A 57,671-nucleotide genomic window follows, 5' to 3' on the forward strand; every position below is an offset into this window, starting at 1 on the left:
TTTAAAATTTAAAACTTGTAAGTATATGAAAGACCACCTAATTTAGTTGGTCTTTCTATTTTAATTACACATTCAGATTTACTTATATAATAACTGTCCTCCAAAAAAAATAAAGGATTCTGACAATTTGTGACTAATAACAGAAATAAGGGGCAACATTTGTAAAATATATTTTTGACTGGGGGTTTTGTATGATTCAGGTTCGAAATCTAGTAAAATCATTCGGCTCACTTGATGTTTTAAAGGGAATTGATTTAGAAGTAAATGAAAAAGAAGTTGTCGTTTTAATTGGTGCCAGTGGTTCCGGTAAAAGTACATTACTTCGCTGTCTTAACTTTTTAGAAATGTACGATGAAGGTGAAATTCACTTACAAGGTGAACGAATTGATCCAAAGCATTCAAATTTAAACAAAGTCCGCGAAAATGTCGGTATGGTTTTTCAGCACTTTAACCTCTTTCCTCATATGACCTCACTAGAAAACATCATAGAAGCACCTATTCATGTAAAAAAATTAGAAGCAGCAAATGCAAAAGAAATCGGAAATCAGCTTCTGCAAAAAGTCGGCCTACAAGATAAAGCAGATGTAACGCCCCATCTCCTATCAGGTGGTCAAAAACAGCGTATTGCTATTGCACGAGCTCTTGCTATGAATCCTAAAATTATGCTATTTGATGAACCTACCTCAGCTTTAGACCCTGAACTTGTTGGAGAAGTATTGCAAGTTATGAAAGAACTTGCTGAAGAAGGAATGACCATGGTTATTGTTACTCATGAAATGAATTTCGCAAGAGATGTAGCTGATCGCGTCATTTTTATGGATGATGGAAAAATTGTAGAAGATGCTCCGCCAGCACAATTCTTTTCAGCTCCATCACATGAACGAGCGAAACAATTTTTACGTAACGTTTTATAATATAACTTCTGTTTCAAACGAAAAGAAATACATTCATACGGTGCACAACTAATCATCTAAATAAAATATTTCAATAACATACTTAAAACCATCCGTATGATCAATATATAGGAGGGGTTTTATGAAAAGAAAACTATTAACCATTGTTGCGAGTATTACATTATGCACATCCTTTATACTAGGAGCCTGTAGTAAGGAAAGTGCTACTACTTCTTCAAATGGTGAAAAAGAATTTCGTTATGCGATGAGTGGCTTATATAAGCCTTTTAACTATAAAGAAAATGACGGAAAACTTGTCGGTTTTGATGTAGAACTAGGTGAAGCACTTGCGAAAAAAATGAATATGAAACCAACCCCTATTACAAATCCATGGGAAACGCTAATCCAAGGTCTCAAAGCGAAAAAGTATGATGTAATACTGGGCAGTATGGCAATTACAGAAGAACGCTTAAAAGCTGTTAATTTCTCAAATCCTTATTATCGTTCTGGTGCCCAAATTTTTGTAGCTAAAAAGAATACATCTATCTCTTCTCCAGAAGATTTAAAGGGTAAGAAAATTGGTGTTGTAAAAGCTAGTACCTTTAAAGACCTCGTTGCAAAATATACAGATCAAATTACAGAATACGATAGCGATATTACTGCACTTATGGACTTAGAGCCTGGACGTATCGACGCAGTAATTACAGATCAAATGGTTGGTTTACGCATGATCAAAGAAGGTAAATCAAATATAAAAGAAGCTGGAAAACCACTAAACCTTGATGAAATGGGAATTGCTATTCGTAAAGATGATAAAGAAATGGTCGAGAAAGTAAATAAAGCTTTAGATGAAATTATTAAAGATGGTACGTATGAAAAGATCAGTAAAAAATGGTTTGGGCGTAATATTCTTGGTGAAGAGGAAAAAACAAAGTAATTTAGCCCTTCAAAGTTTCCATAAATCATGCCCCACTTTGTGTGGGGCATTTCATTCTCTACTAAAATCTATACAATATGAGGTGAAACGCATGTTTGAAATTTTTATCTCTACCTATCCCACACTCTTAAAAGCTACTATTGTCACATTACAATTAACACTAACATCCCTATTACTCGGTTCAATAATTGGATTACTATTCGCTTTCCTTCGAATCTCTAACAATAAAGTTTTAAATAGTATCGCTCACGTATACATCGCCATTATTCGTGGAACACCTTTAATTGTTCAAATCGCCATTCTCTATTTTGGGATTACATCCGTTGTTGTTTTTACTCCTTTTTGGGCAGGAGCCATTGCTTTAGCAATTCATAACGGTGCATATATTACTGAAATCTTCCGAGGCTCTATCCAATCTGTCGATCGTGGGCAAATGGAAGCTGCTCGCTCTCTAGGTATGCCGTATCCTTTAGCAATGCGCCGTATTGTATTACCGCAAGCATTTCGTCAATCTATTCCTCCTTTAGGAAATCAATTTATTATTGGATTAAAAGATTCTTCACTTGTTGCTTACGTAGGATTGTCCGAATTATGGGGGTCAGGTTTATCAATCGCTGCAGGGAACTTCCAACAATTAGATACATATATAATCGTTGGTTTATATTATCTCGTGCTCGTTCTCCTATTCACTTACCTTGTTAATCTTTTAGAAAAACGATTACAGCGAAAAGAAACAAACTCTATACAAACTGCAAAAAAGAAAACAAAAGAAATTTCTCTTTGAACAAACTAACAGGTTAAGGACTATTTCCTTAACCTGTTTTTATTTCTTCTCCATACTTTTTACTCCAATAATATTTTTCTATGTATAAGAAATTCATTATATTTCTACAGTCTCCCTCTTTACACATCATAAAATTATCCATAATATAGTAAAGATGGATATGCACATCTAGACGTCTTAAATAGTATAAGGAGGTCACTATGCTGGATTTAATTTATAAAGATTGGCTGAAACAAAAATATCAAATTTATAACCTTCAGCAACTTACAAGCTACATAAACAACTTAATTAGCCTGGCTGAAACATTAGGATTCTATCAATTACAAAAGGATTTACAACAATTATCTACAACGTTAAAAGATTCTAGCTCTGTCTACGATGTAGTCGAGCATATCACAGAAATGATGCTTTCCTTTAAACAGGATGATCAATTACTTAAAATTTATATAATTGGTACTATCCCTGAGGTACTTCAAAATGCCTCCATTCAAATTTTCGACAACATAAATAATGCTGATTGTGTTGTTGTATATAAAGAAACTATCCCTTCTTATTTCATACAACAGCCTATCATTTATTTTTATGAGAACGTAGATGATGAACAAATTGTGCATCACGGAGTACAAGAGGTGTTACATACAAAATTACCTTTTGAAACAATCCAGAAGAGATTACAAAAATATATGTCAGTATCTCGCCAAACCCCTCCACTATTAGTAGTAACCGCTGACGACTTATTAACAAAATTTATAAAAACTGAATACACAACTTTACTAAACGTATATCATTTCACTAGTGGAAAGCACTTTTTCACAGAAAAAATCTATGAACAGTTTCCATTCTTCATACTAATTGTGGATTGGATGATGCCACAAATGGATGGTTTAGAACTTATTAATCGATTAAAGAGATTGTTGCCTAGTCGACATTTCCGAATTTTTATGACCTCTACTAAATCAACAGCCCACCACCTGGAGGAAGCATTTAAAGCCGGTGCTGATGATTTTATTGAAAAGCCGTTTTCACCTTTAGAATTTAAGGTTCGTTTGGCACACTTATTAGAAGGAAGGAATGAAGGCTATTGATTATAGTTACAATTGTACAATCCATAGTTATCTTTTTAATAGTTGCTATTCTTATAGCGTATACATATTTAATTTCACTAAAATTACGTAGTAGAAATTTCAAAAGAAAAAATAATAAATGGAAGGAAGAAAATAGAAAATCTCTATATGAATTTATCATGCATAATAAATGCCATGATTTCAAAATTGAACATACAGCAGATATTCACGCACTAGAATCTCTCTGCATTAAAGCTACACAGCTCGTATCCGGGATTGATGAAAAACAGCGCATTCATCATTTATTACAAGTCTATTTGTTTCCCCATTATAAAGAAAAACTAGTTCACGGCACTCATATAGAAAAACAAAATATATTAGATATTATTTCTTTCTTCAAAATAAAAGAGTTTGAAAATGAGGTAAAAGATATATGCACTCAAACATCTGGATCTATCCAGCATCAAGCATTTACTACATTAAGTACATTAAACACAAGGCAAGCAATTTTACTTGCTACAAGAGTCCATGACTCTATTCCCATCACTATGATCGCTTTAAGTATTTCTCAAACTGAAAATTTTTCTGTTTGGGTTGAGTTTTTCCATACATTACCTAAACAATTTCAATATGAAATTTTAAATGCAATCGGTACACGGGAAGAAAATAGCTGCTATCTTTTCCTCATTCAAAACTTAATGAATGAAGATGAGGAAATTATTATTCGCTCGTTACATGCTATTTCAAAGTTAATGCCTAAAACAGAAACAAAAGAGCACATTGAACATTTATTTAAAAAGGACAGTTGGCAAATTCACCTCATGCTTATTCGTGTAATAACTCCCTTTAAAGATGAAGGATACTTCCCTTATTTACTAGAACAAGCAGGGCATCAATCTTGGTGGATACGTCGTGAAGTCCAACATGCAATTCAATATTATTCAAACTGGCAAGAAAAGTATATTGAAATTGCATTACATCACCCTGATCGTTTCGCACGTGAAAGTGCATTAGAGGCTTTAGCACGAAAGGATGTGACAACATATGCATTATCTTGATATATTTTTAAAAATTTCACAATGGCTCTTCTTACTATACATGGGTGTTGCTATCTTATTCTATACAGCTATATTTCTAATTTCTGCATTCACCTTAAGAAAAAAAAGAGAACGTGATGAAAATAGGGAATTACTTCATTATTTACAGTCTGGTATTACTCGACCTGTCTCTATTATTGTTCCTGCCTATAACGAAGGAGTCACTATCGTATCAAGTGTCCAATCACTTTTAACTTTAGAATACCCTGAGTTTGAGGTAATCGTCGTAAACGATGGATCAAGCGATGATACGTTAGAACAATTAAAAGATCATTTCCAACTATACGAAATTCAGAACGTGGTTAGATTACAATTGGAAACAGAGACTATTCGAAAAATATATCGCTCATCTGTTAATAAACAAATTATCGTTGTCGATAAAGAAAACGGCGGCAAAGCAGATGCATTAAATGCAGGTATCAATATTTCCAACTATCCGTACGTTTGTTCATTAGATGCTGATTCTCTCTTAGAACGTGATGCACTTATGAAAGCTATGAAACCAATTTATGAATCTCCAGAAAAAGTTATGGTAACTGGCGGGAGTGTTCGAATTGTGAACGGTTCTTACATACAAAATGGACAAATGATTGAAAATCGTCTTCCAAAACAACCTCTTGCGCTCATGCAAATTATCGAGTATTTGCGTGGATTCTTATTTGGTCGCTTAGCATGGAGCAAGTATAATATTCTTCCTATCATTTCTGGTGCATTTGGTATTTTCGATAAAGGAGAAGTTATTCGTGTTGGAGGTTATCAGCGAAAAACTGTCGGAGAAGATATGGAGCTTGTCGTTCACCTTCATAAAAAAGCTTTACAGGATGGAGAAGAAAAGAAAATCATTTATAACCCAAACGCAATTTGCTGGACACAGGCTCCCGATGATTTAACAACCTTCCGCAAACAACGGAGTCGTTGGCACCGTGGTTTAGGTGAAACTTTATGGCGCCATAAAGATATTTTATTCCGTCCAAAATATAAAGCTTTCGGTATGATTGCAATGCCTTTTTATTTATTACTAGAATGGCTCGGTCCTATTATTGAAATACTTGGCTATTTACTACTACTGTATCATTTACTATTCGATGAAATTTTCACAGAATATGTATTTTTACTGTTAGCTGCTACCGTACTATACGGATCATTCCTATCCGTAGGAGTTGTTTTATTAGAAGAATGGAGTATGAAAAAGCAAAATAGTATTAAAGATTTCACACTCTTACTTCTCTGGTCGTTAACTGAATCATTTTGGTATCGTCCACTGACTGTTTGGTACCGATTTTTAGGACTGTTTCAAAGTCTTTTCCGAATTAAAGGTTGGGGGAAGATGAAGCGTAAATCGCTTGAAAATCAATCCTCAGAGCGTTTTTGGTGGCTGCGAAGAATCGCCTTCATCCTAATTATTTTAGCTGTTATTTTCGGTATAGATGCAACAAAACACCGATTGCAACCAACATTCCTAAAAAACCCTGCAGATAATATTTCATATGGTTTTAAAGCAGAGCGAAATAAGCAAAACCTTCAACATTATACAGGAGGCAAATGGGAAGATTGGACAATTAAAGGTGTGAACCTAGGTATGGCAAAACCAGGGGCATTTCCAGGTGATGCTGCAATTACAAAAGCAGAATATAAAAAATGGTTGAAACAAATTAGCGAAATGGGTGCAAATACGATTCGTATTTATACCATTCACCCTCCTGCTTTTTACGAAGCTTTATTTGAATTTAACCAACAAGCAAAACAACCTTTATATTTCTTCCATGGTGTATGGGTTGAAGAAGAACAACTGTTAGAAACAAAAGATGCTTACAAATCAAAAAATGAACTCTTTAAAAATATTGAAAGAACAGCCGATGTAATTCATGGTAATACAACAATCGCTGCTGAAAAAGGACATGCTTACGGTGAATATAATTATGATGTGTCACAATATTTAGCTGGTTGGATTCTCGGGATTGAGTGGGATCCTGACATGGTCATCGAAACAAATAAAAAACATGCTGATAAAACTTCATTTAAGGGTAAATATTTCGAAGCAAAGAATGCTAGTCCATTTGAAATTTGGCTAGCTGAAGGGATGAATCATATCGCTCAATATTCTATTAGCAAATATGAGACCGCTCAGCCTATCGCTTTTTCCAACTGGGTTACAACAGATTTACTAGATCACCCTGCTGAACCGTTCATCGGTGAAGATGCTGTATCTATAAATCCAAATCATATCTTTGCTAATAAGAATTACCCAAGCGGGGCGTTTGCCTCTTATCACGTGTATCCTTATTACCCTGACTTCTTAAATTTCGATCCAGATAAAGCAAATTTCAAAGACCATCGAGGGCAATCCAATAGTTACGCTGCTTATTTAAAAGACTTGCATGATTCACATGAAATGCCTGTTGTTATTTCGGAATTTGGTATCCCAGGATCCCGAGGTATTTCTCATAAAAATATACATGGAAAAGACCAAGGGCATATGAATGAAGATGAACAAGGGAAACGTAATGCAGAGCTCTTCGAAGATATTATTCAGGCGAAATTGGCCGGCGGTATTGTATTCATTTGGCAAGATGAATGGTTTAAATTCTCTTGGAATACAACTAAATATGATAATACGGAAGAACGACCACATTGGAACAATGTACAAGTTCCTGAACAACATTTCGGTTTGCTATCATTTGAATCCCATACTATTAATGTCGATGGTGATACGAGTGATTGGAAAACAAAAACAAAAATTGGGGATAAGAATGGTTACACGACTTTCGTAACACACGATGAGTCCTATTTATACTTATCCATTGATCGTCCAAAAGCTAGACCTCTTGAAGAGGAACCTATTACAATTGGAGTAAACATATTACCTGAACAAGGAAATAAAGAATTTAACGGCCTTTCTATGAAAGAAGGCGCTGATTTTAAAATTGATTTGCACGGCGGACAATCTAATCAAGTACTTGTTGATTCTTATTATGATGTATTCTCTTATGAATTTGGTTTCCAACGAAATCTAGTTCCTTATACAAAACCAGAAAAAAATAGCGGACAATTCTCCCCTATTTATACAGCGTTAAGTTTACCAATTACATTACCACTGACTCAGGAACAATTGCCATTTGAAAAATTTAATGTCGGAGCATTAACTATGGGAAATAGTAATCCAGATAGTGCTGATTACAACTCACTTGCAGACTTTTCTACTCCGAAAAAAGAGACAATTGAGATTCGGATTCCTTGGATGTTATTAAATGCGAAGGCACCAAATATAAAAGAATTTATTGGTGATATTTATGCAAATGAAGAAATAGATGGTTTAACTACGAAACAAATTATTAACGCAATTGGCTTTACAGTTCAAATTGGAGCTGAAAACATTACAACTGCACAAGATGGAGAATACGCTATGTATAACTATTCAAAATGGGGTGATGTTGTCGAATATACATCACGACTCAAGAAAAGTTACTACTACATGCAAAAAGTATATCAAGCTACAAAATAACAAAAAGCAAGCTACTGAAAAGTAGCTTGCTTTTTCAAAATGTATATATATTTACTGATTTACTTTTTTAATACTCTCTTCTTCCTCTATATGTTCCTCACGATATGAAATATTATGAGGATCTAGCCCATTTCCTAAAGAACCATAGAAATGCTCTCTATGCGGATCCACTAATTCACTTCCTTGATAATACACACGTGGTGTATTCCATAGCGCTGCCAAAGCTTTTGTCATCGGCATCTCATGATAGCGTTCCGGCCACATTTCTTTAATTTTCTCTTTTACTAACGGGTAGTATTTAGAGCTCATAGCAGGGAACAAATGATGTTCTGTATGATATGAGAAATTGAAATGTAAAACATCTACCCAACGCGGCACTGTTACTGATAAACAGTTTGCTAACGGATCATTTACTGGAACAATTGGATTTAAGCGGTGATTTGTTGCGATATATGCCATTACAATAAAGTTAGCAATTAACAATGGAATCACATATGCAAATAACCATTTTCCAGGTCCCATAATAAACAATAAACTAATCCAAACAGTCCAAGGCAAAAGAAGTTGAAGCCATACAGATTTTTGATTGGATGACTTAAACTCTTTTATAAAATGAAAGAACATTCGAGTCGAATGCAATGTAAATTGAATTGTTAGTGACAGAAAACTAAAGAATGAACGTACATGAAGAGGCATGCGATATACCCAGCTCAAAAACTTACTCTTTTTAAGCTTCTCAAGTGTAGGCCATGCATCTGGATCATTCTCTTCATGTTGTGTATGAACGTGATGCGTTGCATTATGCCACTTTCGCCAAAGTTTAGGACCTGTTGATAATGGCATAAATGCAATCGCTCCTAAGAAATCACGAAGCCATGCCTTTCTTACAACAGTTCCATGTAAAATTTCATGCCCTAAAAACCCAAGTGAAGCAAAACATAATCCAAGAACGATCGCAATTCCTAGATTAGCCCACACATTCAATTCAAATACACCAATCGATATTAACCCCGCCAATGCCACAAGTAAATAAGCCAGTCCGCCAAATAAACGAGTAGGAACTGGTTTAAATGCTTTTTTCGGCAAATGTGGTGATACACGTGCTGCATACCACCCAAACGTATGAAGCTCCTTCATCCTTTTGCCCCTTTCTTATGCCGCGCCTTGCGCAACTTACATATATCAATTCTTGCTTCCAGATTGATTTTACTAGGTGATTAAAAAGCATCTAGTATAAGGAAAATATACTCACTCTATCGTCACTTATTTTTCGCTTTTATTATCAATGAAAAACATTTATCTTTTTACTCTCTATCAACCTTTCCACATGATGAATCATATCAATAGAATTTCTACATTGTCAACAACTTTTATGACCTAGTAATAAAAGTTGGTTATATTTTTATAATTATACTTTATTTCACTAAAGAAAAAACATAGATTTTATAAGGTTTCATTCATTATACATATACGTACTTTGCCATGCTATAGACTCTATCTTATTCAAGAACTCTCTGTTTAAACAACAAATATACTCATCTAAATCTAGCTTTACACAACTCCTATCTCTTCATACCGGCAACGCCCAATAATTATATTAAAATAATCTTATCTTTCTTTTAAATAAAGTGAAACTTTAATCAGTGGGGGCTTCATCTCCCACTGATTATTAGCCCTCACCAATCGGACTTTTATGGGTAGCCTGCCCCTTAAAGTTGGATAAAAATAGCCTACCTCTAAAACAACACACATGAATTTCATATCATATGGAAATATTAAAAGGAAAATTGTTCTAAATCAGGAGGTTTCCTTAATGACAAGCGATACATTTCCACAATTCCCATCATCTTATTGGATTGAATCTACCCAAATCCCAACTTTTGCCCCTTTATCTGAAAATATAAAGACAAAAGTTGCTGTTATCGGTGCCGGTATTACAGGTATTACTACTGCCTATTTACTTGCAAAAGAAGGCATCGATGTTGTGTTAATTGATTCTGGGCTTATTTTAAACGGGACGACTGGGCATACAACAGCGAAGATAACAGCGCAACATGATCTAATTTATGATGAATTAATCAATCATTTCGGTATCGAAAAGGCCGGGCTTTACTATGAATCAAATAATCATGCTCTACAATTTATTAATGAAACTGTGCAAACATATAAAATCGACTGTAATTTCTCAAATGAAGATTCATATTTATATACAACTACTGATAAGGGATTAAGAAATTTATCGAAAGAATATGAAGCTTATCAAAAATTAAATATACCTTGTGACTATGTTCAATCTCTATCGATTCCAATTCCAGTACAATCTGCACTTGTCATGAAAAATCAAGCCCAGTTTCATCCCCTTCTTTATTTGAAAACACTTTTAGAAAAGTTTGTGGAGATGGGTGGAAAAGTTTATGAACAAACGACTGCTATGGATGTAGAAAAAGGAGATTCTCCACAAGTCATTACAAAGGACGGACATCGCATTACTTGTGAATATGTTGTCTCTTGTTCACACTTTCCTTTTTATGATGCGAATAGCTTTTTCTTTACGCGAATGTACGCAGAACGCTCTTATGCTCTTGCTATTAAAACAAAAACAGATTATTCAGGTGGCATGTATTTAAGTATTGATGACCCAAAACGCTCCTTACGCTACACAACAAGCAATGGGGAAAAATTAATTTTAATTGGCGGAGAAAGTCATAAAACAGGCCAAGGAATAAACACGATGCTTCATTATGAAGCACTGTATTCTTTTGCAGAAGCAACGTTTGGGGTAGATGAGGTTCCTTATAGATGGTCAGCACAAGATTTAATCACGCTAGATAAGGTCCCTTATATCGGACATATTAACGAGAGCAATCCAAATATATTTGTTGCAACTGGATATCGTAAATGGGGGATGACAACTGGAACTGCTGCCGCTCTTTTACTGAAGGATTCCATTCTAAAAGTAGACAGTCCATATAAAGAACTATATGCACCTTCACGCTTTCATGCAAATCCAGATATAAAAACGTTCTTCTCCCAAAACATTGATGTTGCGAAACATTTAATTGAAGGAAAGATTGAAACTGCATTACGTAAGCCAGAAGATCTCGAAGTTGGTGAAGGATCTGTCGTACATGTTAACGGGAAACGAGCAGGTGCTTATAAGGACAAAGATGGAAAATTACATATTGTCGATACAACTTGTACACATCTCGGCTGCGAAGTTGAATGGAATAATGGTGATTGTACTTGGGACTGCCCTTGCCACGGTTCCCGTTTTTCAATTGAAGGAGATGTTATTGAAGGTCCAGCAGATCAACCGTTAAAACGAGTTGATAATGAGTAAATAAATAAAGAAGTTCAACAGAATGACTGTTGAACTTCTTTATTTGCTATAAAACTTTTTCATATAAATCCCGACATAAGAAGGGAAATATTAACATCAAATGAAATAATATATTCATCTACAAATCAAAAGGGGTGAACATTATGCAACCTTCAGCTCCACCTCATCTAGAATCTACAAAAACTATCTTTTCAAACTCTATTACAAAGCTTGTTGTTTTTATTTGTTGGCTAGCCATTCTAGCTGACGGCTATGATTTAGGTATTTACGGGGCCGTTCTGCCTAAGCTACTGGAAGACAACAGCTGGGCACTATCACCAGCTCATGCTGGTACAATTGCAAGCTATGCTTTGTTTGGAATGTTTATTGGCGCTATTCTAGTTGGAACTATTACAGATCTAATTGGACGAAAATGGACACTTATATGCTGTTTAGCACTTTTTTCTATTACAATGGGCCTAGCTGCACTTGCTCCTTCTCCTGAATTATTTGGACTATGGCGATTTATCGGAGGAATTGGACTAGGCGGTGTCATTCCAACAGCTTCCGCACTTACTGTTGAATATTCACCAAAAAAGCGACAATCTTTTATTTATGCTCTTATGTTTACTGGCTATCCTTTAGGTATCGTATTAGGCGCTATTTTGTCCATGCTTATGTTAGAAGACTTCGGATGGAGAATTATGTTTGGCATCGGAATGATTCCACTACTCCTCATTCCTTTCATTATTCGTTATTTACCTGAATCCATTCAATTTTTGTTATCACGTAACCGCCAAGAAGAAGTGGATAAAATTCTTAATCGTTTTCAAATTGAATTCCATGCAAAAGAGAAAACTCATCAACCCCCATCTAATATACGAAAGAAAAATGGATTTCTTACTTTATTCTCAAAAGAATACATAAAAGCAACGCTGCTTTTTTGGATCACTTATATAATGGGGATGTTTTTAATATACGGTTTAAATACTTGGTTACCTCAGATGATGCGACAGGCAGGATATCCTCTTGGATCTAGTTTATCATTTCTACTTATGCTAAATATTACCGCCGCTATCGGTGCATTATTTGCTGGAGCAATCGCAGATCGTATAGGAGCCAAAATTGTTATTAGCATTTCCTATCTTATGGCAGCTGTATGTATTGGACTATTAACAATTAAACCATCTGTTACAATCATTTATCTTTTAATTGGTCTTGCTGGAATTGGATCGGTCGGTATTACTCAAATATTAAATGCATATGTGACACAATACTTCCCATCCCATATCCGAGCTACTTCCTTAGGCTGGGGACTTGGGCTTGGACGAGTTGGTGCGATTGCTGGTCCTATTCTTGTCGGTATTATTATGACAATGCAATATGATTTAGCATGGAATTTCTATTTATTCTCATTTGCAGGTCTTCTCGCGGCTATATCTGTTTTCCTTATTCCTACAAAGTAAAAAAGGGCACAAATTTACTCGTGCTCTTTTTTGTATACTTCGAATAACATATCTCGAAACAATGTATTTAAACTCTCAATATCGATCCCTGATCCCTTTTCAATTCCTTTTACATATTGCTGATAGTAATGAATTTGTTCTTCTAAAAATTGATTCAACACATCAATTTTTAATCCAACATCTAATTCAGTACCTGCCTTTTTCTTTATTAACAACTGTTCAATTTCATCTAACACGCTACGCTCCAATGATAATTCTGTAATTAATCGATCGAATTCTACAGGAGGCAAAGTTGTTTTCTCCTCTAGCCACTTACAAGCCAAAATAGGACGCAATACATAAAAGTACTTTTTTAATTTTACATTCTCACCTTGCAAAAATTCACGATAATTTTTTGAAGCCATATGTAAGTAATGATATATCGTTGCTTTCGGATCGAAGTTCTTTTCACTCATTTGCTGAAGCTGTTCTGGAAAATTAGAGTTTTTCGAATAAAAAATGGGTGATCGAATCCATTCGAGTAAAACTGGGTTTGACTTTGCAAATAGTTGTAACGCTTTTTTAATATCCCATCCGCTTATATCTAAATCATCACTAATCGGATACTCAATTACATCTCGTTTATCATGAATGGATAAATACCATTCTACCGGGTGCATATAAACGAATCTAACATCATAATCACTATCTTTTGATGGAAATCCCCATGCACGACTCCCTGACTCCACAGCGAATAAAATTTTCACATCATTTTCTTTCTCAATTCGTTCTAACTCCAACTTAATTTTCTCTCTCATTTCATACCCTCTCCATTTTTTGATTATTTCCTTGGAAATTCGACAAATATATTACTAAGTTTACTACATACTAAAATAGCTGTCAGAAAATTTCCGACAGCCTGTCAAAATTCGTTATTTTTTACTTGTTCTTTTCAGTTACACTAACCGCAATTCGTTCAAACTCTTTTTGGATCTCCTCTTTGTATGCATCTACTTTTGAAAAGTCCATAGCAGCAATATAAATTCGTTCTAATTTATCACGAACTGATTTCGCTTTCGCTAAAAAAGACATCGCCTCATTCATTTTTGCTTTATATTGAATAGAGACGTCACGAATTTCCTCCGCATACTTCTCATCCGTCCCTGGTGTTACAATAAGGGCATACATATCTATAATTTCATCACCTTCGCGGCTCGGAAAATATTCATGTGGTGCGGTGCTATCGAAAATCGCAAACCCTAATTCTCTTACGATCACCATATCAAGACTATTTGGATCAAACCCACAATGATATACTTCAACTTCAAATCCTTTTTCTTCTGCTGCCTTAGCTAATTTTTTGAGCATTGTTGATTTCCCAGAACCTGGGCGTCCTTTTATAAAATAACGATGTGGTAATCCTTCTGTTAAATTAGGAACAAAATCAACTGCTCCTTTCGGTGTAGCTGCTCCTAAAAACCGATGTTTCACAAGCGATTGTTTCCCAACTTTATCTGTAAATAATTTCTGAATGAGCTGCTCGGTTAGTTCGTTCGCTTTATTAAAATCAATATTACTAATATATATTTTCTCCCACTCATCATGTATAACTAATGCCTCGTTAAAACGAGCGTAAGCAGCTTGAAAAGCTTTGCTTGCTTCTGAAACAAATCGTTCAATTTCCACTTTCTGCTTTCTTAACTTATCTGAATCCCAAGCAATTCCTAAATTAATATACTCCTCGACAACTCCTGGCATTTTTGGCTCAATAACATGCGGTGATGTTCCATCAACAATTCCTACTTTTAACTTCGGGATAATGACACCATCAACCGATTTATTATCAGAAGAACAGTGTAAAAATTCAATATCATATCCCTTTTCAACCCATTCACGACCTATTACCTTAATTAAAGAAGATTTTCCCGTTCCAGGTCCACCCTTTAAAATAAATAATCTGTTTAGTCCTTTTAAATTCTCTTCATATAAATTATGAAATCCTCTAGCTGTATTTCCACCAGCATAATAATTCAATACATTCCCTGTCACTGCACTCACTCCTTCGCAGCATTCTATTTACATAAGCTACAATATGCGAGCAACTTTATTTGGGTGAATACCTATTTTGTGTTGCACAGAAAAAGGAAATGAATTACAATTTTATTATCACGAAAATTCCGAACTTTAAATTGAATATACCTTTATCAAGAGAGGCAGAGGGACCGGCCCTTTGAAGCCCAGCAACCTCAGTTTATACAAACTGAATAGGTGCTAATTCCTGCAAAATGCATTGCATTTTGAAAGATAAAACGTAACTATTGTGTGCAAAACTCATCTTTCTTGATTATGAAAGGTGAGTTTTTTATATTTCAAAATATATACTTGGAGGTATTTAAAGTGAAAGTAATTGACCTATCCCAAACATTTGAAAAAAATATGTCTCAATTTCCTGGAACACCAAAAATCAATTTAGAAGCCATTACAAGCGTTGAAGAAACAGGTTATCAAGTTACAGATTTTCATTCTGTCGTTCATGTTGGTACACATTGTGATGCTCCTGCTCATTTCATTTCAGGCGCAACGACTATTGATCAATTGCCCCTAGACCAATTTGTAGGTGAAGCTGTTCTTATCGACGTAACTCATGTACAAGAACGAAAACTACCTAAAGAAGTATTACACAATGCTGACATAAAAGAAGGTGATATTGTCATTTTCCATTCCAACCTATCTAATAAATGGAATACAGAAGCGTATGAACAAGAAGCCTTTTATCTTTCCGAAGAATTAGCTGAAGAATTAGTTCAATTAAAAGTAAAATCTGTCGGTTTAGATTTCATTTCTCCTGACGAAGTAACGACAGAAACATCGCCAATTCATCACATACTACTTGGGAATAATATTTATTTAATCGAAAACTTAACAAACTTAGATGCCATTAATGCGAAACGTTTCTTTTTCTCAGCGGCACCTTTAAAAATTAAAAATAGCGACGGTGCTTTCGCAAGAGCATTCGCTGTAATTTTTTAAACAAACTATACAAAAAAAGCAAAGATCATCATTGACCTTTGCTTCTATTTCTTTTATTTAAACTAAGAAAGAATTGCTCAACGCGAGGACGTAACCAAGCTAAATAATCTTTCTCTTTCTTCTTTGTACAAGCTATTTCTTCCCCATCGACCATTCCGACAAGTTCTAGCTCTAACAGTTGCCTCGTAAATGCTAACATATTTATTTCTTCTTCCGGATACTCTTCTTTTAATTTCTCCTCAATTTCCCCTAATAAAAAACCGTCACGCATCATTGCCAATGCATCAATCCAAAGTGGCGGCATTTCATATTTTTCTCCTGTAATTGTATCTTTTACAATATAATTCTTTTGCTCTTTTCGAAATTGAATCGCGTGTAAGCATACAGTCGAATTTAATGTTAATTCCATCATACCACCTCTTTCATAATATCTGCATAGAAAAAAGGATGCGCGTGCACCCCTTCTTTTTCTAACACTACCGAACCGTTACATGAATAACAAATCTCATGTCGATATTTTCCTCCATTATAAACGAAGTATTTTATAAAAAAAACCCTTCTCGAAACATTTTATAAAATGTTTATATTTACGCAACAAGAACACTTTTCTGAAAAATATTTTCTTCTAGCGCATTATGCTATCGGTAAAAAAATCTCCACCTTCATTCCTAGCTCTCCGCTACTTTGAATCGCAATACTTCCTTGCTACTCCTCATGATCAATACAAAAACTCTACATATTATCTCATTAAATGATAAGGAAATTACTTTCAGAGCAATCTGTAACCTTATAACGAGAAAAGGAAGGAGATTTCCCCTTCCTTTTCATCACAATTTATATCCACCTTACTCGATCATGTAGCAATCCATCCGTAAAGTCATTTCCACCAACTACAAAATCATTCATATATAAATTCAAATATTCTCCGTACTTACTTTCTGTATTTAATAATAATTCCTCTACATAATAGGCACCTTGTTTAAAGTTATCGAACAGTAAACTACACAAGCCAGCATAAATGCCACATCCTACTTGGAAGTATGTCGCATTCGTTTTATATTTATGAAAAACTTGACTGCTATTCATCACGTTATACATATAGGTCTCGCTATTTTCATAAACGAGTAATACACCGACTAGATCCTCGCCCGCAATCTCTTCTTCGGCTGGATTAAATACTTTACGATTCCAATTCCATAGATCTTCTACCTTATCTAAGTTCTGTCTAATTATATTTGTTGTATACTCGTTAATTCGGTAAAGAAACCCTACTTCCATGTTAAAGTTTTTCCCTAAAATTAAAACTTCCTCATGCGGCATCAAACAACCATAAAATTCTTTCTCTCCCAACTTTACTTTATACTCTGAAGCATATACATCTTCATAAAAGTAAAGAGGACGATGATGACTCATATACATCGGATAACTCCATATCGCTTCATCTAGAAATCGCTCTACTGCCCATGAAGCATACAGTGTATGAGGCTTTATAAGTGCTGTATCATTCAAAAATGACGTATCATGTTCTACTATATAGCATGCTCTTGGCTTTTCATTCGGGCGTTCCTTCATAAGTTCAACAACCATCCATTGAACGACACCTGGATTCATACCTGAGCCTATAATTGCTTTTGTATTTTTAAATTTATCTTTTTCCTTCTCAAATCTCGTATATCTTTCCGTAAGCTGAAAGCCGATTAAACTATCGTCCTGATCTACTGCCTCGTTTTCCAAAGCTGAATTAATATAACAAATTCCAAGTTCATTACAACAGCTTAATACTCTGATCGTATCTGCCCCTGAAACATCAATCACAACGCTCGTACTACTTTCTTTTAAATGTTTTTTAAATGTCACTACATCTTGGAGATCTATTTCGGATAAAAACAATTGATCTTCCAAATTTGGAAACAACTCGTCATAATACGTCCTATCTTTTTGTTTTATATCAACCAAATAAAATGTAACATTCTTTATCACTTCATAAATCGGGTCTTTTTCATTTACTATCGCTTGATTTAAAATCGCTAAAACTGCTTTTGCTGCTCCACCAGCACTACCAAGTAATGTAATCGATAACGAATTTGTAAACTGCTCCACCAACAAAACCCCTTTAATATATTAGTTAAGCAGTTCTCCCTCAAAAAATAAATTGAATACATCAAAAGATAGCTCGTACATATTCTTTATAATTTAGTACAAAATTTCCTCTTCAACAGTCATACTAACATATTTATATTCAATTCATTTTTCCCCTCATATTCAGATCAAGCTAAACAAATAGGCTCGACCTTTTCTTCTGCATATAAAAGAAAAAGCCAGCCCTTTCAATTAACTTACGGACAATGGACAGATTTTACATGTTGAATATTTACATACATTTTCGCATCACGCGCTTTTAATATTTCAATATGCCCTTCATCAATCTTCGCCATCTTTCCGATTTTATTATATTCCTCACCTAAATCGAACACCATAATTTTTCCAGACATTTTAATAAGTTGTTCTTCAAACGTTCGAGCTAACGTAATATTTAAGGGATTCACGGGGAGTTCATTTTTATTGAGGGCGTAAGGCACTTGATTTTCTTTATACGGAATTAACCATTTCAAGTGTTTTAAAGATATATATACAGTTTTATAAACTGGACTATAAAAAACAATATAATCGTTCATTACACTTGTAACATACCCATGTATTGGAGCATTTCCTGCTACATAAATTTCCGTAAAAATCCCTTTGGAAGTACTTAATACTTTCCTCAAAGAAATTGAAGGTGACTCTCTCTTAATTACAGAATCCACATCTGGTTTTGAGATTTCTTCATCATGTGGTCGTAAAAATTTATAATATTGTACATGGTATAAAGATATATATACGTAGTCTTGTCCATTGTAAAGAACAACGATATCATTTCCTACGTCTATTAATACACCTTTAAACCTTTTTTCACCAATTAATTTAACATATATATTTTCTCCAATACTTTTGTTTAACTCATTCATCTATATCCTCCTTCCTATGAATTTCTTCTTTCCTGTCTTTCATTTCTAAAAAAATAATCAGGGCAAAGTTCTGTTTTAATAGTAAGTAATTCCTTTTCATACTATTGAAATAAGAAATTGTTCTTCTCTTTCCCTCATAATGCCCCTCTTATTTATTAAACATTATTCATCTTCATTCTTTTTACATTTAACTACTTGACTCACACTCTTAATATGAGACTTAACTACATAAATCACTTCATCGCAGTTTACTAGTGTAATGCAGCCATGGTGTACCTCACTTAACAAACCTTCCACACATTCTGGACCACCACGATTAATTTTTACCCACTTATACTTCAAGTCTTTTAATATATCTAGAAAAGTATCCTCATCAGAGCAGAAACATGAACTATAGCAATCACCACATTTACTTTCTTTCACTTTCTTAACTAGACTCTTCACATGCTTCAAGTGATAATATACTAATTCACCATGTGGTAATTGTAACGTTAGATAATCTTTGCCTAACGATACGAGCTCACCAACTCGACTTTCTGGTCCGCGAAGGTTTACTTTGACAGTCTCACCAACTAAACATTTAATTTGGTCACAACATAATACATTCTCCAATTTCGTATCCCCCTTTCTTATTATCTTCCTCTACTTGATTGTCTTTGTGCACGAGCACGACCTGAATTATTGCTACTTTCCTTACTATCGTCGCTCTCATCGCTCTCTCCACAAGCTAAAGCATTATAGTTAACACTTTTAATATGCTTTATTGCAATTAAGATAATTTCTTCTTTTACGATTAATGTTACGAAGTCACAAGAAACATCTTGTAAAATGCCTTCCACTTTCTCTGGACCACCGCGATTAATTTTCACCCAGCAATATTTGAAACTTTCAAGCAGTTCTTCAAAGTCTTCTGCACAGGCGCAATCTTCCCACTCGCAATCACTTGATCCACATTCTTTCGCATTTTTTGTGATACTCTTTAGATGTTTAAGTTGATAGTAATAAAGCTCACCTTTTTCATTCTGCAATACGAAGTAGTCTGGACATACTGATATTATTGTTCCTTTTTGAGATTCTGGACCACCCCTGTTTACTCTCACAAAAGATCCAATTAAGTCTTTCAAAAAATCACAATGAAATAAACTCACGAGAAAACCCCTTCCATTAATTTATAAGCTTTTGCACTGATAGTATATGTATCTGTACAGGTTACGTTCTCTATGTTTGTCCTAGCTAGAAAAAAATATGCTTTTAACATGGTAGACTACTACCTATCAAAATTTGAAGAAAGGCTAAGAACTCCTTATGCTTTTAATATCTTTAAACAAAAAAATCCCTTATGAAGATACATTTCTGCATATCTTCATAAGGGATTTCCCATAGTTTAATCTTCGTCTTTAACATCCATATCTTCTGGAATTGGTTCGTTCAATATTTCTTCCACTAATTGCTTATATTTCTCCATTTGTTCTAAATGTGTATTGAATTGTTCTTTATTTAATAAATATTGCTCTCCATCAAATAGTGCACGAATTTTCTTTTGCTGAATTAACTCTTCAATATACGACTTTGGTAAATTCAAATACTCCGCAGCTTCTTCTACTGTTATATACAACTCGTTCATTCCTTTATTATTTTTTCCTATATACTGTATCTTACTTTATTTTTGTAAACAAATAAAAAAGATTTTGTAAATGCAACCTAAAAAGCAGGTAGATGCATTCCATATATTGTATAATAGTATATAGTAAGAATTTTTTAAATATAGAATGGTATTACCCATTTACACAAAGGAGAGTTAACATATGGCTACTCGTCACATCATTACAATGTTAGAAAAAACATTACAAATTGAAACAGAAAACACAATTTCTCATTTAACTGCATCTTTATCTGATCGTATTCTTTCTCAAAGCGTAGCAATACAGGAAAACAATCGTTACCATACAATTGGAGAATGGTACAAAAATCATTTCTTATTCCAACAAGATGATTTCCTTTGGGCTAAATACGTTTTCTATGACGCATATTGTGAGGAAATAAAAAAACAAGGTCATCTTACAAAACGTGTTCGCCAAATATTAGAATCATTAGCTCGAATGCATGGAAAACAGTACATTGCTTCTATATTAAACATGCCATTTCCTAACGAACGAGCTAAAGGAACAGCATAATGTAATACAGTTCTGCGTCAGCAAAACATAGATTCATTATTTTCTAGGGAGATTTATAAATAAAACGTTCATGTCACATGAACTGATGAAACCGGTGTCATTATAATGATTGAAAATATAGTAAACAGGAAAACCCCCATTTACCTCTCTCGTCATTCGAATAGAGAAGTAAATGGGGGTATACTTGTTCCTTTACTATTTCATCATCTGCTTAATCAATTCTCGATTTCTCTTCTTAAATACCTCATTATGCGAAGAAACCATTCCATACTCACTTGCATCTGGCTGAATAAATTGTTTCGCTTTATTCACAGCATTTCCAGCATCTTGGAATGCTCCCGCAATTAAGTGTAATTTTCCTTCATGCTTTAAAATATCCCCAGCAGCATATAATCCGTCTACTGAAGACTCACTATTTGCATTCCCTGCAATATAAAAATTATCTATAATCGCTACGTCTAACTCACTATTTTCTAATAATGTAATGTCACGTTCATATCCATGATTAATAATAACTTCATCAATAGGTAAATGAGAAACTTCACCTGTCTCATGATTCGTTAATTCTACATATTCAATCGCTTCATGACTATCACCAGCAATTAATTTTGTAATCGATGTATGAAAGAAACACTCAGCTGAGCTGTTCAGCAGTTGCTTCACTTGTGCTTCATGACCAGATAATTCTTCTTTTCTATACGCTACGTACACCTTTTTCGCTATTGGTTCTAATTCATTTGCCCAATCAACGGCAGAATTTCCTCCACCGGAAATAATGATCGTTTTATCTTTGAAACGCTTTAAAGATTTCACTGTATAATTTAAATTCGATACTTCAAATCGCTCAGCACCTTCAATTGATAACTTTTGTGGTTTCAATATACCACTTCCAGTTGCCACAATAACTGTTTTTGAAAAGTGTTCTTTTCCATCGTTTGCTTTTAACGTAAAAGTGCCATCTTTATTACGAATAATCGATTCTACTTTTGTATTTAATACAACTTCTGGCTGAAATGTTAACCCTTGTTGTACAAGTTGCTCAATTAATTTATCACCTGTAACTGGTAATAGTCCACCTACATCCCAAATCATCTTCTCTGGATAAACATGTATTTTTCCACCTAGCTGTGGTTGAAATTCTATTATTTTCGTTTTCATTTCTCTGAGTCCACTATAAAAAGCTGAATAAAGCCCTGCAGGTCCTCCGCCTATCACAGTTACATCAAACAATTCTTCTCGATTCATTCGTGCTCACTCCTCAGCTACTAATCATTGATTATCATTCTCAATAAAATATAACCTGTTTCCGCAAAATTTACAATTAAAATTACTATTGACAATACAACTAGATAAAATTATATTATTTAATGAATCAATAGTGATAATCATTATCAATTTGTTAATAATTAGAAAATTTGAGGTTACATCTTCTTTTATTAGTATGGTTAATACTATATTGTGACATCTCACATTCAAAATTTTTAATAAACATTTTGTATTACCACTACTCTTTCAAAAAGATTGCAGTTAAACAAATTATTGTATACACATATCATCTATTTAAAGGAGACAGACGATGAAAAAGTTATTTATTTCACTAACAGTTCTTTTCGTCCTTGTTATGAGCGCTTGTAGCAATGGCTCTACAGACAAAAAGAACGATGCAAAAGGTAGTAAATCAGAAACCATTACATACCAATCTGAAAATGGTAAAGTAGAAGTTCCTGCAAATCCAAAACGCGTTGTTGTTTTATCATCATTCGCTGGTAACGTAATGTCATTAGGTGTAAATCTTGTTGGGGTAGATTCATGGTCTAAACAAAACCCACGTTTTGATAGCAAACTTAAAGACGTTGCTGAAGTATCAGATGAAAATGTTGAAAAAATCGCTGAACTAAATCCAGATTTAATCATTGGTTTATCAAATATTAAAAATGTCGATAAGTTAAAGAAAATCGCTCCTACTGTAACATACACTTACGGAAAAGTTGATTACTTAACACAACATTTAGAAATCGGTAAGTTATTAAACAAAGAAAAAGAAGCAAAAACTTGGGTTGATGACTTCAAGAAACGTGCACAAGACGCTGGTAAAGAAATTAAAGCAAAAATCGGTGAAGATGCTACAGTTTCTGTTGTAGAAAACTTCAACAAACAGCTTTATGTATACGGCGAGAACTGGGGCCGCGGAACAGAAATTCTGTACCAAGAAATGAAATTAAAAATGCCTGAAAAAGTAAAAGAAAAAGCATTAAAAGAAGGTTACTACGCATTATCTACTGAGGTATTACCTGAGTTTGCTGGTGATTACTTAATCGTAAGTAAAAACAAAGATACTGATAACTCATTCCAAGAGACAGAATCATATAAAAACATCCCAGCAGTAAAAAATAATCGTGTATACGAAGCAAACATGATGGAATTCTATTTCAATGATCCACTTACATTAGATTTCCAACTAGACTTCTTCAAGAAGAGCTTTCTTGGTAAATAATACAAACATGAGGAATTCTTATTTTAAGAATTCCTCTTCCTTTATTCTATGAAAAGAAAAGATGTGAAACGAATGACAAAAGGACATGACAATACACGTTCTATAGCTTTTACATACAAATTAATTTTAAGCATAATTGCATTCTTTCTTATTTTTATGGTGGCTATGGTATTAGGTGCTGCAGATACTTCAATAAAAGACGTATGGTTAGCACTCACTTCCTCCGCTAAAGGGGACAAAATATCTATTATTCGCGAAATACGTTTGCCACGTGAAGTTGCCGCTATTTTTGTAGGAGCTGGACTTGCTGTTTCTGGAGCAATTATGCAAGGATTAACACGAAATCCACTTGCAGATCCTGGATTATTAGGGCTATCTGGTGGAGCAAATGCTGCGCTTGCACTAACACTTGCTTTCAACCCTTCCATCAGCTATCTTTACTTAACATTAGCTTGCTTTATCGGTGCTGCCGTTGGCGCAATTATGGTATTTGGAATTGGTATGGTGAAAAAAGGAGGGCTCTCCCCTCTTCGAATTGTATTAGCTGGTGCTGCCGTTTCAGCATTTCTACTCGCAATTTCAGAAGGAGTCGGCATTTACTTCAAAATTTCACAAGATGTATCACTTTGGACTGCTGGAGGTGTAATTGGAACTACTTGGAGCCAATTGAAAGTTATTATTCCAGTCATTTCAATTAGTATCTTTATCGCTATCTTACTAGCAAAAAAATTGACAGTTCTTAGTTTCAGTGAAGAAGTGGCTATTGGACTAGGTCAAAAAATTATTGTTATTAAAACCATTCTATTTATCATTATCATCTTACTTGCAGGTGCGTCTGTAGCACTTGTCGGAAATATGGCATTTATCGGTTTAATGGTACCTCACATGGTACGCCCAATTGTCGGGCCAGATTACCGATTTGTTATACCGATGTCAGCAATTGCTGGTGCTTCCTTTATGCTACTTGCAGATACAATCGGACGTACCATTAACGCTCCGTACGAAACACCAGTTGCCGCTATTGTCGCAATTGTAGGATTACCATTCTTCCTATTTATTGTACGTAAAGGAGGAAAAATGTTCTCATGATACCATCTATTCTAAGAAAACAACGTCTTATCATACTTGCTTTACTTATACTAACCATTACAACCATTGTAATTGGAATGGGGCTCGGTTCAGCATCTTTATCTTATGATCGACTACTCCCAACATTAATGGGACAAGGAACTTTTAAAGAGGAGTTCGTTTTATACTCTTTAAGACTACCTAGAATTATCATTACATTATTAGCTGGTATGGCTCTCGCTTTATCAGGGGCTATTCTGCAAGGAATTACCCGAAATGATTTAGCTGAACCTGGTATTCTCGGAATCAACTCTGGGGCCGGTGTTGCTGTTGCTATTTTCTTCTTATACTTTCCAATAGATGTAGGTTCATTTCTTTACTTACTACCTATCGTTGGATTTATCGGAGCGTTTCTGACAGCTGTTCTAATCTACGTATTTTCATATAGTAAATCAACTGGACTTCAGCCGGTGCGATTAACATTAACCGGTATCGGTTTTGCATTTGCACTATCTGGAATGATGATTGTCCTTATTTCATCCGCAGATCGTATGAAAGTAGACTTTATTTCAAAATGGATTGCAGGAAACATTTGGGGGGACGATTGGATCTTCATTTTCGCAATGCTCCCATGGTTAATCGTATTCATTCCATTTGTTTTCTATAAAGCAAATCGATTAAACATTTTAGCATTAAACGAACCAGTCGCAATTGGCGTTGGAATTGAAATTGAAAAAGAACGCAGATACTTATTAGTGGCAGCCGTTGCGCTTGCAGCTGCAGCTGTTTCCGTAACAGGAGGAATTAGCTTTATCGGACTGATGGCTCCTCATATCGCGAAATCTTTAGTAGGTCCAAGGCATCAAATCTTCATGCCTATCGCCCTTTTAATCGGCGGATGGCTATTACTATTAGCAGACACAATTGGACGAAATATCGTTGAACCTAACGGTATCCCAGCAGGTATTGTTGTCGCTTTAATTGGTGCTCCTTACTTTATGTATTTGTTGCTTAAGAAGGCGTAAAAAACACCCTCAAGAATGAAATCTTGAGGGTATTTTTATCTCCAGCATTTTATTCACTTTTATACATATCAACGCGTTTTACAAAACCATCAGCGACACTGAAATAGATAGCGTAGCCCTCCTTGCGGTATACAAGGGCATCACTATCTATCCCTTCTTCTATTCCATACGGCTCACCTAACCAACTCTTTAACTCATTTACAGGAATATTCATATGTAACCAAATTTTTTTAACTTTTGAAGGAAACATATCCAGGTTATAATCACCATAAGTAACAGTATTAGCTGCATCACAAGCTGTACACTTTGCTTCCTGTAAAGCATCAGGTGTACCAAATTCTTGTTTCACTGCAGATTGTTCTTGTCCAATCACATTCAATCCAAATGGTCCCAAATTCCCGTCAATTAAAGCTGTTTCTAGAACCTGTTTTAGTTCTTGCTTTGTTTTAACTTTAAAATTATAAGAAGAACCAGCGCTATCATTCACCGATATTGATGGAATTGACTTATCTGCATCCGATTCTTTTGCAAGAGTAGTATTTTCTTGAGAAGAACTCTTCTCTCCATTACTACGCCATACTATTTTCTCTCCATGCCAAGCACTGTTATTGTCCTCTTTCATCAAGTACATTCCACTTATACCAAATAGCATCAACATAACCATGCCAAGTGGAATATAGATTCTTTTATCTTTTTTTATAACCTGTAGTACACCTTTCACCTTATTGAAGGTCTTTGAAAGTCTTTCATTAGTTGTACAAGCGAGTAAATATTTATAGAAAGAATCCCATCCCTGTGTCTTTTTATACAATCTTTTCAAACTAATCATAACAGCGAATGGTACCTCTTCATTTTGTGATATTCGGTAAAAAGAATTTACTTTCTGACGCTTCGATTTCATAAATCGAGCAAGTAAAATAGCAAGGTATTGAGAAGAGCTAAACTCTTTTAATTCTTCACCAGGATATAAATCATGCTCATCTTTTCGTTTAACCATACGCATTTCATAGTCCAAAATCAGATTTAATTTTTGATTCTCTTTCAAACCATGATGCAAAAATTTCATTGTAAACTCAGTCTTTGTCATCAAATCTAAATTCCTAAGATCATGATCATGAACTACCATCGGTAATTGTTTAAATAACTCTGCAGTAAAGGTGATAAAAGTATCCTTTTCTTTTTCGTATAGTTCTAACGATTTGCACATAAGCGCTGCAAATTTTAATAAGTTCGCATAATATTTAATACTTTTCCCATTCTTTATAATTGTTCGTTCCATAATTGGATACTTGCTAACGTGTTGATAAAACTGGTTAGATACTTGGACTGCTTTGTCAATTTCTTTTTTCTGTAATAAAGATTGTATATGAGAAATCGTTTCTATTGCCCATGTTACTACCTGTCCTTGCTCACCTTTAATTAATTGCAATTTATAAACGTTATCTTGCAAATATAACTTTTGAAATTCTATGCCACTCTTTTTCAGCTGCTTATTAACAGTTACAAATGCGCCACCATATAAACTCAATTGAACATACTTATAATGGGTTTTTAATTGTTCCAGATCCACCTTCAACTGTTCATTATATTTATCCCACATTTGTCGTACATTCTCTTGCGCGTTTACTATTTTTAAAGCATCTGGGTCTAATAATTTTGCAAGTCCTTTAACTAAGAAGGAGCCTCCAAACCCCATAATTAACGATGCCATTATTTGTGATACAAGCTGCACAAATTTTTTCCCTGGAAGCCTACTTTGTATATCTCTTAATAATTCTGTATATTGACCATATGCCTCATAGTAATTTTGAAAGTTTTTAATCGTGGTATCCATTGAAAGGTTCATTCTTTTCTTTAACCCCTCAAAAACATTACCTGTAAAATATAATTTTTTAAATAAATGTCCATGTTGATTTTTTGATATTTCTTCAAGAAATTCATAATACACTTTCCCTAAATATGGAAAACTTAGTATCCCCTTCAGCTCATCTCTAATTTCGCCCACCTGAGTTAATTGAAAAAAACGGGTAATATATTGTGAATACATTTCTTTATTATCTGGATTTTGTAAAGGCTTAAAGACTTCTTCTTCTAGCATTTTATTTCGTTTTTCAATACTTTCATGAATTTTTTGGAAAAGTGCCTCTCCTACTCTCTCGACAAAAGATTCAATTTCTTCTGCTACATTATGAGTAAGTTGCTCATATAATTGTTTTTTGGTTTCTAAATACAGCTCTACTGGATTATCAGCTTGCTCTTTTTCTTTTATATAACTCAAAACAGATTCCCCAACAAATCTAAAATATCTAATCCATCTACAGACGTAGACAAAATAGAACCCGCATCCGTTATATCCACAACACTATTTACTACATCTAAAGCGTCCAAATGAGTAGTATCAATCATATCTATATTCGGGGATATGAATTCTGGACTTGTATCAATTGTCATCCCTTCCCCTAGTGGATTCGAGTTCATATCATATAATTTTTCTCCCGTAGCTGTATTCATTGTTAAGCCACCCGAACTATTAGGCTGTGAGTACCCTATTATCCCTTCAACATTATCATGAAAAGTTTCCCCACCATACATATTTTGGCTAGAAGAAACGGTATGTCCACCTCCAAAATCAAAGGTCGTTCCATCATATGCATTCTCTTGAACACGAGCAATTGTTTCTCCATGACCATCCATTATAACGCCACCACCTTCAACAGGAGACGGCTGATACTCCGCGACCACTTCTCCGCTTCTGCTTTTCAAATCATATCCGCCAGTCAAATTCGGTAAAATAATCTTTTCTTCCAAACTATCATTAGTAGATTGTATTCCCTGAAATAATTGATTCATTAACATTTCACTATTCCCCAAACCTTATCCATCCCTTCATTCTCTTCACTTTATCAGTTATTCTCCCCAAAATATGTATATACTTTTCTAAACTACTTATATTTTATGCTTCTCTATCCTTAATAAAAGTTACAATATTTACCTCATTATATCATTAAATTAAATTATTCCCTTAAAAGGATTTAATATTTATAAAAAAATCTACTGCAATAGATCCTTTTCCGAATCTATCGCAATAGACAAAACACTCCATAGCTAACTACTGCTGCCCATATCCTTCAAACTTCTTCGCCAAATTCTCCATCTCATCTTCTGGCAATAGCTTCGGTTCCCCAATGCTTTTCGTTTGATAATAAATTTGCGCACAAAACTCAATTTCTTCCGCAACGGTAAATGCCATTTTTATATGATTTGCACCTGCAATTAAACCGTGGTTCGCAAGTAAAACGGCACGACGATCAATCATCCCTTCAAAAGCAGCCTCTGCTAATTGCTTCGTACCAAATGTTTCATACGGTGCACAGCGAACATTTGGGCCTGCGAAAGCAATTAAATACGATACTGCGGGCAGTTCCCATCCTAATGATGCAATCGTCTTTGCATAAGGAGAATGTGTATGCACAAGCGCATTTATATCTTCACGCTTTCTATAATAAATAAGATGCATATCAAGTTCGCTTGATGGTTTTCTCTCTCCCTCTACTACATCGCCATCTAAGTTTAATATAACTACATCTTCAGGCTTCGTTTCATAATAATCTAAACCACTTGGGCTAATGGCAACAAGACCTTGCTCCCGATTGAAAATACTAATATTACCGCCTGTCCCCTTTGTTAAACCGCTAGAAATCATTTTCTTTCCATACGCTACAATTTCTTCTCTCTCTTTTTGTAATAACATATACATCCCCCTAAGTATGAAGCTTATGATGACTGGCTTTTTAAATCTATCCACTTATTGAAATAGCTTTTTTAAGTTTTCCGTAAACGGTGCTTTTACAATGCCTTTTTCCGTAATAATCGCTGTTACATTTTCATATGGCGTGACATCAAATGCAGGATTATATACTTTACTTTCTTCCGGAGCCGAATATTGTCCAAAGCGATTAATTACTTCAGAAGCATCTCTTTCCTTGATTGGAATTTCTTTTCCTGTCGGTGTTTTCAAGTCAATTGTCGGCGTTGGTGCCGCTACATAAAACGGAATGTTGTAGTATTTCGCTAAAATAGATACACCCAATGTTCCAATTTTATTTGCTACATCACCATTTGCTGCCACACGGTCGCATCCAACGATTACCGCATCAATCTTCCCTTGTGACATGACCATAGCTGCCATATTATCCGTAATGACAGTGACATCAATTCCTGCTCGCTGCAATTCTAATGCTGTTAACGTTGAACCTTGTAATCTAGGGCGCGTTTCATCGGAATAGATTTTTAAGTCCCATCCTTTTTCTTTTGCTAAGTACATTGGAGCTGTCGCAGTACCATACTTAGTCGTCGCTAACGCACCAGCATTACAATGTGTTAATACTCCCATTCCATCATGGAATAACGTTAATGCATGTTCCCCAATTTGACGGTTGATTTCTTCATCTTCTCTATGAATCTCTTTTGCCTCTTCTAGTAATCTATCTTTTAACTGTCCGATTGATAAGTGAGCGTTTTCTAGCGCTACTACTTCCATTCTTTCAAGTGCCCAAAATAAGTTTACTGCTGTCGGTCTTGATGTGGCCAAATATGCACATACCTTTTTGACTTCCTCTACAAATTCTTCAACCGTACTTTGGGTAACTTCCTTGGCTCCTAAATACACACCGTAAGCTGCTGAAACACCAATCGCTGGCGCTCCTCGTACTTTCATTACTTGAATGGCATCCCACACACCTTCAGCTGTATTGAAAGATTCATAGACAACTTCATTTGGTAATAATGTTTGATCTAATAAAACTAAAGCATCGTCTTTCCACTGGATTGGTATTAATTGCTCTTCCATCATCTTCTCCCCTTACTTCGCATAGTGCATGGACTGTTCTTTTAACGTTTCTACAAAGCTTGTACCTGTTTTATATTGATTCGCTCGTAAAATAAATTTCTTTGCTACTTGAAGACAAATGCGTTCCGCTCTAGCACGTGCTTCCTCATTCTCAATACAAGTAATGTCTTTTACTTTCGCTAGTCCAACAATACGACGAATTAACTCAAGGCCTGTCACTGCAGCTGTATCCTCTAATACAGATTGTAAATATATTTCGTTAAAGCCTTCTTCTTTCGCCATAATCTCTGTCACATGAATATTCCAAGCATCTAAAAACTTCTTCTTAAATAGATCAATTACCTCTACCATTGTCGATTGTAACCAATCCATATACGTATCTTTCTCGGCTCCAGTTGACATTGTCGCATCTGCATTTACCCAAGCAAACATTAAATTCGCCATTACATTCCCAATGTCATATCCCATTGGTCCATAGAAGGCAAACTCAGGATCAATTACCTTTGTGGAATCATTTTTTACAAAAACAGAACCAGTATGCAAATCACCGTGAATAAGCGCCTGTGCATTCGTCATAAAAGAAAACTTAAGTTTTGCTACTTCTATACGGAGCTCTTTATCACTATAAATATGTTCTCTAATCCATCCTTCATTTAACGGAAATAACTCATTACGCTTATTATGATTTGTAAATGGCTCAGCGTATACGAGGTCTTCTGTAATCTCACATAACTCAGGATTTATATAATTCTTCACAAGTTCCTTCTTCTCTTTATGATTCATTACAACATCCGATGTTAATAAGAGCGTATTTACCAAAAAGGTCGTTAAATCATCCGCAAGCCTCGGAAATATTTCATGATGTATAAGTGCTGTACGTAATATTGTGTGATCCGATAAGTCTTCCATTACGCAACAATTCATCACACTATCAAACAAATACACCTTCGGAACAAGTCCAGGTGCTAACTCTTCCTCTAACTGCAAAACATCCGATTCTATACGAATACGATTCGTCGACAACTTAAACTCATCTGAAATACGTGCTGTATCCCCAGCTTGCTTTACAATGACAGAAATGTTCTTCTGTTCATCCCAAACGCGGAATACATAATTTAAATTACCATCGCCTATTTCTTTACACTGTAACCCCTTTGCATGTTCAAACTTACATAATTTCTCTTTCACATATACAATCACATCGCTAGCTTCCATTAAAAAATACTTCGTGAACTTAGACATGGTTTCCCCTCCACACTAATTGTAAGCGTTTTCTAAAAGCTATAAAAAATAATAGGATTAAATCTTTCATCCTATAATATATGTTCTTCTTTTTAAAATGTATATCTAGGTTTTATTATATCTTGTTAATATCTTGAGTCAATGTTTCTATATCATTGCAATATGCTTCCTAATTATATATTTGAGAGGACAAAAATTGTTCAAAAAGATTCTAGTTCATTTTATTTTATTTATCACACAATTCTTTGTAAAATAGAAATACGCAGTTCCTTTTCAAAAAGACAACTTCTAAGAAATATTTCCTTCCTAAGAATTTATACTTACATCATATCTCTAACATACACACTACTCTTTCAAGCACTCATTGAAAATTTATAAACTTAAAATTACCTTTCCATTCCCTGTTATCCTTAATTGAGAATAAATATTAATTAAATTGATATAAAGTTCGTTTATTCGCTTGACAAAATAACCACTTCTATATGATAATTAATATCGAATTAGAATTATTATAGTTAATTAAAAAATATATTTTATGAGCACACTATTTTTTGATGCTCAAAACCAACATTTAGGAGGAATTTTAATATGTTATTAATCGGCACAGAAGTAAAACCGTTTAAAGCTAATGCTTACCATAATGGAGAATTTATCCAAGTTACTGACGAAAGTTTAAAAGGAAAATGGAGTGTAGTTTGTTTCTACCCAGCTGACTTCACATTCGTTTGCCCAACTGAACTTGAAGACTTACAAAACCAATATGCAACTCTTAAAGAGTTAGGCGTTGAAGTATACTCTGTATCTACAGACACTCACTTCACTCACAAAGCATGGCATGATAGCTCAGAAACTATCGGTAAAATCGAGTACATCATGATTGGTGACCCAACTCGCACAATCACTACAAACTTCAACGTTTTAATGGAAGAAGAAGGTCTTGCTGCTCGTGGTACATTCATCATCGATCCAGACGGCGTTATCCAATCTATGGAAATCAATGCTGACGGTATCGGCCGTGACGCAAGCATTCTTGTTAACAAAATTAAAGCAGCTCAATACGTACGTAACAACCCAGGTGAAGTTTGCCCAGCTAAATGGCAAGAGGGTTCTGCTACACTTAAACCAAGCCTTGACCTTGTAGGCAAAATCTAAGGAGTTCGATCAAAATGATACTAGATGCAGATATAAAAACACAACTATCCCAATATCTTCAATTAATGGAGAACGATATTTTACTTAAAGTAAGCGCAGGAGACGATGACGTATCTAAAGATATGTTAGCTCTAGTAGACGAATTAGCTACTATGTCATCTAAGATTACAGTAGAAAAAGTTGAATTAGAGAGAACACCAAGCTTTAGCGTAAACCGCCCTGGTGAAGACACTGGTGTCGTATTCGCTGGTATTCCATTAGGACACGAATTTACTTCATTAGTGTTAGCTTTACTACAAGTAAGTGGACGCGCTCCAAAAGTTGAACAAAAATTAATCGATCAAATTAAAAACATTCAAGGCGAATATCATTTTGAATCTTATATCAGCCTAAGTTGTCATAACTGTCCTGATGTTGTACAAGCTCTTAACGTAATGAGCGTTCTTAACTCTGGTATTACACATACTATGATTGATGGCGCTGCATTCAAAGAGGAAGTAGAAAGCAAAGACATCATGGCAGTACCAACAGTTTTCCTAAACGGCGAATCTTTCGGCAGCGGTCGTATGACACTTGAAGAAATTTTAGCTAAAATGGGTAACGGTCCAGATGCATCAGAGCTTTCTGATAAAGATCCATACGATGTTCTTGTTGTTGGTGGCGGCCCTGCTGGTGCAAGTGCAGCAATTTATGCAGCACGTAAAGGCATCCGTACTGGTATCGTTGCTGAGCGCTTCGGTGGTCAAGTAATGGATACTATGGGCATTGAGAACTTCATCAGCGTAAAACGCACTGAAGGTCCTAAGCTAGTAGCAAGCCTTGAAGAGCACGTTAAAGAATACGACATCGATGTAATGAATCTACAACGTGCGAAACGTTTAGAGAAAAAAGAACTTATTGAAGTGGAACTTGAAAACGGCGCTATTCTGAAAAGTAAGAGCGTAATCGTTTCAACAGGTGCTCGCTGGCGTAATGTTGGCGTACCAGGTGAAGCTGAGTTCAAAAATAAAGGTGTAGCATACTGCCCACACTGTGACGGTCCATTATTCACTGGAAAAGACGTAGCAGTTATCGGTGGAGGTAACTCTGGTATTGAAGCAGCTATCGACTTAGCAGGTATTGTTAAGCACGTAACTGTTCTTGAATTCATGCCAGAATTAAAAGCTGATGCTGTATTACAAGAACGTCTTAACAGCTTACCAAACGTAACTGTTCTGAAAAACGTTCAAACAAAAGAAATTACTGGTACTGATAAAGTAAACGGTATTTCTTACATCGATCGTGAAACTGAAGAAGTTCATCACGTTGAATTACAAGGTGTATTCGTACAAATCGGTCTTGTTCCAAACACAGACTGGTTAGGCAAAACAGTTGAACGCGTTCGCGGTGAAATCGTAACAGACAAGCACGGCGCTACAAACGTACCAGGAGTGTTTGCTGCAGGTGACTGTACAAATAATCCGTACAAACAAATCATCATCTCTATGGGTTCAGGTGCAAACGCAGCTTTAGGTGCATTTGATTACTTAATCCGCAACTAATTATATAGACGTGAGTAAAAAAAGCGGGTGCCTTGGCACCTGCTTTTTTATAATCTTAATGTATAAATTAAAAATCTCTCATTCCCATTCTTCTCATAAGCACCTGGCAATCTAACTTCTTTCTTCAGCTCAAACGCAGTCTGATTTTCTAGGAAGAAAATATAGTCCTCAGAAGGATAATACAAAATAATATCCACTTCTCTCCCCGTTTCTTCTACTGAAAGCAAAATGTTATTTACTACATTCATAAACACTTGTACAGAAAATGGATTAAAGAAATAAAAACGGTTATCGCGTGGATCAATTTCATATTCCTGCGCTAAACAACATTCAAACCCAATTTTATCTTTACTGTTTCTTACCTTTCGTGCATAACGATCTCGATTATCCATCGCTTCTTTATAAAACTCTTCATTCATTTCAATTCCAACTGCTGAAGCACCACATTTATGATGCATATAAAAGTTTAATCGCCCTTTTCCGCATCCAAAGTCTACAATTCGGTCGCTACTTCGTATTTCATATTGATTCAATAATTCATCTAATCCGCTATACGGCGTCGGTTCATAACGATGATAATGCATAGACTTGTTAAATCCTTTTTGCTCACCGACTGTTTTTATATGTAAAACTGCATCGTAATATTGTTCGTTCATTCGTTTTCTCCTATTAAGAAATGGTACTTATTATTATACACCATGTACTGGATGCTCATTTTTCATCAAATTAATAGGTACGTGAAATTATATCGACGATTTTCTCAATATATCTATCGTAATTTCAAATATATCAACGATTTTTTCAATATATCGACGTTTCGACAAAGGATATCGACTTAACGACAAATTTCTACAAAAAACAGGAGCTCCCTAGCCCCTGTCTTCTAACACTTTCAATACAGTTTGTTTCAATATTTCTACCCCATCCATAATGCAACTATGATCGAACTTCATATACGGATGGTGTAATCCAGGTTGTAGGTCTGCTCCTAATCCAAGCATGACAGCTTTTAAATGTGGTCTCTTCACTGTGTAGTAATGGAAATCATCGCTTCCTGTCGTATAAAGTGGTCCCGTACATTTATCTTCCCCATACACTTCAAGAATGCCTTTACGCATAAATCGCTCAGCTTCTTCTGAAACTTCAGCTCCTGGCGCGAGATCAATCCACTCATATGAAGTTTTCGATCCCATCGATGCAGCTGATTCTATGACATGCTCTATCTTTTTCTTTAACTCTTCTAATAGTGTATTATTCTCTGCTCTTACATCTAAACTAAAATGACCGTTACCCGGAATAATATTTAAATTATCACCACCAGCTTGGCACCTCGTCATCTTTACTGAATAGGAACTTTGCGGTGGTAGCCATATGTTTTTCAAACCGATATTAATCATGGAAATAACATCAATCGCATTTATCCCTTGATGTGGGCGTGCTCCATGTGCATCTTCTCCATGAATCGTACCCTCTAAAAATCCTGCTGCTCCGTGACGAATTGATGGGGCAGCTTGTTTCAAAGATAGTTCTTCAATCGGGCGCAAATGAACACCGAATAGGAAATCCGCATCATCCACAGCACCTTTCTCTACCATTTTTAAAGCGCCATTCCCTTTCTCTTCTGCTGGCTGAAAAATAAATCTAACTGTACCACTTTTCCATCTCATATTCTTTAATTGTAAAATAAGTCCCATTACAATCGTCATATGAGCATCGTGACCACACGAATGATTCGCTTTAAATTCTCCATTCACTTCTTGCCAAAGTGCATCCATATCAGCGCGAATCGCAATAACAGGATTTCCGCTTCCAATTTCAGCAATCACCCCTGGGCAATCATCAAATATTTTATATGAAATTCCTTCTTCTTTTAAAAAGTTAGTAATATACGCTGTCGTTTCATACTCTTTCCAACTCACTTCAGGGTTTTCATGTAAATGCTGAAAAATTTCAGTTAAACGCTCTTGTAGTTCTAATGTTTTCAAAGCTACATTCTCCTTCCCAAATTCCAAACCATTCAGGTTAATTATACTTATGAAAAACAGATGTTTTTATGAACATATTGAATTTTAAGAAAAAAGTCAATTGTTTATTTTTAAACACTAAAAAAGCTTACTCTACATCTATATTACAAACTAAACAAACAACTAGAATATTACTTATTTTCTGTCTTTTATGTTGACGCTTACATATATTTTTAGTTATCATAACCTAATAAACGTCTATTTTACGACAATTCTAAAAATACAAACAAACATACATAACAAGGAGGACATTTATGAAAAAAGAAATACCTTTTGGTGTAGCCATGATCCCTATTATCATTACAGTTGCAGTTATGATGGTCACAATTGTTGTATTAAAACAAAGCCCTCACGTCCCACTTATTATCGGTACAACCGTTGCTTCCATCGTCGCTTGGCGTTACGGTTACAAATGGAACGACATTGAAGAAGCAATGTATAAAGGAATTCGCCTCGCATTACCCGCTATCGTTATCATTATTCTAGTAGGTTTAACGATCGGTGCTTGGATTGGTGGTGGAATCGTCGCAACAATGATTTATTACGGTTTAAATCTATTAACACCATCACTATTTTTAGTTTCAATTACAATTATTTGTTCTATTGTTGCATTAGCTATTGGTAGCTCTTGGTCTACAATGGGAACAATTGGTGTTGCAGGAATGGGTATTGGCCTAAGTATGGGAATCCCAGCTCCAATGGTTGCCGGTGCTATCATTTCCGGTTCTTATTTCGGCGATAAAATGTCACCGCTTTCAGACACAACAAACTTAGCCGCAGGATTAACAAATACAGATTTATTCACACATATTCGTCATATGTTATTTACTACAATTCCAGGTTTAATTATTACTCTTATCGTTTACGCGTTCTTAGGAAGAAGCTTCGGTGCTAACAATATTGATGCCAAAAGTATCGAGCAAACATTACAAGTATTGCAACAAAACTTTGTTATCTCACCTTTCCTATTAATCATACCTGTAGTTGTTATGGTATTGGTCGCTAAAAAAGTTCCTGCTATACCAGCTATTCTCGTAGGTATTATTTTAGGATTTTTATCACAAGTCTTTATTCAAGGTGGTTCTGTCTCCGCATCTATCGGTGCACTCCAAGCTGGATTTGTTATAGACACTGGAAACAAGCTAGTAGACGAACTATTTAACCGCGGTGGCTTAGATTCGATGATGAATACAGTCTCTATGACAATTGTCGCTATGACTTTCGGAGGAGTACTAGAACATACAGGTATTCTTCGCTCCATTGTAAATCAAATTTTAAAATTAGCGACATCAGCAAAAGGGCTTATCGCTTCTACTATCGCATCTTGCTTTGCAACAAATCTTACTTGCTCTGAACAATATATTTCAATTGTTGTCCCTTCAAGAATGTACGCAAATGCATACACGGAAAAAGGACTACATTCCAAAAACTTATCCAGAGCATTAGAAGATGGTGGAACATTAACTTCTGTCTTTGTTCCTTGGAATACGTGCGGTGTATTTATTCTCGCAACACTTGGCGTAGGTGCATTTGAATATGCTCCTTATGCTATTTTGAATTTCATTGTACCTATTATCTCAATCATTTACGGTATAACTGGTCTCACAATTACAAAACTATCAGACATTGAAAAAGCAGAACTACTAAAGAAACAAAAAGCTCAACTAGAAGCTTAAAAATAGCGGTAAATTCAGTTCATATAGTGCGCGAGGTCGCCCTTGTTGATAGGGCATTTCCTCGCCGCAAATATGAGCATACCCGTAATCAACTAATTTCTTTAACAACCTTTCTGTCGATCTTCGAGTCACTTGTAAGTACTCAGAAAGGTCAGCTGCTGTAAACTTCAATGACGGATTCGATTGACTAAATTGAATGATTTTTGACAAGTTGGCCGGACTAAGCTTCGTTTCCTTCGCTATTTTCATTAGTTCCGGATTATCATTTTTCAAACTTTGTACTCTCTGTTCTTTCGGGAACGGACCAAATAAATCTTTATCACTTGTTAGTATATAAAAACAACGATTTATTGGATTATTCTTTGCAAAACTTTGAGCAATTTTTGCATTTTGCTCCGCCTCTTTCACGGTTTTTCCATAACCAAATCCAATAGCTATCGTTCCTTCTACGCTCGCAAACAAGTTATCTATCGCATTTGTTTTAATAATCGATTCGATATCACCACGAGTTGTATACAAAATGCATGTCATTTCATCCACTTGTTTAAATGAACCACGTAGTTCTTTTGAAATGACATCTAGTTTTTCAAGCAAATTCGTTCGTAATTCTAAGGAAGAAATAATACAAGCACCAACAGTAGCTGAATAGCTTTTTGCTAACTCAGCTTTTATTTTTGCATCTTTTAACCCATGTATAATGGATTGCTTTGGATCTATCATACGTTCTGAAGGAATGCCTATTTTTTGAAGCTCATCATAGACAGCGTGAATACTAGTTAAAGCTAAATGAGCCTCTCCAGATTGATATTTAGCTACATGAAAATCGATAACTCTATTTATTTCATCTTTACTCCACAGCATATTTTCATAATCAAACACTTGTGGACTTTCTTTTATGCCAATATCATGGAACACATTTATAATGAATGAACGGTCTACTAAATCAATTGAAATTTTATGTGGTTGAATACTTTGATGATACATGATAGAAAGAATGGAAGATGCGACCGTTGTCTCGTCTTGCTGTAAGTACGTACTTGGAATTCGTAATTGTTCTCTTATTTCTTTTGCCATATAATAAGGTAAAGCACCTGAGAAAAAGATGACATCACAAGGCTTTAAACGCTTTAATAGTTCAGAAGATTCCGCCGGATGAAGGTAAATATATGGATCAATCTCTATTTCTTCTAGTTTATGAGCAATAGGTAAAATTGTCTCCATAAACTCTTTTGAACCGACAACCGCAATTTTTATCATCATTTCTCTAACTCCTTATCATTAATTAACGACTATTTAACGTCAACTATATCAAATGTACAAAACCATTGTAAACAGGAAGGGGTCTTTATTCAATGAAAATTACAGCTATTCACCTTTACGCAATTCGTTTACCACTTCGCGATCCGTTTGTTATTAGTTACGGTTCTTATTCTGATATGCCTTCTATTATCGTCAAAATGGAAACAGATGAAGGAACTATCGGTTATGGTGAAGGCGTTGCTGACGATCACGTTACAGGCGAATCATGGGAAAGTACTTTCCATACTTTAAAACATACACTTGCTCCTGCGCTCATCGGACAAGATCCAATGAGTATCGAGAAAATACACGATATGATGGATAACACAATTTACGGTGTTCCTACTGCGAAAGCTGCCATTGATATCGCTTGTTTCGATATAATGGGTAAAAAATTAAATCAACCTGTATATCAATTAATTGGCGGACGATATCATGAGGAATTTCCTGTCACTCACGTCTTAAGTATCGCCGAACCTGAAGCCATGGCAAAAGAAGCTGCTTCCATGATTCAAAAAGGTTACCAATCTTTCAAAATGAAAGTCGGTACAAATGTAAAAGAAGATGTAAAAAGAATTGAGGCGGTACGTGAACGTGTAGGAAATGATATTGCGATTCGTGTTGATGTAAACCAAGGTTGGAAAAATAGCGCCAACACATTAATGGCACTTCGTTCATTAGGTCATTTAAACATCGACTGGATTGAACAGCCTGTCATTGCAGACGATATTGACGCAATGGCTCACATTCGTTCGAAAACAGACCTTCCGCTTATGATTGATGAAGGATTAAAAGGTTCTCGTGAAATGCGCCAAATCATTAAATTAGACGCGGCTGATAAAGTAAATATAAAACTAATGAAATGCGGCGGCATATATCCCGCTGTAAAACTCGCTCATCAAGCAGAAATGGCCGGCATTGAATGCCAAGTGGGATCAATGGTCGAATCATCCGTTGCCTCTTCCGCAGGATTCCATGTCGCTTTCTCGAAAAAAATTATTACGAGCGTTGAACTTACAGGTCCATTAAAGTTCACGAAAGACATCGGAAACTTACACTATGACGTACCATTTATTCGCTTAAACGAAAAGCCAGGACTCGGCATTGAAATAAATGAGGATATCCTGCAAGAACTCACCGTCTTTCAAGACGTTGTACGCTAAAGGAGGACTAATGCATGACAGTTCTATACAAAGGATCATTAAAACAAAATAACAATCCATTTCATGTTACATTACTATCCAAAGAGCACATCGAACAAATTTTATTACTACAGAACATTGTAGTTGAAGCACTAGAAGATAAAAGCCGTTTACAACCACTTTCACAAGAAGAATTTCAATACATTCTAGAAGGAAATGGCATGATGATTGGTGCTTTTATCGAAAACGAACTCATCGCATTTCGTGCCCTACTCGTCCCTCCTATCGACGATGAACATTTAGGACTTGATATCGGCTTACCAGAAAGTGAACTGCACCGCGTCATCTATCAAGAAATATCAAACGTTCACCCGAACTGCCGAGGAAATGGGATGCAAAAAATATTAGCGAAAGTCATCATGGACGAATTACAAAAAGAAGATAGCAAATACGACTACGTTTGCTGCACCGTTGCACCTTTTAACATTCCGAGTTTAAAAGATAAGTTCGCACAAGGGATGGAAATTGCTGCGCTGAAGGAAAAGTATGGTGGGAGTCTGCGGTATGTTTTTGTGAAGGAATTGCGTGAGGACAATGAAAGGGATTGGACCGATATTAAGAGCATTCCAATGAACAATGCTGGTGGACAGCAGGCGTTGCTTTCGGAGGGGTATCGCGGGTATGAGATGGAGAAGGTGGATGGAGATTTTGTTGTGAAGTTTGGGCGATAATTGTTACGCCAAAAAAGGAGATGTCTGCTGTGACCTCTCCTTTTGCTTTCTCTTCCTTGAACATATCGATTGCAACTTCAAATATATCAGCGATTTCCAAAATATATCGGCGCAACTCCAAATATATCAGCGATTTCCAAAATATATCGGCGCAACTCCAAATATATCAGCGATTTCCAAAATATATCGACTTACCGACAAAGATTGACAATAAGTGCACCACTAAACCGTCATCTTCCAACTAGATAACGCTAACCAATTCTCCATTTCCTTATAATCAGGCATGATCTTCCCGACAAGGCGCCAAAAAGAGCGATCATGATTTAAATGAACCATATGGCACATTTCATGAACAACTACATAATCAATTACTCGCTGTGGTGCCATCGCTAGCTTCCAATTGAATGTTAGCTGTAAATTTGAATCGCAAGTGCCCCACGTACGACTACTATCTGTAATACGAATAGAACGCGGTTTTGTTTTAAAGTTACTTTGATGCGCTTTAATACTCTTCTCTACTAATGACTTACACTGCTTATAGTAAAATCGTTTTAAAGCTTGCTGTATTTTCTCATCTTTAAGATCTTTCACATAAATATGTAGCTTATCTCCTTCAAACACTGCATTGTCTTGCGTAATATTTGTATCTTGAGAAATTTGTATCGGATACGTACTTCCTAAATACAAAAAGCCTTCTCCTTGATCATAATCCTTTTCCTGTGGTCCACGCGCTCGCTCCGCCATTTCCTTACGTGTTGTCTGAATCCAATCCCACTTCTCTTCTAGCAACTGGACTAAATATTCAACAGGTGTCCCTTTTGGAGCTTGCACCTCAACATTCCCGTAAGAATCCACCAAAAAACGCACCGATTTTTTCTTTTTATAAGTTATATGAAAATTAATTGTTTCGCCTAAATATGTATGTACCATTTCATCACCTAGCATATTATTTTTACAAATAAAAAGGAGTAGGATACAAACGTCCTACTCTACCTATTATATCTTTTACCGCTTTAACGGAATCATTATCCTCTATACTTTACAGCTAATCCTTTAATGAAATTCCTTGCGTATCTATCGCCGCACTCTTTGTAATTTTTATGGCCTTTTTTTCTTAATAGAGCGCCTAGTTCTCCCTTAGTCACCGTAACGCCTACGCTATCTAATATATCAAGTACATCCTCACTCGTTAAAGATAGTGCTATTTTCATTTTCTTTAGAAGAAGGTTATTAGCACTTTCTTTGCTTTGTACAGGTGCCGGTTGCCCTGGTTTCGGATCTTGCTTACCTCTTTTTAAAGTAATAAATCCATTTAAAAATGCCTCTAACATCATCATATCGCATGTTTTTACGTACTCATCTTCTTCCACATCAGGGTTTTCAGGTTCGTGCTGAGGCGCTCTCTTTATTTTTGTAAGCATATCAACTACGTCTTCTTTCGTTACTTCCATTCCGCCAAGTTTAAAAATTTCTACCATATCTATATCTTTTATATCTAAAGCATATCTTACTCTTTTTAATATATCGTTATTGCTCATTGCCATTGGGTTTCCTCCTGAAATGTTGATTATAGTAATGCTTTTAGCATGTGTAAATGAATGTCGTTAAGTTACTACTTTAACATTTTAGAGGAAGGTTTTGTAGTCTTAGGTGGATTCATGCTAGTTAGGATTAAATCTAGGAAGAGATTGGAATGCTTTTTAATTCCTTTTTTCTATAAAATATATCTTATTTTTTTTATAACAACACACAGGTATTAATTAGTATAATAGAATAACAGCATTTTAAGGGCTTTCAGTTAAGTGGAGAATATCCAGTCTATATTTTTAGCGAAAGGGCAAGAATTTTTTAAACTCTTTCTATGTTATTGATAAAAAAACATACTTTACTTTTATGATTGGAGTTTGTTGTAAATGTTAGAAAAAGGTGCAGACCGAGTGAACAAAGTAGAATTAATGGACAAACATCTTGATTCTCACCAAGGAAAAATAACCAGTACCGAGATTTGTAACATTGTAATGTCCATTTTCAAATTTGATTTAACAACTAAACCTGTCCTATCAAAAGAATGGATAATGGCAAGATCAGGTTCCTCAACTGAGAACATTGCTATAAAGGCCATAGATTCTACCCTCAGCCATTATGGAAGAAAGGCCACAGGAATAGAAATCCGCCAACTTATCAATCAAATTTTTGGTATTAACTTAGATGCAATATCCTCTTTAGAAGGGGCAAGAATTTCTTTATTTTCTAAAAATCAGTGGGTTGTTCGTGATGAACAAGACTTATTTGTTGTTCATACTGGATTAGGGGATGTCGATGTAAAAGTTTTTCCTACTGACTATTTCACTGAGCAAACTGGATTAGAAGAATTGCCGGAGGACCTAAAGCGATCATTAACAAACTTGGGATTCTCTTGCGATGAAAGGGCAGGATGTTACTATTACTCAAATCCATCTGGAGAAGCAATTCCAGACGAATTTAAAGGGCAAGTCATCGGAGCAATTCTTAAGGTAATTCACAATTCATATCAATCTTTATAAAAAAATCATATAGGAAATCCCTATATGATTTTTTTATTAGTGAATAAAACAACCTTATTTTCCAAAAGACGATAAAAATTTAACTCTATCTCCCATAGGAGGAGTATTATTATCGACTAAGGCAACCTCTAGAATTGCTGGCCCATTTACATTCATTAAGTTGTTTATAACATCTTGATTGATATCTTCTAATTCATTGACTCTATAACTTGGTATATCCATAGCTGCAGCCATCGCACTAATATTGATTGATTCCTGTTCAAAGGATGGATGAGTTCTACGGAATTGTAATGAATGACCGTGATATACCATTCCTAAACGAGCATTATTCATCACAACAAATAAAATAGGTAAATTATATTCCTTCGCCGTCAGTATTTCCAACCCGTGCATGAAAAAGCAGCCATCACCAGTAATACATACAACCGGACGCTCCGGTTCAGCCAGTTTTGAACCAATCGCAGAACCAATTCCGCTTCCCATTGCACCAAAATGTACATTAATATTATAGGAGTCAAAATCTATGACCTTCATGTGATGAATAACATACGACATAAATTCACCAATATCAATGGTATATCTAGTAGTTGACGGTAAACATTTTTGAAGGTTTAGGAGAACATTTTTCGTATTATATTCCTCTATATTCTCTTCCTCTTTCTTCTTTTCAACGGTAAGCTCAGTGCTTTCCTTTTGCAACCCTAAAGCCTTTAATTCTTCTATTAACATTAATAAACTTAAATTGATATCGCCTAGTACTGGAATATCCACTTTGTACTTCCGATTGAAGACAGATTGGTCAAAATCCATTTGAACAGAGAAACGATCTTTTATTAAGTTTCCATTATAATTATTTGTCGCAGTTTCCCCTAAACTGGAGCCCACAATTAATAATGCTTTCCCATCCCCTTCATTAATCAATGCAGAGGCAGCCTCATGACCTGCAAATCCAAACACTCCGACTAAAAGCGGATGTTCCTCAGGGATATATCCCTTAGCTTGTGGAGTTGTTATAATTGGCCAATTCAGCAATTCTGCCACCTCTATTAATAACTCAACAGAGTTTCTTATTCCCTGTCCTGTAAAAATATAACCCTTCTCCCTTTTTACCAATTCTCTAGCTGTTTCTTTTATTTTGTCTAGATCAGGAACAATAGGAAGTCTTTTTGGAAGTGGTGGCATTTCAACATTTTCTATATTTTCATGTTGAATATCAATCGGTATCGCAATATGTACAGGTCCTGGTACTCCCGATATAGCAATTTCAATTGCTAGTGCGACTTCTTTAAGTACATCCTTTACATCATTAACCGTAACGCTATATTTTGTAACAGGCCTGAAGACTGGTTCTACATCTAATTCTTGTGATGCATTCAAACCTACCGTACTAAGAGGTACGGCACCTGTAATGAATAAAACAGGTAAATGCTCTCGCATAGCATTAGCAGCACCTGTTACAAGATTTGTGGCACCTGGTCCGCTACAACCAATACACACACTTAGCTGATTTGTGTATTTAGCATAAGCAGCAGCCATGTAGGATGCCGCCCCTTCATGCTTCGCTACGACTGGTGTTAATTCAGGCATATCATAAAGTTCGTCAAAAAACGCATTTACAGAACCAGCTGGGATACCAAATATATGTTTAACTTCATTAGCTATTAAATATTCTAATACATTTCGGGCTGCTTTCATGTGTATGCTCCATTCATTTTTAATTTATTTCTCTATTTAAAAAAGTTTTTCGATGTCTTCAGCTGCCATAGGACGGCTGAAAAAGTACCCTTGCATCAAATAACAATTTCGTGCAGATAAAAATTCGACCTGTTCCTTTGTCTCAACACCTTCAGCAATAACATCAAGGTTCAAATTCTTAGCCAGCGTAATAATAGTATTCGTAATAGCTGCATCATCTTTTGTCATATCCTGTACAAAGGATTTATCAATTTTTAACGTTGAAATAGGCAATTTCTTTAAATAACCTAAAGATGAATAACCAGTCCCGAAATCATCAATAGCGAGGTTGATTCCTAAACCTTTTAATTTCTTCATTGTTTTTAAAGTTGATTCCGTATTTCTAACAATTAAATTTTCAGTGAGTTCTAGTTGTATATACTTCGGAGATAGCTCTACTTCCTCTAAAACATTTTTGACCATAGCAAATAAATCACTTTGTTCAAATTGACGTGCAGATAAATTCACAGACATACTAATTAACGGGGAACCTTGATCATGCCATTTCTTTAATTGCCTACAGGCCTCTTTTAGAACCCATTCACCTATCGGGACTATTAATCCAGTTTCTTCAGCTATTGGGATAAATTTATCAGGCGGTATCATCCCATGTTCTCGATGGTTCCATCTAATTAAAGCCTCTACACCCTCAATCTTATTCGTTTTACCATTTATTTGCGGTTGATAATAAATCACAAGTTCTTCTTGTTCCAATGCCTTATACAAATCATTTTCTAGCTTGATACTTTCAAAAGTTCTCGTATCCATTCCTTCACTGAAGAAATGATAGCTACTTCCTGATATTTCTTTCGATTTGTACATAGCTGTGTCTGCATTTTTAACTAAGATTTCAGTCGTATCACCATTATCAGGAAATATACTAATACCAATACTCGTTTTCATATACATTTCATTGTCTACTAAATGAAATGGCCTTGAAAAAGAATCAATGACACGATTTACTACCTTTAACACTTCTTTTTCACTTTTGATATTCGGTAAATAGATAGTAAATTCATCCCCGCCCTGTCTTGAGACCGTAGCACTTTTAGGAACACAAGCACTTAATCGATTTGCAACTTCTCGCAAAAGCAAATCACCGAAGCTATGCCCGAGCGTATCATTCACAAACTTAAACCTGTCTAAATCTAAATACAGAACTGCTAATTTTTCAGCATGTAATTGAGCATATGTCAGCCCTTGAGTTAGCCTGTCCTTTAGTAGAACTCTATTAGGTAAATCTGTTAAACTATCAAAATAAGCATGATATTTTATTTCTTCCTCCATTTGTTTCCTTTGGGTTACATCTTTAAAAGTAATAACTTCTCCGACAATCTCGGTCCCTTCTTTTATAGAGGAAATTACATACTCCACTGGAAAACTGGATTGATCTTTTCTAAAAAATTGCTCGGTTTTATCGTACAGATTCCAATCCTCATCGCAACCTGATGCCACCTGCTTTTTCTTTCCTTTTTCAATTCCGTTGAAAACCATACTGGATGGTTTTCCTATTAATTCATTTTTTATATCATAGCCTAACATGGAGGCACCAGCTGGGTTACAAAAGGTAATATTTCCATCAAGGTCTAAACCGAAAATTCCTTCTCCAGCAGAATTTAGAATCAATTCTTTCTCACGACTAAGCTGCTGCAATTCCGTTATTACTCGTTCCAGTTCCTTATTTTTAAACGTAATTTCTGAGGTCCTCTCTTCGATAATAACTTCCTGTTTTTCCATATATAAAAGGTTTGATAGCGTGGAAGCAGTTGCATCGACAATAGATTGCGACAGCTGTATTTGTCCTTCAGAATAACTAAAATTACTATCTCCTAGATTGACCACAGATATTTGTCCTAATACCTCTCCCATTGAAACCAACGGCAACATAAAGAGTCCCTTCATACCAAAATTACGGCAAACATCATGGTTTGGGCGCGGATCTGCATAAACATCTGGAATCCAGATTGGCTTTTTTGTTTCAATGACCTCTTGCGTGACTCTATCATTACTTTTATCAAATTTTATCTTATCATGTGTCTTGATCCAATCTTCTTCTGTCCATTCTGAACCCTTACTTAACTTCACCGGTCTAATTTTCTTCTTAGCTAAAGGCTCTAGTAAATGAACCCCGATATTATAATTGTCTAAAACTTTTCCTAAATAGGAAAAACAAGTATCAAGACTTTCCTGCATGGAGGAACACATAGATAAGTCCCGTGTCACATCCAGCAAGAGCTGTTTTTCAGCAATAAGGTTTACCTTATGAGTTAAATTGTTCGCATTTTGAATCGCAACAGCCGCCATATTCACATATGCCTCAACCGTTTGAATTTCTGACTCTGTTAAGTTCATAGGAATTCCGTAATCAAATAAAAAAACTAGACCAAATAATTCTTCTTCAAAAGAGATAGGAAGAACGAATAAAGATTTAATTCGAAACCCTTCCACTGCTCTCGGATCTGGCCGACTATCCTTTGATGTATCAGGTATATAGATGGCTTTTTTTGTTTCAATTACTTCTTTCGCCAGCAGGTCAATGTCTGTATCAATGACATGCATATCCAACGTCCATCCGTTAATAACTTCCGGTTTTCCTACATACCCTCTAAAAGTCCCATCTTCCTGCGGCAAATAAATACCAACAGAATCGCATTGAACGATTTCTTCAGAAATTGCTATTGTGACTTGCTCTAAAACTTCACGTAAATCCAGCTTTGTATTAATCATTTTAGTTATATTCGCAAGTCGAGAATACCTCGTTTGTTCCTTCAACATAAAAACGAACTCCATTTCATTGAAAATATCCATTTATATCCAAAAAACTTTTATCCAAAACCTATCAATACTATCATTTTACTATGCATTTATTACTAATTCGACAAAATATTTCATATTTCTCACTATTATAATGTTTTTTATACATTTAATATAGGAATTATTTGCATAATCCTTTAATATTTTTATTACTAAATTGCAAGATAAATACGTTGTTATTACTAAAAGCTACACAAAATTTTCCACTCTAAAAAAATTCATTTACTTATAATACAACTCAGCTTATGTAAAATAAAAAACAGATGGAAATCTCCCCCCATCAGGGGCTAAATTTCCATCTGCATATTCAAACTATCTCTACACGCCAGCCACAAACTCCATATATACAGAGTATACGCGGGAACACAAAGATGTTGGTTAGTTCAATACATTTATAAAACTGTTTTTTCCGTTGCAATCTACAAAAGAACTTAAAACTAAATAAATATAATCCACCCCCTCGACTTCAGGGAGTTATACCGTTTCACTACCTTCTACCACATTAACACTCGCCTCAAACTTATTAAGCAATGCGCGTACTTCATCCGTTGACTTCGTGCTCATCAATTGATTTCGTAGTTCAGCAGCCCCAGGGAAGCCTTTTACATAAATTTTGAAGAAGCGATGTAATCCTGTTATGGATCTTGGTAATACTTCTGCATATTGATCTTGAAGATCAAGTTGTAGTCTTAAAAGATCTAGATGTTCTTTACTGCTATGCTCTCTTGGTTCTTTTTCGAAAGCAAATGGATTTTTAAAGATTCCTCGTCCGATCATTACGCCATCAATGCCGTATTTTTCAGCAAGTTCCAGCCCAGTTTTACGGTCAGGAATGTCTCCGTTTATCGTTAGGAGCGTATTTGGTGCAATACGATCACGTAATTTTTTAATCTCCGGAATTAGCTCCCAGTGTGCATCTACTTGGCTCATCTCTTCTCTTGTACGTAAGTGAATAGAAAGGTTTGCAATATCTTGTTTAAAAATGTGCGTTAACCAATCTTCCCACTCGCTTAACTCTTTAAAGCCAAGTCTTGTTTTTACGCTGACAGGTAATCCGCCCGCTTTTGCAGCTTGAATAAGTTCTGCCGCAACGTCTGGACGCAAGATAAGGCCACTACCTTTTCCTCTTGATGCTACGTTTGGCACAGGGCAACCCATATTAATATCGATGCCTTTAAATCCTAACTCTGCCATACCAATACTCATTTGACGGAAATATTCAGGATTATCTCCCCAAATATGCGCCACGATTGGTTGTTCATCTTCTGTAAAAATTAAACGGCCACGTACGCTTTTCATACCCTCTGGATGACAATAGCTATCCGAGTTTGTGAACTCTGTGAAGAATACGTCTGGGCGACCAGCTTCACTTACTACGTGACGGAAAACAACGTCTGTCACATCTTCCATTGGTGCAAGTACGAAAAATGGTCGTGGTAAATCACGCCAAAAATTATCTATCATTTCAAATTCAAATCCTCTCACTATGAATACAATTTCAAACTCTCAATAAACCAAAAAGCAGATGGTATAGATTTTCCTATATCAACTGCTTTCCTATTATACCAACTTAAGCCAAGCTACACACTCTACATGAGTCGTATGCGGGAACATATCAACAGGTTGTACTTCCTGCGTTTTATATCCACCTTCTTCTAGTACTTTTAAATCTCGCGCTAATGTTGCTGGGTTACATGATACGTATACGACGCGTTTTGGTTTCATGTCGATGATTGTGTTTAATAGTGCCTCATCGCAACCTTTACGCGGTGGATCTACGACCATTGTATCAGCGATTACGCCTTCTTTATACCATTTTGGAATGACTACTTCTGCTTCTCCTACACCAAATTCAGCGTTTGTCATATTGTTTAGCGCTGCGTTTCGGTTTGCGTCTTCGATCGCTTCCGGGACGATTTCAACGCCGTACACTTTTTTCGCTTTTTGTGCTAGGAATAAGGAGATTGATCCAATTCCACAATAGGCATCAATTACTGTTTCGTTACCATCTAATTTTGCGTATTCTAACGTTTTATCGTACAGCACTTTCGTTTGTTCTGGGTTTACTTGATAGAATGAACGTGCTGAAATCGCAAATTTAATGTCACCGATAAAGTCATAAATATATTCTGATCCGTACAGTACTGTCGTTTTGTCTCCGAAGATTACGTTTGTACGTTTCGTGTTTACGTTTTGAACAATCGATTTTACTTCAGGGAATTTCGCAGCAATTTCTTCAATGATTGCTTTTTTGTTTGGCAATTCTGCTGTACGAGTAATGAAGACAAGCATAATTTCCCCTGTTACTTGTCCGTAACGAGCCATTACGTGGCGAAGTGTTCCTTTGTTACGCTCTTCATTGTACGCTGAAATCCCGTGTTTTTCACAAATACGTTTTACTTCTTGAATTAATGTATCGTTTTCTTCTGCTTGAATTAAACACGATTCCATATTAATGATGTCATGTGTTCCTTGACGATAGAATCCAGCTACAAGTCCACCTTCACGTTCTCCAATTGGTACTTGTGCTTTATTACGGTATACCCACGGATTCTTCATGCCAAGTACAGGATGAACAGGAACATCACTTAATCCGCCGATGCGCTGCATAACGTCGCGTACTTGTTTTTCTTTCGCTTGTAATTGTCCTTCATATGTTAAATGCTGAAGCTGACAACCGCCGCACTGATTGTACACTGGGCATTCTGCATCTTTACGATATGGGCTCTCTGTATGAAGCTTCATTAAACGACCGAATGCGAAGTTTTTCTTTACTTTAATAATTTTAATTTGTGCTTCTTCACCTGGTAATCCGTTTTTAACGAAAATAGGATAGCCTTTTACTTTCGCAACACCGGCACCATCATGTGTTAAATCTTCAAATACTACATCTATAAACTCGTTTTTTTCAACTGGTGGCGTCATTTTTGTACTCATTTTCCGACCTCTCTTTTTCATAACACTGCGTTACATTTTATCATACTTATATGGTCTATTTCTATTGGAAGAAAAAAAGCTATTGACGATAGTTCTCCGTTAATGTTACGCTACTACTAATTTAATACGGACGATGTTACCTCATATATACTCGATAATATGGATCGAGAGTTTCTACCCGGCAACCTTAAATTGCTGGACTATGGGGAAAACTAATGAATATTAGCCCATGTGCAAAAAGGACTCATATTGATTAGCTTTCTCTCATAGATGAAAGTGAATCCATATGGGTCTTTTTTTATTTTTATTTTTCTAAAAGGTCAGACATCTTACGTATGACATAAAACCTCCTTGTTTTATTTTTAGTAATATAACGAGCGTTTTATGTACAAACTTTATACGAACTTCTGAAAGGGGCAACTACATGCAATATGTAATGAGCATTATCGGTATTCTTGTCGTTTTAGGTTTATGTTTTGCTTTGTCAAACAACAAAAGTAAAATCAACTTCCGTGCAATTGCTATTATGATTGGGTTTCAAATTTTAATCGGTTGGTTTATGTTTGGCACAAAGATTGGTCAACAAATCATTATTTTCATTGGTAAAGTTTTCAACAAACTAATTAAACTTGGTACGACAGGTGTCGATTTTCTCTTTAATGGGATTCAAAGAGATTTTGTCTTTTTCTTAAACGTACTATTAATTATCGTATTTTTCTCAGCACTACTTTCTATCTTTAGTTACTTAGGGGTTTTACCATTCATCGTTCGCGTTGTCGGCGGTGCCATTTCAAAAATTACTGGTTTACCACGCGTTGAATCATTCCACGCAGTAAACTCTGTATTCTTTGGTTCAAGTGAAGCGTTAATCGTTATTAAAAATGATTTACAACATTTCAATAAAAACCGTATGTTTATCATTTGTTGTTCTGCAATGAGTTCAGTTTCTGCCTCTGTTACAGCATCATACGTAATGATGTTAGATGCGAAATATGTACTAGCAGCTCTTCCGTTAAACTTATTCTCAAGCTTAATCGTTTGTTCGTTATTAACACCTGTTGATACGAAAAAAGAAGACGAAGTAGTTCAGAAATTTGATCGTACTTTATTCGGAGACAGCTTTATCGGTGCAATGATTAACGGTGCACTTGACGGTTTAAAAGTAGCTGGTATCGTTGCCGCATTAATGATCGCCTTCATCGGTGTGATGGAAGTTGTAAACTACGTAATTAGTGCCGCTTCAGGTGCAATGGGATATGCTGTTACGTTACAACAAATCTTCGGTTATATCCTTGCTCCATTCGCGTTCTTAATGGGTATTCCAACTCAAGATATTATCCCAGCTGGTGGTATTATGGGTACGAAGATTGTATTAAACGAGTTTGTAGCAATACTTGATTTAAAAGGTGTTGCAGCAACATTATCTCCACGTACAGTTGGAATCGTTACAGTATTCTTAATTAGCTTCGCAAGTATTAGCCAAATTGGTGCAATCGTTGGTACAATCCGTGCCCTTTCTGAAAAACAAGGAAGCGTTGTTTCTAAATTTGGTTGGAAAATGCTATTTGCATCAACACTTGCTTCTATTTTATCTGCGACAATCGCTGGATTGTTTATTTAATAAAAAATCACCTTCGCTTAGACAGCAAGGTGATTTTTTTATTATCATCATTTAAGAAACTGAAGAAAACTCTAATGCCTCTTCCTTATTAATAATTTCTCCCTTATATTTACCTTTCACCGAAATATCAATAATGGATTTATTTCCTGTCTCCATTTTCCCTAAAGAAAAAATATATATTAAGTCATCTTTTTTTAACATCCATTGTTTTCCGTGCCAAGGACCAGTTAACTTCTGTTCTGGCGATGCCAATATTTCTCCAAAATATTCACATTCGCCTAGAGATGTTTTTACTGTATTCTTCTCCGTATCAATAACTATATATTTAAGAAGCTTTATACTTTCATTTGAGAAAATCTCTACTTCATGATCACTTTTTTTCTTGAATTTCAGCTTTCCATCCTTTGTATTAACCAATTTACTTTGATCAATTGCATTCAGTACAAACTCATACTCTTCTTTTGTAACACCGAAATTAGGATGATATGGAAAACTTTTTTTCTCTGCATGCTCTTCTACGTATTTTAAATACCATTCCATATTATTCACTAGATGCTCTCTCATTCTTTGACCAATATTCCCTACCTTTTTAAAAGTATCTGGATCCATCTCTAGCGTCATAATATCCGCCGTAACTTCCGCGTTCATAAGATGCGCTGGAATATACTCTTCCACACTGTTTGCTTTACTTACTTCACTTTGACAACCGACTATAAATAGCGATATGAAAAGGATATATACTATTTTTTTATATTTCATTTCTGTTCTCCACTCCGTACATCATTCTTACTTAATTTTATAGCGTTCTTATTATAGTCTAAAATTCTTATATTTCAATAAAATTCATTAACCATATACAAAATTGCATATTCATAAGTCTTATTACTTTAAAATTAGCTTAAATTACTTTCCAAATTATACAAATAATAAGCTTCAAATGTTATAATTTGTAAAAAAATAATTGGAGGACCTTATGAAAATTCACGCACTTGCCGATTTCTTACATTTACTAGTCTTAACCCTAAAAAGCTATTATGTATGGGGAATGCCTATCTATGTCTTCATTATTCCTCTTATCTTTGTAGTCGGTTATATTATTATTAATTCTAATAAGAAACAAAAAAATACCTCTATTCAAAGTCACTAATCTATTACCTTAATAGCCTCCTAAAAATCATATTCCCCTCATTTTCTTCAAATGATATGATGAACAAGGGTATATCCCCACCACTCTTACAGCGGTGGGGATTTTAAATATAAATATGTAACATAATACACAATAGAAGGTGATTTTATGAGAAAATATGCAGCAATCGCTTTATGCACATCTGCCATTCTAGCAGGTTGTAATACTAGCAATGTAAACCAGGAACCTAAAAAAGAGAAAAGGGTTCAAGAAGTTAAGAAACAAACAGAAACTGTGCAAGAACAAGGTAAAATTTCTTATCAGCCCATTACACACGAATCTACAAATACTACTATTCATATGACAGATATAAAAGATACTTTAAGTGAAGTACAATATAAAATTTGGCGAACAGCTGATGGGAAGGAACACACTAAATCTTTTTCTTCTAAAGAAAAGGAGAAGCAATTTTCACTTCCTTTTGACATAAAAGAATTTGAAGGAAAACGCGGTGAATTTCAAATTGAAGCAATAGGAATAAAAGAAGATGGGAAAAGCATCCCACTCACAAAAGCTGCTATTACTTTCGAACAAAAGGTTCCCGTTCTTATGTATCATGCAACCGATGATTATCACGGACAAGGCATTAAAGATTTATTCGTCTCACCTGCTAACTTTGAAGCCCAAATGAAATATTTAAAAGACAACGGCTATACATTACTAACTTTTGAACGTTGGGGTGATATTAATAAAGTAAATAAACCTATCTTTGTTACATTTGATGACGGTATGAAAAATAATATGAATGCATTCCATGTTTTACAAAAGCTAAAAGACGATACATTTAAACCGGCGGCAACAGAATATATGATTGTTGATAACGTTGATGTAGAAGGATCACTGTCTACTTCTGAAATAAAAGAAATGGTCGATTCCGGCATTTTCTCAGTGCAATCTCATACAGCGACGCATGCAGACTTACCGAAAATTACAAACTATGAAGAGGAATTAAAAGGATCAAAAGAAAAGTTAGAAAAAATAACAGGTAAGCCCGTTATCGCAGTGGCTTATCCATTCGGTCATGTAGATGATAAAGTCGTTGCAGAAACGAAGAAATATTATCAATTTGCGACGACAACAAAACCCGGAAAATTCATTACAAAAGGTGAACCCGATGAATTGTTAAAAATGAAGCGTGTTCGCATACACCATACGACGACCGTAGAACAGTTTGCTTCTTCGATTAAATAACGATGAGGGCTCAATATATTTTGAGCTCTCTTTTTACGCTATATTTATATATATTTTTTGAATTTTCTTGTATTATATATAGTAAGAAATCTTTCAAATTAAAGGAGATTATACATATGTCATTTGAACAAACGTTAGAGAAATATGCTGCCCTTGCAGTCAATGTTGGTGTTAATATTCAACCAGGACAAACATTATCAATTAGCGCACCTCTTGAAGCTGTACAATTTGTACGCCTCGTTACAGAAAAAGCATATAAATCTGGTGCAAAACACGTATATGTGGATTGGAATGATGAGACGTTAACACGCTTAAAGTTCGATCTAGCTCCTGAAGAAGCATTCGCTGAGTTCCCATCTTGGAAAGCACACGCTCGTGAAGAATTAGCAAAAGAAGGCGCTGCATTTATGTCTATTTATGCAGAAAACCCTGATTTATTAAAAGGTGTAGAACCAACGCGTATCGCAACAGCTCATAAAGTAGCTGGTGAAGCAATGAAAGTATACCGTGATTACGTACAAGCTGATAAAGTAAGCTGGTGTGTCATTTCTGTTCCTACGAAAGAATGGGCTGCGAAAGTATTCCCTGACGTTGCACCAGAAGAACAAGAAGCAAAACTATGGGATGCTATTTTCAAAGCTACTCGTGCTGATTTAGAAAATCCTGTGGAAGCATGGAAAGAACACGATAAAACATTACATACAAAAGTTGATTACTTAAATGAAAAGCATTATAAAGCTCTTCACTATACAGGTCCTGGAACAGATTTAACGATCGAACTTCCAGAAAAACATGTATGGGCTGGTGCTGGTAGCTTAAATGAAAAGAACGTACCATTTATGGCGAACATTCCAACTGAAGAAGTGTTTACAATGCCACTTAAAACAGGTGTAAATGGCCAAGTATCTAGTACAAAACCGTTAGCATTTGCAGGTAACATTATCGATAACTTCACGTTAACATTTGAAAACGGACGTATCGTAGATTATAAAGCTGAAGTTGGAGAAGAAGCTTTAAAACATTTAGTAGAAACAGATGAAGGTTCTCACTTCTTAGGAGAAGTAGCTTTAGTACCTCATGATTCACCAATTTCAAACACAAATATTTTATTCTACAACACGCTATTTGATGAAAACGCATCTTGCCACCTTGCAATCGGAAATGCTTATGCATTTAACTTAGTTGGCGGAAAAACGATGTCTAAAGAAGAACTTGCTGAAAATGGCGCAAACGCTAGTATTACACACGAAGATTTCATGATTGGATCAGCTGAGCTTGATATCGACGGTATTACAGCTGATGGCAGACATGAACCAATCTTCCGTAAAGGTAATTGGGCGTTTTAATAAAAGCAAAAGGCTATCTTCCACACTGGAAGATAGCCTTTTATGATGCAGATGAAACCTTAAGCCCAATTACTCCTAACACGATGAAAAGAATACAAAATGCTTGGAATAGGCTAATGTGCTCTTTAAAAAAGTACACACTAATAATCGTAATAAGTAACGTCCCAACACCAGACCAAATTGCATAAGCAATACTTAAATGAATCTTTTTTACAACGATGGCGAACACGCTGAAACAAATTCCGTAAAATACAAAAATAAGTACACTTGGAATGAGCTTTGTTAAACCGTTTGATAATTTCATCGCAATTGTTCCAGCTACTTCAAAAATAATTGTTACAAGTAATAATAGCCAATATACCATACTAGAATCTCCTTCTCTGTTACCTTATAGAGATTCTAGTATACTACTTATAGTCCTAATGAAATATATTTAATTTCTAAATATTCCTCAATACCGAAATGACCTCCTTCACGACCAATGCCACTCTCTTTAAAGCCACCGAACGGCGCTTGTGCAACTGATGGGAGGCCATCATTTAAACCGATAATACCATACTCTAGTGCTTCACTAATTTGGAATGCTTGGCTAATGTCTTTCGTGAAAATGTACGCTGCTAAACCGTATGGCGTATTGTTCGCACGTTCAATTACTTCTTCAACCGTTTTAAATTTCGCAACAGGTGCAACTGGTCCAAATGTTTCTTCATTCATACAAAGCATCGTATCATTCGCTAATCCAATTACAGTTGGTTGAATAAAGTGTCCATCTAGCTCTGTAACCTTTTGGCCACCATATAAAACTG

General features: G+C 35.4%; 50 protein-coding genes and 2 riboswitches (2 of these 52 cut by a window edge). Of the genes, 23 read left to right on the top strand and 27 right to left on the bottom strand.

The window, feature by feature from the left end; genetic code table 11:
* The 7 genes from ACTFNE_RS19890 to ACTFNE_RS19920 form a co-directional block, all read left to right on the top strand.
* Positions 1-12 carry the 3' end of a methyl-accepting chemotaxis protein gene (locus ACTFNE_RS19890; protein WP_071727016.1) on the top strand. 1,704 nt of this gene lie to the left of the window's left edge, so the window shows 12 of its 1,716 coding nt (coding positions 1,705-1,716); the start codon falls outside the window, past its left edge; it ends in the stop codon at positions 10-12.
* A gap of 179 nt (positions 13-191) precedes the next feature.
* Positions 192-914, top strand: coding sequence for an amino acid ABC transporter ATP-binding protein (locus ACTFNE_RS19895; RefSeq protein WP_000616936.1), 723 nt, complete (start codon positions 192-194; stop codon positions 912-914).
* Between the two features lie 121 nt (positions 915-1,035).
* A complete protein-coding gene (locus ACTFNE_RS19900) occupies positions 1,036-1,830 on the top strand; it encodes an ABC transporter substrate-binding protein (protein WP_000823738.1) in 795 nt (264 codons plus the stop codon).
* 91 nt (positions 1,831-1,921) lie between these two features.
* Entirely contained in the window at positions 1,922-2,614 is a 693-nt protein-coding gene (locus ACTFNE_RS19905) for an amino acid ABC transporter permease (protein ID WP_270705154.1), read from the top strand.
* Positions 2,615-2,814: 200 nt separating this feature from the next.
* Positions 2,815-3,699: a response regulator gene (locus ACTFNE_RS19910; RefSeq protein WP_000886124.1), complete on the top strand. Its 885-nt coding sequence runs from the start codon at positions 2,815-2,817 to the stop codon at positions 3,697-3,699.
* A gap of 158 nt (positions 3,700-3,857) precedes the next feature.
* Positions 3,858-4,736 carry a HEAT repeat domain-containing protein gene (locus ACTFNE_RS19915; RefSeq protein WP_237711992.1) on the top strand — a complete coding sequence of 293 codons (879 nt, stop codon included), beginning with the start codon at positions 3,858-3,860 and terminating at the stop codon, positions 4,734-4,736.
* Positions 4,723-8,277 (top strand): glycosyltransferase family 2 protein, encoded by a 3,555-nt coding sequence (locus ACTFNE_RS19920; RefSeq protein WP_000559073.1) that lies wholly within the window; start codon positions 4,723-4,725, stop codon positions 8,275-8,277. The genes ACTFNE_RS19915 and ACTFNE_RS19920 overlap by 14 nt, the downstream gene beginning before the upstream one ends.
* A gap of 51 nt (positions 8,278-8,328) precedes the next feature.
* Here the strand turns inward: ACTFNE_RS19920 and ACTFNE_RS19925 are convergent, their stop codons facing one another.
* A complete protein-coding gene (locus ACTFNE_RS19925) occupies positions 8,329-9,414 on the bottom strand; it encodes a fatty acid desaturase family protein (protein ID WP_000661225.1) in 1,086 nt (361 codons plus the stop codon).
* A gap of 676 nt (positions 9,415-10,090) precedes the next feature.
* Here ACTFNE_RS19925 and ACTFNE_RS19930 point away from each other — a divergent pair.
* Both ACTFNE_RS19930 and ACTFNE_RS19935 read left to right on the top strand, forming a co-directional pair.
* Positions 10,091-11,617 (top strand): FAD-dependent oxidoreductase, encoded by a 1,527-nt coding sequence (locus ACTFNE_RS19930; protein ID WP_270705153.1) that lies wholly within the window; start codon positions 10,091-10,093, stop codon positions 11,615-11,617.
* A 143-nt stretch (positions 11,618-11,760) separates the two neighbouring features.
* Entirely contained in the window at positions 11,761-13,062 is a 1,302-nt protein-coding gene (locus ACTFNE_RS19935) for an MFS transporter (RefSeq protein WP_270705152.1), read from the top strand.
* 14 nt (positions 13,063-13,076) lie between these two features.
* On the opposite strand, the gene ACTFNE_RS19940 is transcribed toward ACTFNE_RS19935, so the two are convergent.
* Together ACTFNE_RS19940 and ACTFNE_RS19945 are read right to left on the bottom strand one after the other, a co-directional pair.
* Positions 13,077-13,859 carry a nucleotidyltransferase domain-containing protein gene (locus tag ACTFNE_RS19940; protein ID WP_270705151.1) on the bottom strand — a complete coding sequence of 261 codons (783 nt, stop codon included), beginning with the start codon at positions 13,857-13,859 and terminating at the stop codon, positions 13,077-13,079.
* Positions 13,860-13,980: 121 nt separating this feature from the next.
* On the bottom strand, positions 13,981-15,090 hold the full coding sequence (locus ACTFNE_RS19945) for a PRK06851 family protein (RefSeq protein WP_000147495.1): 1,110 nt from the start codon (positions 15,088-15,090) through the stop codon (positions 13,981-13,983).
* Between the two features lie 149 nt (positions 15,091-15,239).
* Positions 15,240-15,352, top strand: a riboswitch (SAM riboswitch).
* A gap of 86 nt (positions 15,353-15,438) precedes the next feature.
* On the opposite strand from ACTFNE_RS19945, the gene ACTFNE_RS19950 reads away from it, so the two are divergent.
* Positions 15,439-16,071 carry a cyclase family protein gene (locus tag ACTFNE_RS19950; RefSeq protein ID WP_000862957.1) on the top strand — a complete coding sequence of 211 codons (633 nt, stop codon included), beginning with the start codon at positions 15,439-15,441 and terminating at the stop codon, positions 16,069-16,071.
* 28 nt (positions 16,072-16,099) lie between these two features.
* Here the strand turns inward: ACTFNE_RS19950 and ACTFNE_RS19955 are convergent, their stop codons facing one another.
* The 6 genes from ACTFNE_RS19955 to ACTFNE_RS19980 form a co-directional block, all read right to left on the bottom strand.
* Entirely contained in the window at positions 16,100-16,480 is a 381-nt protein-coding gene (locus tag ACTFNE_RS19955; RefSeq protein WP_000424100.1) for a hypothetical protein, read from the bottom strand.
* 425 nt (positions 16,481-16,905) lie between these two features.
* Positions 16,906-18,171, bottom strand: coding sequence for an S-adenosylmethionine decarboxylase related protein (locus ACTFNE_RS19960; RefSeq protein WP_046199017.1), 1,266 nt, complete (start codon positions 18,169-18,171; stop codon positions 16,906-16,908).
* A 236-nt stretch (positions 18,172-18,407) separates the two neighbouring features.
* Positions 18,408-19,076 carry a hypothetical protein gene (locus tag ACTFNE_RS19965; RefSeq protein WP_001004273.1) on the bottom strand — a complete coding sequence of 223 codons (669 nt, stop codon included), beginning with the start codon at positions 19,074-19,076 and terminating at the stop codon, positions 18,408-18,410.
* A gap of 162 nt (positions 19,077-19,238) precedes the next feature.
* Complete coding sequence (locus tag ACTFNE_RS19970) at positions 19,239-19,688, bottom strand: spore coat protein (protein ID WP_000432501.1); 450 nt, start codon at positions 19,686-19,688, stop codon at positions 19,239-19,241.
* Positions 19,689-19,708: 20 nt separating this feature from the next.
* Positions 19,709-20,224: a hypothetical protein gene (locus ACTFNE_RS19975; RefSeq protein ID WP_000051521.1), complete on the bottom strand. Its 516-nt coding sequence runs from the start codon at positions 20,222-20,224 to the stop codon at positions 19,709-19,711.
* 236 nt (positions 20,225-20,460) lie between these two features.
* Positions 20,461-20,700: a helix-turn-helix domain-containing protein gene (locus ACTFNE_RS19980; RefSeq protein WP_001004507.1), complete on the bottom strand. Its 240-nt coding sequence runs from the start codon at positions 20,698-20,700 to the stop codon at positions 20,461-20,463.
* 181 nt (positions 20,701-20,881) lie between these two features.
* On the opposite strand from ACTFNE_RS19980, the gene ACTFNE_RS19985 reads away from it, so the two are divergent.
* On the top strand, positions 20,882-21,250 hold the full coding sequence (locus tag ACTFNE_RS19985) for a hypothetical protein (RefSeq protein ID WP_046199016.1): 369 nt from the start codon (positions 20,882-20,884) through the stop codon (positions 21,248-21,250).
* A gap of 195 nt (positions 21,251-21,445) precedes the next feature.
* On the opposite strand, the gene ACTFNE_RS19990 is transcribed toward ACTFNE_RS19985, so the two are convergent.
* Positions 21,446-22,495: an NAD(P)/FAD-dependent oxidoreductase gene (locus ACTFNE_RS19990; RefSeq protein ID WP_270705150.1), complete on the bottom strand. Its 1,050-nt coding sequence runs from the start codon at positions 22,493-22,495 to the stop codon at positions 21,446-21,448.
* Between the two features lie 331 nt (positions 22,496-22,826).
* Here ACTFNE_RS19990 and ACTFNE_RS19995 point away from each other — a divergent pair, with 331 nt between their 5' ends.
* Genes ACTFNE_RS19995 through ACTFNE_RS20005 form a run of 3 tightly spaced genes read left to right on the top strand, consistent with a single transcriptional unit; the run spans position 22,827 to position 25,837 of the window.
* Entirely contained in the window at positions 22,827-23,744 is a 918-nt protein-coding gene (locus ACTFNE_RS19995) for an iron-hydroxamate ABC transporter substrate-binding protein (RefSeq protein ID WP_000732577.1), read from the top strand.
* 48 nt (positions 23,745-23,792) lie between these two features.
* A complete protein-coding gene (locus tag ACTFNE_RS20000; RefSeq protein WP_003266187.1) occupies positions 23,793-24,833 on the top strand; it encodes a FecCD family ABC transporter permease in 1,041 nt (346 codons plus the stop codon).
* The gene (locus ACTFNE_RS20005; RefSeq protein ID WP_000613089.1) at positions 24,830-25,837 is read left to right on the top strand and encodes a FecCD family ABC transporter permease; all 1,008 of its coding nucleotides are present in this window, start codon (positions 24,830-24,832) and stop codon (positions 25,835-25,837) included. The genes ACTFNE_RS20000 and ACTFNE_RS20005 overlap by 4 nt, the downstream gene beginning before the upstream one ends.
* 49 nt (positions 25,838-25,886) lie before the next feature.
* On the opposite strand, the gene ACTFNE_RS20010 is transcribed toward ACTFNE_RS20005, so the two are convergent.
* The 5 genes from ACTFNE_RS20010 to mtnK all read right to left on the bottom strand — a co-directional run bounded on the left by ACTFNE_RS20010 (position 25,887) and on the right by mtnK (position 31,928).
* The gene (locus tag ACTFNE_RS20010; protein ID WP_270705149.1) at positions 25,887-28,115 is read right to left on the bottom strand and encodes an S-layer protein; all 2,229 of its coding nucleotides are present in this window, start codon (positions 28,113-28,115) and stop codon (positions 25,887-25,889) included.
* Positions 28,112-28,693, bottom strand: coding sequence for a hypothetical protein (locus ACTFNE_RS20015; RefSeq protein WP_046199370.1), 582 nt, complete (start codon positions 28,691-28,693; stop codon positions 28,112-28,114). The genes ACTFNE_RS20010 and ACTFNE_RS20015 overlap by 4 nt, the downstream gene beginning before the upstream one ends.
* Before the next feature lie 253 nt (positions 28,694-28,946).
* A complete protein-coding gene (locus ACTFNE_RS20020) occupies positions 28,947-29,588 on the bottom strand; it encodes an L-fuculose-phosphate aldolase (protein WP_000926545.1) in 642 nt (213 codons plus the stop codon).
* A gap of 54 nt (positions 29,589-29,642) precedes the next feature.
* Positions 29,643-30,686 (bottom strand): S-methyl-5-thioribose-1-phosphate isomerase, encoded by a 1,044-nt coding sequence (gene mtnA, locus ACTFNE_RS20025; protein ID WP_270705180.1) that lies wholly within the window; start codon positions 30,684-30,686, stop codon positions 29,643-29,645.
* Positions 30,687-30,698: 12 nt separating this feature from the next.
* A complete protein-coding gene (mtnK, locus tag ACTFNE_RS20030; RefSeq protein ID WP_046199372.1) occupies positions 30,699-31,928 on the bottom strand; it encodes an S-methyl-5-thioribose kinase in 1,230 nt (409 codons plus the stop codon).
* A 588-nt stretch (positions 31,929-32,516) separates the two neighbouring features.
* Here mtnK and ahpC point away from each other — a divergent pair.
* Both ahpC and ahpF read left to right on the top strand, forming a co-directional pair.
* Positions 32,517-33,080, top strand: coding sequence for an alkyl hydroperoxide reductase subunit C (gene ahpC / locus ACTFNE_RS20035; RefSeq protein WP_000924422.1), 564 nt, complete (start codon positions 32,517-32,519; stop codon positions 33,078-33,080).
* A 14-nt stretch (positions 33,081-33,094) separates the two neighbouring features.
* The gene (gene ahpF / locus ACTFNE_RS20040) at positions 33,095-34,621 is read left to right on the top strand and encodes an alkyl hydroperoxide reductase subunit F (RefSeq protein WP_270705148.1); all 1,527 of its coding nucleotides are present in this window, start codon (positions 33,095-33,097) and stop codon (positions 34,619-34,621) included.
* Positions 34,622-34,668: 47 nt separating this feature from the next.
* Here the strand turns inward: ahpF and ACTFNE_RS20045 are convergent, their stop codons facing one another.
* Entirely contained in the window at positions 34,669-35,277 is a 609-nt protein-coding gene (locus tag ACTFNE_RS20045; protein WP_046199373.1) for an SAM-dependent methyltransferase, read from the bottom strand.
* A gap of 213 nt (positions 35,278-35,490) precedes the next feature.
* Positions 35,491-36,606: a M20 peptidase aminoacylase family protein gene (locus tag ACTFNE_RS20050; RefSeq protein ID WP_000853526.1), complete on the bottom strand. Its 1,116-nt coding sequence runs from the start codon at positions 36,604-36,606 to the stop codon at positions 35,491-35,493.
* Between the two features lie 293 nt (positions 36,607-36,899).
* Between ACTFNE_RS20050 and nhaC the strand changes: the two genes are divergently transcribed.
* Entirely contained in the window at positions 36,900-38,321 is a 1,422-nt protein-coding gene (gene nhaC / locus ACTFNE_RS20055) for a Na+/H+ antiporter NhaC (RefSeq protein WP_046199374.1), read from the top strand.
* On the opposite strand, the gene ACTFNE_RS20060 is transcribed toward nhaC, so the two are convergent.
* A complete protein-coding gene (locus tag ACTFNE_RS20060) occupies positions 38,310-39,581 on the bottom strand; it encodes a hypothetical protein (RefSeq protein ID WP_046199375.1) in 1,272 nt (423 codons plus the stop codon). The two genes, nhaC and ACTFNE_RS20060, sit on opposite strands and share 12 nt — an antisense overlap.
* Before the next feature lie 92 nt (positions 39,582-39,673).
* On the opposite strand from ACTFNE_RS20060, the gene ACTFNE_RS20065 reads away from it, so the two are divergent.
* Both ACTFNE_RS20065 and ACTFNE_RS20070 read left to right on the top strand, forming a co-directional pair.
* Positions 39,674-40,783, top strand: coding sequence for a mandelate racemase/muconate lactonizing enzyme family protein (locus ACTFNE_RS20065; RefSeq protein ID WP_046199376.1), 1,110 nt, complete (start codon positions 39,674-39,676; stop codon positions 40,781-40,783).
* Positions 40,784-40,797: 14 nt separating this feature from the next.
* Positions 40,798-41,493, top strand: a complete 696-nt coding sequence (locus tag ACTFNE_RS20070; RefSeq protein ID WP_046199377.1) for a hypothetical protein — start codon at positions 40,798-40,800, stop codon at positions 41,491-41,493.
* Positions 41,494-41,715: 222 nt separating this feature from the next.
* On the opposite strand, the gene ACTFNE_RS20075 is transcribed toward ACTFNE_RS20070, so the two are convergent.
* Together ACTFNE_RS20075 and ACTFNE_RS20080 are read right to left on the bottom strand one after the other, a co-directional pair.
* On the bottom strand, positions 41,716-42,423 hold the full coding sequence (locus ACTFNE_RS20075; RefSeq protein WP_044790837.1) for a M48 family metallopeptidase: 708 nt from the start codon (positions 42,421-42,423) through the stop codon (positions 41,716-41,718).
* Positions 42,424-42,518: 95 nt separating this feature from the next.
* Positions 42,519-43,037, bottom strand: a complete 519-nt coding sequence (locus ACTFNE_RS20080; protein WP_001251709.1) for a DUF1456 family protein — start codon at positions 43,035-43,037, stop codon at positions 42,519-42,521.
* Positions 43,038-43,406: 369 nt separating this feature from the next.
* Between ACTFNE_RS20080 and ACTFNE_RS20085 the strand changes: the two genes are divergently transcribed.
* On the top strand, positions 43,407-44,036 hold the full coding sequence (locus ACTFNE_RS20085) for a hypothetical protein (RefSeq protein WP_046199378.1): 630 nt from the start codon (positions 43,407-43,409) through the stop codon (positions 44,034-44,036).
* 54 nt (positions 44,037-44,090) lie between these two features.
* Here the strand turns inward: ACTFNE_RS20085 and ACTFNE_RS20090 are convergent, their stop codons facing one another.
* From ACTFNE_RS20090 to rlmD, 4 genes are all read right to left on the bottom strand, one after another.
* Positions 44,091-45,731 (bottom strand): thiamine pyrophosphate-binding protein, encoded by a 1,641-nt coding sequence (locus ACTFNE_RS20090; protein ID WP_270705146.1) that lies wholly within the window; start codon positions 45,729-45,731, stop codon positions 44,091-44,093.
* A gap of 36 nt (positions 45,732-45,767) precedes the next feature.
* A complete protein-coding gene (locus ACTFNE_RS20095; RefSeq protein WP_270705145.1) occupies positions 45,768-48,545 on the bottom strand; it encodes a bifunctional diguanylate cyclase/phosphodiesterase in 2,778 nt (925 codons plus the stop codon).
* 513 nt (positions 48,546-49,058) lie between these two features.
* Complete coding sequence (locus ACTFNE_RS20100; protein WP_046199381.1) at positions 49,059-50,048, bottom strand: tRNA dihydrouridine synthase; 990 nt, start codon at positions 50,046-50,048, stop codon at positions 49,059-49,061.
* A gap of 96 nt (positions 50,049-50,144) precedes the next feature.
* Entirely contained in the window at positions 50,145-51,521 is a 1,377-nt protein-coding gene (rlmD, locus tag ACTFNE_RS20105) for a 23S rRNA (uracil(1939)-C(5))-methyltransferase RlmD (protein ID WP_046199382.1), read from the bottom strand.
* Between the two features lie 121 nt (positions 51,522-51,642).
* Positions 51,643-51,744, top strand: a riboswitch (purine riboswitch).
* 201 nt (positions 51,745-51,945) lie between these two features.
* Here rlmD and ACTFNE_RS20110 point away from each other — a divergent pair.
* Entirely contained in the window at positions 51,946-53,142 is a 1,197-nt protein-coding gene (locus ACTFNE_RS20110; RefSeq protein ID WP_001200498.1) for a NupC/NupG family nucleoside CNT transporter, read from the top strand.
* A 51-nt stretch (positions 53,143-53,193) separates the two neighbouring features.
* Here ACTFNE_RS20110 and ACTFNE_RS20115 read toward each other — a convergent pair whose 3' ends face one another.
* Positions 53,194-53,901, bottom strand: a complete 708-nt coding sequence (locus ACTFNE_RS20115) for a hypothetical protein (protein ID WP_046199383.1) — start codon at positions 53,899-53,901, stop codon at positions 53,194-53,196.
* A gap of 535 nt (positions 53,902-54,436) precedes the next feature.
* Between ACTFNE_RS20115 and ACTFNE_RS20120 the strand changes: the two genes are divergently transcribed.
* Both ACTFNE_RS20120 and ACTFNE_RS20125 read left to right on the top strand, forming a co-directional pair.
* Positions 54,437-55,519, top strand: a complete 1,083-nt coding sequence (locus ACTFNE_RS20120; protein WP_229136770.1) for a polysaccharide deacetylase family protein — start codon at positions 54,437-54,439, stop codon at positions 55,517-55,519.
* Between the two features lie 116 nt (positions 55,520-55,635).
* Positions 55,636-56,865 (top strand): aminopeptidase, encoded by a 1,230-nt coding sequence (locus tag ACTFNE_RS20125; protein WP_000007360.1) that lies wholly within the window; start codon positions 55,636-55,638, stop codon positions 56,863-56,865.
* A 40-nt stretch (positions 56,866-56,905) separates the two neighbouring features.
* Here ACTFNE_RS20125 and ACTFNE_RS20130 read toward each other — a convergent pair whose 3' ends face one another.
* Both ACTFNE_RS20130 and gabD read right to left on the bottom strand, forming a co-directional pair.
* Positions 56,906-57,229, bottom strand: coding sequence for a DMT family transporter (locus ACTFNE_RS20130; protein ID WP_000263254.1), 324 nt, complete (start codon positions 57,227-57,229; stop codon positions 56,906-56,908).
* A 47-nt stretch (positions 57,230-57,276) separates the two neighbouring features.
* Positions 57,277-57,671, bottom strand: partial view of an NADP-dependent succinate-semialdehyde dehydrogenase gene (gene gabD / locus ACTFNE_RS20135; RefSeq protein ID WP_000358101.1) — the end only. Its footprint extends 1,057 nt past the window's final position; 395 of the gene's 1,452 nt are visible here — the last part of the coding sequence; its start codon lies beyond the right edge, outside the window; it ends in the stop codon at positions 57,277-57,279.

Origin of the sequence: Bacillus cereus group sp. MYBKT111-2 (assembly GCF_051915205.1) — a bacterium.
Lineage (GTDB): Bacteria > Bacillota > Bacilli > Bacillales > Bacillaceae_G > Bacillus_A > Bacillus_A paranthracis.

Coding starts and splice junctions, on each gene's coding strand:
- ACTFNE_RS19895 (WP_000616936.1), top strand. CDS start 192: ATGATTCAGGTTCGAAATCTAGTAAAATCATTCGGCTCACTTGATGTT.
- ACTFNE_RS19900 (WP_000823738.1), top strand. CDS start 1,036: ATGAAAAGAAAACTATTAACCATTGTTGCGAGTATTACATTATGCACA.
- ACTFNE_RS19905 (WP_270705154.1), top strand. CDS start 1,922: ATGTTTGAAATTTTTATCTCTACCTATCCCACACTCTTAAAAGCTACT.
- ACTFNE_RS19910 (WP_000886124.1), top strand. CDS start 2,815: ATGCTGGATTTAATTTATAAAGATTGGCTGAAACAAAAATATCAAATT.
- ACTFNE_RS19915 (WP_237711992.1), top strand. CDS start 3,858: ATGCATAATAAATGCCATGATTTCAAAATTGAACATACAGCAGATATT.
- ACTFNE_RS19920 (WP_000559073.1), top strand. CDS start 4,723: ATGCATTATCTTGATATATTTTTAAAAATTTCACAATGGCTCTTCTTA.
- ACTFNE_RS19925 (WP_000661225.1), bottom strand. CDS start 9,414: ATGAAGGAGCTTCATACGTTTGGGTGGTATGCAGCACGTGTATCACCA.
- ACTFNE_RS19930 (WP_270705153.1), top strand. CDS start 10,091: ATGACAAGCGATACATTTCCACAATTCCCATCATCTTATTGGATTGAA.
- ACTFNE_RS19935 (WP_270705152.1), top strand. CDS start 11,761: ATGCAACCTTCAGCTCCACCTCATCTAGAATCTACAAAAACTATCTTT.
- ACTFNE_RS19940 (WP_270705151.1), bottom strand. CDS start 13,859: ATGAGAGAGAAAATTAAGTTGGAGTTAGAACGAATTGAGAAAGAAAAT.
- ACTFNE_RS19955 (WP_000424100.1), bottom strand. CDS start 16,480: ATGGAATTAACATTAAATTCGACTGTATGCTTACACGCGATTCAATTT.
- ACTFNE_RS19965 (WP_001004273.1), bottom strand. CDS start 19,076: ATGAATGAGTTAAACAAAAGTATTGGAGAAAATATATATGTTAAATTA.
- ACTFNE_RS19980 (WP_001004507.1), bottom strand. CDS start 20,700: ATGAACGAGTTGTATATAACAGTAGAAGAAGCTGCGGAGTATTTGAAT.
- ACTFNE_RS19985 (WP_046199016.1), top strand. CDS start 20,882: ATGGCTACTCGTCACATCATTACAATGTTAGAAAAAACATTACAAATT.
- ACTFNE_RS19990 (WP_270705150.1), bottom strand. CDS start 22,495: ATGAATCGAGAAGAATTGTTTGATGTAACTGTGATAGGCGGAGGACCT.
- ACTFNE_RS19995 (WP_000732577.1), top strand. CDS start 22,827: ATGAAAAAGTTATTTATTTCACTAACAGTTCTTTTCGTCCTTGTTATG.
- ACTFNE_RS20000 (WP_003266187.1), top strand. CDS start 23,793: ATGAAAAGAAAAGATGTGAAACGAATGACAAAAGGACATGACAATACA.
- ACTFNE_RS20005 (WP_000613089.1), top strand. CDS start 24,830: ATGATACCATCTATTCTAAGAAAACAACGTCTTATCATACTTGCTTTA.
- ACTFNE_RS20015 (WP_046199370.1), bottom strand. CDS start 28,693: ATGTTAATGAATCAATTATTTCAGGGAATACAATCTACTAATGATAGT.
- ACTFNE_RS20020 (WP_000926545.1), bottom strand. CDS start 29,588: ATGTTATTACAAAAAGAGAGAGAAGAAATTGTAGCGTATGGAAAGAAA.
- mtnA (WP_270705180.1), bottom strand. CDS start 30,686: ATGGAAGAGCAATTAATACCAATCCAGTGGAAAGACGATGCTTTAGTT.
- mtnK (WP_046199372.1), bottom strand. CDS start 31,928: ATGTCTAAGTTCACGAAGTATTTTTTAATGGAAGCTAGCGATGTGATT.
- ahpC (WP_000924422.1), top strand. CDS start 32,517: ATGTTATTAATCGGCACAGAAGTAAAACCGTTTAAAGCTAATGCTTAC.
- ahpF (WP_270705148.1), top strand. CDS start 33,095: ATGATACTAGATGCAGATATAAAAACACAACTATCCCAATATCTTCAA.
- ACTFNE_RS20045 (WP_046199373.1), bottom strand. CDS start 35,277: ATGAACGAACAATATTACGATGCAGTTTTACATATAAAAACAGTCGGT.
- nhaC (WP_046199374.1), top strand. CDS start 36,900: ATGAAAAAAGAAATACCTTTTGGTGTAGCCATGATCCCTATTATCATT.
- ACTFNE_RS20060 (WP_046199375.1), bottom strand. CDS start 39,581: ATGATGATAAAAATTGCGGTTGTCGGTTCAAAAGAGTTTATGGAGACA.
- ACTFNE_RS20065 (WP_046199376.1), top strand. CDS start 39,674: ATGAAAATTACAGCTATTCACCTTTACGCAATTCGTTTACCACTTCGC.
- ACTFNE_RS20070 (WP_046199377.1), top strand. CDS start 40,798: ATGACAGTTCTATACAAAGGATCATTAAAACAAAATAACAATCCATTT.
- ACTFNE_RS20075 (WP_044790837.1), bottom strand. CDS start 42,423: ATGGTACATACATATTTAGGCGAAACAATTAATTTTCATATAACTTAT.
- ACTFNE_RS20080 (WP_001251709.1), bottom strand. CDS start 43,037: ATGGCAATGAGCAATAACGATATATTAAAAAGAGTAAGATATGCTTTA.
- ACTFNE_RS20085 (WP_046199378.1), top strand. CDS start 43,407: ATGTTAGAAAAAGGTGCAGACCGAGTGAACAAAGTAGAATTAATGGAC.
- ACTFNE_RS20090 (WP_270705146.1), bottom strand. CDS start 45,731: ATGAAAGCAGCCCGAAATGTATTAGAATATTTAATAGCTAATGAAGTT.
- ACTFNE_RS20095 (WP_270705145.1), bottom strand. CDS start 48,545: ATGTTGAAGGAACAAACGAGGTATTCTCGACTTGCGAATATAACTAAA.
- ACTFNE_RS20100 (WP_046199381.1), bottom strand. CDS start 50,048: ATGATAGATAATTTTTGGCGTGATTTACCACGACCATTTTTCGTACTT.
- rlmD (WP_046199382.1), bottom strand. CDS start 51,521: ATGAGTACAAAAATGACGCCACCAGTTGAAAAAAACGAGTTTATAGAT.
- ACTFNE_RS20110 (WP_001200498.1), top strand. CDS start 51,946: ATGCAATATGTAATGAGCATTATCGGTATTCTTGTCGTTTTAGGTTTA.
- ACTFNE_RS20115 (WP_046199383.1), bottom strand. CDS start 53,901: ATGAAATATAAAAAAATAGTATATATCCTTTTCATATCGCTATTTATA.
- ACTFNE_RS20120 (WP_229136770.1), top strand. CDS start 54,437: ATGAGAAAATATGCAGCAATCGCTTTATGCACATCTGCCATTCTAGCA.
- ACTFNE_RS20125 (WP_000007360.1), top strand. CDS start 55,636: ATGTCATTTGAACAAACGTTAGAGAAATATGCTGCCCTTGCAGTCAAT.
- ACTFNE_RS20130 (WP_000263254.1), bottom strand. CDS start 57,229: ATGGTATATTGGCTATTATTACTTGTAACAATTATTTTTGAAGTAGCT.